Here is a 56,773-nt window from a genome sequence, read left to right as displayed (position 1 = left end):
ACCGATGCCGGGACGCCAGCGGCGACGGGCGCGCCCGTCCTCCGGTGTCGTCCCGTCCCCGCCGCTGTGCTGCTCGTTCTCCTGGCCGTCCATGCTGAGATTCTGACCTGCCCGTCGAAGGATCTTGGCAAACCCGGGGAAGCGGGATCAGCTGCGCCCGGCGCCGCCGTCGGCGAAGACCAGCCGCAGGATCCGGTCGTCGTCGCCGCCCGGCTTGCCCCGCCCGTCCCGGTTGGAGGTGCTCACCCAGACCGAGCCGTCCGGCGCCACGGCGGCGGCGCGCAGCCGGCCGTACCGGCCGGTGAGCAGCTCGCGCGGCTGGCCGAGGACCGTGCCGGTGCCGGCCAGCTCGACCAGCCAGAGGCGCTGCCCGCGCAGGCAGGCGGTGATCAGCAGCCGTTGCACGGCCGCCAGGCCGGAGCAGGAGGCTTCGCCGGTGCGCCACTGCACGATCGGGTTGACGTAGCGCCGGTCGTCGCCGCGCCCCTCGACCTGCGGCCAGCCGTAGTTGCCGCCCTTGTTGATCTGGTTGATCTCGTCCCAGGTGTTCTGGCCGAACTCCACGGCGTACATCCGCTTGTCCGGCGTCCAGGCGAACCCCTGCACGTTGCGGTGCCCGGTCGACCAGACCGGGGAGCCTGCGGTGGGGTTGCCGGGGGCGGGCTTGCCGTCCCGGGTGAGCCGCAGGATCTTGCCGCCGAGGTTCTTGGGGTCCTGCGCGTGCGCGGTCTGCCCGGCGTCGCCGGTACTGGCGTAGAGGAAGCCGTCGGGGCCGAAGCCCAGCCCACCGCCGTTGTGGTTGCCGGCCTTCGGGATGCCGGTGACGATCGGGGTCGGCGGCCGGCCCAGCTCCAGCTTCGCGATCCGGTTGTCCTCGGCGCTGGTGTAGTAGACGAAGACCGTGCGGTCCCGGGCGTACGCGGGGGAGACCGCGATGCCGAGCAGCCCGCCCTCGCCGGCGGCCGCCACGTCCGGCACGGTCTGCACCACCCGGACGGTCATCCCCTCCGGCCCCGAATCCGGGCCGACCTGCAGGATCCGCCCGCTGTCCCGTTCGGTGACCAGCGCGGCGCCGTCGGGCAGGAAGGCGATGCCCCAGGGCACCGCCAGACCCTTCGCCAGCACCGTGGCCACCACCTGCTGGCCGGCGCCGCCCGGGCTGGCCGAGGTGGACGGCGACGGGAGGTTGGGCGGCTCACCGGCCGGGTCGGGATCGGGGTCGCCGAAGGCACAACCGGCGGTGCCCAGCAGCAGAGCCGCGCAGGACGCCGCCAGCGCCGCCCGGAGGCGGCCGGCGCGGGGGAACGGGGGACGCGGCCTCACCTGGCCCAGCCTAGCCGGGCCGGGTGGCGAACCGGGCCCGACGAACCGAGCCGCGGCTCAACGGGCGCGCAGGGCGAGCAGGGCGACGTCGTCCTCCCGGCGTTGGGCGGCGGCGAGCAGCTGGTCGCAGAGAGCCACGAGGGGCAGCCCGGCGGCGCCGGCGAGCTGCGTGATCAGCTCCGCCTGCCCCTCGTCGATCGGCCGGTCCCGGCGCTCGATCAGCCCGTCGGTGTGCAGCAGCAGGGTGTCACCGGGAGCGAGGGTCAGCTCGCGGCGCGCACGCCGGGGCGGGTGGGCCAGGCCGAGCAGCGGTCCCCGTATCCCGTCCAGCACCTGCACCGGGCCGTCGGCGGGGACCAGCAGCGGCGGCGGGTGGCCCGCGTTGCACCAGGAGATCCGGAGCCCGGGCGCGGCCGGGCGGATCCGGGCCAGCACGGCGGAGGCCACGGTCGGTACGGGCAGCCCCTGGATCGCCCGGTCGAGGTGGGTCATCAGCTCGTCGACCGGGTCGTCCCGCCCGTACGCGTCGCCGCGCACCAGGTTGCGCAGCTGCCCCATGGTCGCCGCGGCCTCGATGTCGTGCCCGGCGACGTCGCCGATCCCGGCGATCAGGTCGCCGTCGGGCTGCACGAAGGCGTCGTACCAGTCACCGCCCACCTCCACCCGGTCCGCCGCCGGCTGGTAGCGGGCGGCCAGCTCCACGGCGGGCACCGCGGGCAGGGTGGGCAGCATGCTGTGCTGCAGCACCTCGGCGACATGCCGCTGCTCGCCGTAGAGCCGGCTGTTGCCCACGGCCTGGCTGGCCCGGCGGCCGATGTCCAGCGCGGTCCGCAGGTCGCCCCCGTCGAACCCGCGCCGGGACGACCCGTTGACCAGCGTGACGGCCCCGATGACCCGGTCACCGGCGGCGGTGATCGGCACGGTGAGGTGGGAGCCGAAGCCCATCCGCCCGGCGAGCGGCGCCAGGTCCGGGTGGGTGGTGCCCCGCTCGACCTCGGCCAGGCTCGCCGAACCGCGGATGACCGGCCGCCCGGTCCGCAGCACCGACCGGATGACCGACTCGGGGCCGAGGCCGGTGGCCAGCAACTCGGCGAACCGGGCCAGGTCGGCGGCCCGGGCCGGGTCGCGGTGTGCGCCGGTGACGCTGCGCGGCCGGCCCGCCGGGTCACTGAGGGTGATCAGGCACCAGTCGGCGAACAGCGGGACCATGGCGTGCCCGAGCCGGTCGACAGCTGTGGCCACGTCGAGCGTGCCGCCCAGCGTCTCGCTCATCCCGGCCAGCATGGCGAGCCGGTCGTGCGCCTCCTCGGCGCGGCGGCGGGCCTGCTCGGCGCTCCGTAGGGCGATCCTCAGGCGCAGCTCGGAGGAGCAGGCGGCGGCCAGGTCGGCGAGGGTCCGCAGCTGCTCGGCGGTCCAGGCCCGGGGCTTGCTGTCGATGGCGCAGAGGGAGCCGAGCACCCGGCCGTCGAGGTCGGTCAGCGGCATCCCGGCGTACGCGACGACGCCGAGGTCCTCGATGGCCAGGTTCCCGCGCACCTGCGGGTGGAGCCGGGCGTCGGGCAGCACCATCGGCACCTCGACGTCGACCACGTGCTGGCAGAACGAGTGGCTCAGCGGCGTCTCCCGCCGGCGGGCCCACGGCTCGGGCAGCCCGGCCGCGCCGGGGAAGAACTGGCGGTCGGCGGTGACCAGGGAGACCAGCGCGACCGGCACGTCGAGCAGGTCGCTGACCAGCCGGGCGAACCGGTCGAACGTCCCGTCGGGCGCCGCGTCGAGCCGGGTCTCCGCGAGGGACCGGAGCCGCTCCGGGTCGGTCAGCACCGGGAGCGGCACGGCCGGGCGTCCGAGAGTGTCCTCGCTCATCGCCACCTGTCTCCGGAGTCGGGAACGCCGGCCGACGCTCCGCCTCGGTTATACCTCGCGGCGTCGGCCGTCAATCGTCCCAGCGGTGGTCGTCACGACCCCACCCACCTGCGCCGTCCGGGACGGCTATCGTCGGCGGTCGTGAAGGTATGGATTCCGCACCCGGCCGGCCGGCGTCTCCTCGGCGACCTGCCCGCGGGCATCACGGTGGAGCTGATGGAGGACCCGGCCCGGCAGCCGTCGTCCCCGACCGGTGTGCGGTTCTGGGTGCCGCCCTTCCTCGCCGGCCCGGACGCCGGGGCGCTCCTGGCCGAGCTGCCCGACCTGGAGGTGGTGCAGCTCCTGTCCGCCGGGGCGGACGCCTGGGTGAATCGGATTCCCGAGGGCGTGACGCTCTGCGACGCCCGCGGCGTGCACGACTCGGCCACCGCCGAGTGGGTGGTCGCCGCGATCCTGTCCGCGCTGCGCGGCTTCGGCCCGCTGGCCCGCGCCCAGGCCCGCCGCGAGTGGGCGTACGACGAGGTGGCCCCGACCGACGAGCTGGCCGGCAAGCGGGTGCTGATCGTCGGCGCGGGCTCGATCGGCTCGGCGGTGCGCGCCCGGCTGGACCCGTTCGAGGTGAGCTTCATCCTGGTCGCCCGGACGCCCCGCCCGGCCGAGGGGGTGCACGGCGTCGACGAGCTGCCGGCCCTGCTGCCCGAGGCGGACGTGGTGGTGCTGCTGGTGCCGTTGACCGAGCAGACCCGGGGGCTGGTCGACGAGAAGTTCCTGGCCGCGATGCCGGACGGGGCGCTGCTGGTCAACGCCGCCCGCGGCCCGGTGGCCCGCACCTCCGCGCTGGTCGCCGAGCTGGCGTCGGGGCGGCTGCGGGCCGCGCTGGACGTGACCGACCCGGAGCCGCTGCCGGCCGAGCATCCCCTGTGGGAGCTGCCGAACGTGCTGCTCACGCCGCACGTCGCCGGCTCGGTCCGCGGCCTGCTGCCGCGGGCGTACCGGCTGGTGGGGGAGCAGGTGCGCCGGTTCGCCGCCGGGGAGCCCCTGACCAACCGTGTGGTCGACGGCTACTGACGGGTCAGGCGGCGGACTCGGGCAGTTCCTGCCCGGTGGCGGAGATGAGCCGGGGCAGGTCGGCGGCGCGGACCGCGGGTAGCACCAGCGTCTCGCCGTCGTCGAGCCGGGCGACCGCGCGGCCGCGCGGGTCGGTGGCCAGCTCGGCGACACGCGTCCAGGGCACCCGCCGCTGGCCGACGAGGGCTCGCAGCCGCAGTTCCCGGGCGTCCGCGTCGGTGCCGGCCCGCCACGCCCAGACGCCGACGGCGAGCGGGATCAGCAGCACCCAGAGCAGCCACCAGCGCGCGGTGGCCAGCGGCAGCGCGCCGATGAACGCGACGAGCGCGGCGACCAGGATCGCCTGGTTGTAGCGGAAACGGACGATGTCGGCGCGGCTCACCTCCCGATGATCCCACCTCGGGCCGGCGGCCATCCCGGCGGGCGGCGGCAGTGGCCGGGGTCCCGGTGTGACCGGCGTCACGTGTTGTGTCGCGTAACCGTGGACGTCCGGGATCGTTTATGGGCGTGGCCGCACCGGTCCCCGTCCGGCGCCGGTCACACCCGCAGCCGACCCGTTGACCCCGCACGTCGTACCGCAACCGCACCGCCCCGTGCCCCCTCACGAAGGCGACCGCCGTGCCCGTCACCCGCCCCGCCGCCGGTCCCCGCCGGCGGCCACCGCTGTCCGATCTCGTCGTGTCGCTCGCCGGCGCGCTGTTCGTCCTCGCCGGCGCGGCCGGCCTGATCCCCGGCCCCGCCGCCGTGGCGCTGGCCGTGGCCGGTGGCTCCGCCCTGGCCTGCGTCCGGCTCGCCTGGCTGGCCGGCGCCCCGTCCGGGCCGCCGGCCGCCGCGCCGCCCACGGAACGGTTCGGCGCGACCGTGCCGCCGGACCCGCCCGAGCCGGCCGTCGCCCGGCCGACCGGGCGGCGGGCCCGCCGGGTGGCGCTGTCCCGCCGGGTCGCGGGGATCCTCGACGTGGCCGTGCTGGCCGCCGGGCTCACCGTGGCGGTGCTGCCGCTGAGCGACCCCGCGCACCGGCTGCCGGTCGCCGTGACCGGTCTGGCGTTCACCACCCCGCTGTACGCCGTCGCCCTGCTCCGGCTGCCCGGCCGCTCCCGGCTCTCCGGCGCGGAACGGCTGAGCCGTGCCGTGGACGTGATGGGCCTCGGCGTCAGCCTGGTCTTCGCCGGCTGGGTGCTGCTGCCGGCCGGCCCGGTGCCGCCGGCCGCGCGGGCGGCCAGCGTCGGTGGCGGCCTGGCGCTGGCCGTGCTGCTGGTGGCCGCGGTCGCCGAGCGGCGCCGCCGACCGGGCGCGGCCCTCTGCCACGCCGGGGCGGCCGCCACGCTGGGCGGGCTGGCCCTGCTCGTGGTCCTGCTCGCCTGCACCGCCCCGGACGGGGGCCTGCTGGCCGTCGCGCCGCCGCTGCTGGCCGGCGCGCTGCTGACCGCGGCCGGCGCCCGGCGTACCGCGGCCGGGGAGCGGCCCCGCACCGGCGCCGCGCCGGCCGCCTGGCCCGGCCTGACCGCGCCGGCCGGCATCGCGGCGCTGGCCGCCGGCCACCACCTGTGGACGGTGGGGCAGTTCACCGCCCCGGAGATCGCCCTGGGCCTGTCCGTCATCCCGCCGATGGTGGTGCGGGAGGTGCTCGCCGCCGCCGACCACCGGCGCCGGGCCGAGCGGCTGGCCGCGAGCGAGGCGCGGCTGCGGCTCCTGGCGGGCGACGGGGAGTGGCCCGCCGACGCCCCACCGGCCGACCGGGGCGAGCTGGTCCGCGTCCTCGCCCGGCGCACCGGCGGCGCGCTGCTCGTGGTCGACCTGCACGGCGACGGGACGGCCGTGCTCGACGGACCGGTGCTGACCGAGGTCGTCCACCGGCTCCGCTCCGGCTCGGGCCGCGACGACCTGGTGGCCCGGCTCACCGACACCGAGTTCGCCGTGCTCACCGACCTCGGGCCGGTGCCCGCGTACGCGCTGGGCATCCGCCTGCTGGCCGCGCTCGCCGAGCCGTGCCCGCGGCCCGGCGGGGCGAGCCGGATCCGGGCCAGCATCGGGCTGGCCGAGACCACCGGCGGCGACCCGGGTGACGTGCTGCGCCAGGCCGACCTGGCCCGGCGGCGCGCCGTGCAGCTCGGCCGTGACCGGGTCGAGTGGTACGACGCCTACCTGGAGGAGCAGCTGGTCCGCCGGCTGGACCTGGAACGGGAGCTGCCGGGCGCGGTCGCCCGGGGCGAGCTGGACCTGGTCTACCAGCCGGTGCTGGCGCTGGCCGACCGGCGACCGGTGGGCACCGAGGCGCTGCTGCGGTGGCGCAGCCCCGCGCTGGGCACGGTGCTGCCGGCGGAGCTGCTGCCCGTCGCGGCCGACCTCGACCTGCTCGGTGAGGTCGGGCGGTGGGTGCTGGACCGGGCCTGCCGGCAGCTCGCCGACTGGTCGGAGGGGGGCCGGGAGCTGTGGATGGCGGTCAACGTCACGCCCCGCGAGCTGGCCGCCCCCGACTTCGTGGCCCGCACGGCGACGGCCCTGGCCGCGTACGACGTGCCGCCGGAGCGCCTGGTGGTGGAGGTGGCCGAGCCGGCCGTGGCCCGCGAGCTGTCCACCGTGGTGGCCCGGCTCGCCGGCCTGCGCTCGCTCGGCGTCCGCACCGCGCTGGACGACTTCCGCGCCGAGCACGCCTCGCTCGCCCAGCTCCGCCGGCTGCCGATCGACCTGCTGAAGGTGGGCCCGCACCTGGTCGGGCCGGGCGCCGACGGGCAGCGCCCGCTCATCGACGTGGTGGCCAACCTGGGCGACCGGCTCGGTCTGGAGGTGGTGGTGGAGGGCCTGGAGTCCGACGCGCAGGTGGCCGGGGCGCGCCGGGCCGGCTGCCGCTACGGGCAGGGCTTCGCGCTGGCCCGTCCGGCCCCCGCCGAGCGGGTGGAGGCGTGGTTCGAGGAGTTCCCTTCGACGTCCCGCTGACCTGGAGGTCCAGCCGAATTGCTGAACCGGTTCACCGGGGGTGCGGGGGTGCGGTGCTGCCGCGCGGGGTGAGGTGGGCGGTCTCGTCCTGGAGCCCGCTCACCGGCTCGCCGGCGATCACGGCCAGGAGCTGCCGCGCGGCGTGCGCCCCGTACGCGGGGATGTCCCGGCCCAGCGCGGTCAGCGGTGGGTGCACGAGCTGGCAGAGCGGCGAGTCGTCCCAGGCCACGATGGACAGGTCGCCGGGGACGGCCAGCCCCATCTCCTGCGCCACGGAGAGCCCGGCGATCGCCATCACGTCGTTGTCGTAGATCACCGCGGTGGGCCGGGCGGCGGAGCTGAGCAGGCGCCGGGTGGCCCGCGCGCCCTCCTCGCCGGTGTAGTCGGACCAGACCGTGGTGGCCTCGTCCAGCCCGAGCCGCCGGCACACCTCGGTGAACGCGTCGGTGCGGATCTCGGTGTGCAGCAGTGAGGGGAGCCCGCCCACCCGGGCGATCCGCCGGTGCCCGAGCGCGACGAGGTACTCCACCGTCTCGACCAGGGCCGCCGCGTCGTCGGACCAGACGCTGGCCAGGCTGCCCGTGTGGCCGGGACCGCCGATCACGACGGCCGGCAGTTGCAGCTCCTCCAGCGCCGGCACCCGCCGGTCGTCGGTGCGCAGGTCGCACAGGAACACGCCGTCCACCCGGCGCTCGGCCCACCAGCGGCGGTAGACGGCGATCTCGGCGTCCTGGTCGGCGACCACCTGGAGGGTCAGCGCGTAGGAGCGGGCCGACAGTTCGGCCTCCACGCCGCTGATCAGCTCCATGAAGAAGGGCTCGATGCCCAGTATCCGGGCGGGTCGGCACAGGGCCAGGCCGACCGCCTTCGCGGTGGCGCCGGAGAGCGCCCGGGCCGCGCTGCTCGGACTGAACCCGATCTCGGCGGCGATCGCCAGGATCCGCTGCCGGGTCGCCTCGGACACGCCGGGCTGGCCGTTCAGCGCGTACGACACCGCGCCCTTGGAGACCCCGGCCCGCCGGGCGACATCGGCGATGGTCGGCCGCTTCACCGGCGCGCTCCTCCACTGGTCCGGCCCTCGCGGGCCCGTTTCCGCCGCCGGGGGTGACCGGCGGCTTGTCACGCTACTGCACCGGGTCGCGGCGGAGTCGGCGCGGCACGCCGCCAACCGCTTGCTCGGTTAAGCACCCGGCCCGATCCGCCTCTCCCGGCCCCGTTTCGGGTGCCGGAGAGCGCGAAACCGCCGCCGACGGCGTCGATCAGATTACCGGGTGATCCCGCTCGGAACCGGCCGTTGACAGCCCAGGGGGTGCCCCGTACGGTGTCCTCACTTATCCGGTTCAGTCAACGTCTCTCGATATCGGGAGCGTTCCCATATTCGGCGCGGAGGATGACATGAAACGGTCCTGGACGCACTGGGCCCGGGCGGCCACCGTGGGTGCCGTCAGCCTGGTCATGGTCGCGGCCTGCAGCGGCAAGAGCACCACCGGTGGCTCCGACGCCGCCGACGGTCAGGTCACGTTGAAGATCAACTTCTGGGGCGACTTCGGCCTCCAGGACCTCAAGGCGAAGTACGAGGCCGACCACCCGAACGTCAAGATCCAGCTGAACTCCGGCGAGTACAACGCGCAGCACGAGGACCTGCAGAAGAAGCTCGTCGCGGGCAACGGCGCGCCGGACATCGCGGCGATCGACGAGGGCTTCATGGTCCAGTTCCGCAGCCAGTCCGACAAGTTCGTCAACCTGCTGGACAAGGGCGCCGGCTCGTACGAGAGCAAGTACCTGCCCTGGAAGTGGAAGCAGTCGCTCTCCGCCGACGGCAAGACCCAGATCGGCCTCGGCACCGACGTCGGCGGCCTGGCCATGTGCTACCGCACCGACCTGTTCAAGGCCGCCGGCCTGCCCACCGAGCGGGACCAGGTCTCCGCGCTCTGGCCCGACTGGGACAAGTTCCTCGAGGTCGGCCAGCAGTACACCGCCAAGACCCACAAGAAGTTCATCGACGCCGGCACCAACCTGTTCAACCCGATCCTCGGCCAGCAGCAGGTCGGCTTCTACACCGACCAGGAGCAGCTCCAGATGGACGGCGGCCCGAAGGTCGCCTTCGACTACACCGTCAAGGCCGTCCAGGCCGGGCTGTCGGCCAACCTGGTCAGCTTCCAGGCCGACTGGGACAAGGGCTTCACGAGCGGCGCCTTCGCCGTGCTCGCCTGCCCGGCGTGGATGCTCGGCCACATCAAGGACACCGCCCCCGGCACCCAGGGCAAGTGGGACATCGCCGCGGTGCCCGGTGGCGGCGGCAACTGGGGCGGCTCGTTCCTGACCATCCCCAAGCAGGGCAAGCACGTCGACGAGGCGTACAAGCTCCTGGAGTGGCTGGTCGCGCCCGAGCAGCAGATCGAGATCTTCAAGAAGGTCGGCAACCTGCCCTCGCAGCCGGCGCTCTACGCCGACCCGGCCATCGCCGACTTCAAGAACCCGTTCTTCAACAACGCCCCGGTCGGGCAGATCTTCCCCAGGATGGCGCAGGGCCTCACCCCGCAGTACCTGGGCAAGAAGAACGGCCCCACCCGGGTCGCCGTGGAGAACGTGATCCGGCGGGTCGAGAACAAGAGCCTCAAGCCGGACGCCGCCTGGGCCGAGGCGGTCAAGGAGGCCGACAAGGCCGCCAAGTCCTGACGGACACCCGGTGACGGGGCGGGCCACGGCCGGCCCCGTCACCGCCGCACCGCCTCACCCACCTCGGCCCTGGAGTGATCCGATGTCCACCACCCGTGCCGCGCCCGCGCCATCGAGCCGCCGAGCCGCGCCGGAGCGCGGCCGCTCCGGGGGCGACGACCGGCGGCTGACCTGGCGTAACCGGCTGTACCGCTTCGACATGCGCTACATGCCGTACCTGCTGATCGCGCCCTTCTTCCTGCTGTTCATCGTGTTCGGGCTCTTCCCGCTGCTGTTCAACGCGGTGGTCTCGCTGCGCAACTACCGGCTCGACGACCCGACCCTGCCCTACTGGGCGGGCGTCGAGAACTTCAGCCGGCTCCTCGGCGACGAGGACTTCTGGAACGCCCTCTACAACACCTTCGGCATCTTCCTGCTCTCCTCGGTGCCCCAGCTGCTGCTCGCGCTCGTGGTCGCCTCGCTGCTCAACCGCAAGCTGCGGGCGCAGACCTGGTGGCGGGTGGGGGTGCTGCTGCCGTACGTGACTCCGATCGTCGCCTCGACCATGGTGTTCAGCGTCTTCTTCTCCCGCGACTTCGGCATGGCCAACTGGGTGCTCGGCCTGTTCGGCCTCGGCGGCCCGGACGACCCGATCGACTGGCGGGCCGACAAGCTGCACGCCTGGATCGCCATCGCCACGATGGTCAACTGGAAGTGGATCGGCTACAACGCCCTGCTCTACCTGGCCGCCATGCAGTCCATCCCGCTTGACGTCTACGAGGCGGCGGCGATCGACGGCGCCGGGCCGTGGAAGCAGCTCTGGCGGATCACCGTGCCGATGATCCAGCCCGTGGTGCTCTTCACCGTCATCCTCTCCACCATCGGTGGCCTCCAGCTCTTCACCGAGCCCATGCTCTTCGACCCGAACGCCCAGGCCGCCACCGGCGGGCCGAACGGCGAGTGGCAGACCATCGCCCAGCTCATCTACAAGGTCGGCTGGAAGGACCTCAACCTCGGTTACGCCGCGGCCATGTCGTGGGCCCTCTTCCTGATCATCCTGATCGTCGCCGGCGTCAACTACGTGGTGACGAACCGACTGTCCGGAGGGCGTAAATGACGACCGTCGCACCCCCGCGCCGGAAGCCGCGGCTGATGGGCCGGGCCCCGCAGGAGACCCAGGCGGGCCTCTGGACCTACCTGTTCCTCGCGCTGACCATGCTCTTCGCCGCGTTCCCGCTCTACTGGATGTTCGTCATCGCGACAAGCGACGACGAGGCGCTCGCGAAGCTGCCGCCGGCGATCATCCCCGGCGACCGGTTCCTGACCAACGTCGACGAGGTCTTCTCCCTGCAAGACGTCTACTTCGCCGCCTCGCTGGTCAACAGCGTCATCGTCGCCGCCGTGGTGACCGCCTCGGTGCTGTTCTTCTGCTCGCTCGCCGGGTTCGCCTTCGCCAAGCTGCGCTTCAAGGGCAGCAACGCCCTGATGCTCTTCGTGGTGCTCACCCTGACCGTGCCCAACCAGCTCGGCATCGTGGCGCTCTACATCGTGATGGGAAAGCTGGGCTGGAACGGCACCCTGCTCGCGGTCATCGCCCCCGGGCTGGTCACCGCGTTCGGCGTGTTCTACATGCGGCAGTTCATCGTCAACACGGTCCCCGACGAGCTGGTCGAGTCGGCCCGGATGGACGGCGCCACGACCATGCGGGTGTACGCCAGCATCGTGCTGCCGGCGATCCGCCCGGCCCTGGCCGTGCTCGGGCTGCTCACCTTCGTGGCCACCTGGAACGACTTCCAGTGGCCGCTCATCACGCTGAGCGGCACCGACTTCCCGACCTCGATGGTCGCGGTCTCCGACCTGGCCAGCGGCAACTACGTGATCTACCGGCGGGTGCTGGCCGGGGCGTTCATCGCCACCGTGCCCCTGCTGGTCATGCTGTTCATCGGTGGACGCCAGATCGTCCGCGGAATCATGGAAGGCGCGGTGAAGTCGTGAGCCGTCAGACGCTGCACGAGGGTTGGGTGCTGCGGGCCGTGCCCGGTCCGCAGCTGCCGCCGGAGATCGCCGGGCGGGCGGTGCCGGCGACCGTCCCCGGGTGCGTGCACACCGACCTGCTGGCGGCCGGCCTCATCCCCGACCCGTACCTCGACGACAACGAGAACCGCCTCGGCTGGATCGGCCGCACCGACTGGGTCTACGAGACCACCGTCGACTGGCGGCCCGGCGGCGACGAGCGGGTCGACCTGGTCTGCGCGGGCCTGGACACGGTCGCCACGATCACCGTCAACGGCACCGAGGTCGGCCGCACCGAGAACCAGCACCGCGGCCACCGGTTCCCGGTCGGCCCACTGCTCCGGCCGGGTGCCAACACCCTCACCGTGCGCTTCGACTCGCCGTACCGCTATGCCGAGGCGCACCGGGCCCGGCTCGGCGACCGGCCCAACGCGTACCCGGAGCCGTTCCACTTCATCCGCAAGACCGCCTGCAACTTCGGCTGGGACTGGGGACCGACACTGGTCACCGCCGGCATCTGGCAGGAGATCGGCCTGCACAGTTGGTCGGTCGCCCGGCTGGCGACCGTCCGGCCGCTGGTCACGATCGACGGGAACACCGGCCGGGTGGAGCTGCACGTCGAGGTCGAGCGGACGCGGGACGAGCCGCTCACCGTCCACGCCACCGCGGCGGGCGCCGCCGTCGAGGTTACCGTCCCGCCGGGGGAACACCGCGCCGTCGCGACCCTCACCGTCCGCGACCCGGCGCTCTGGTGGCCCGTCGGGCACGGCGACCAGCCCCTCCACGACCTCGACGTGACCCTCCGCACCGCCGACGGCCGGCCGCTGGACGCCTGGTCCCGCCGGATCGGCTTCCGCTCGGTACGCCTGGACACCGCCCCCGACGCGCACGGCTCCGCGTTCACCCTGCACGTCAACGGGGTGCCGGCCTTCGTGAAGGGGGTCAACTGGATCCCCGACGACGCCTTCCCCAACCGGGTCACCCGGGCCCGCCTCGCCGAGCGCTTCGGGCAGGCCGTCGGCGCGAACGTCAACCTGCTGCGGGTATGGGGCGGCGGCCGCTACGAGTCGGAGGACTTCTACGAGCTGGCCGACGAACTGGGGCTGCTGGTGCAGCAGGACTTCCTCTTCGCGTGCGCCGCCTACCCCGAGGAGGAGCCGTTCCGCACCGAGGTCGAGGCGGAGGCGCGGGAGCAGGTCACCCGGCTGGCGAGCCACCCGTCGCTGGTGCTCTGGACCGGCAACAACGAGAACATCTGGGGCTGGCACGACTGGGACTGGCAGGAGCCCCTGGCCGGCCGCACCTGGGGGCGCGGCTACTACCTGGACCTGCTGCCCGCCGTCGTCGCCGAGCTGGACCCGACCCGGCCGTACTGGCCGGGCAGCCCCTGGTCGGGCAGCGAGGACGTGCACCCCAACGACCCGGCGCACGGCACCACGCACATCTGGGACGTGTGGAACACCGACGACTACACGAAGTACCGGGAGTACGTGCCCCGCTTCGTCGCCGAGTTCGGCTACCAGGCGCCCCCCGCGTACGCGACGCTGCGCCGGGCCCTCTCCGACGAGCCGCTCGCCCCCGACTCGCCCGGTATGGCGCACCACCAGAAGGCGGCCGACGGGGACCGGAAGCTCCGGCGCGGCCTCGACGCCCACCTGCCGGCGCCCGCCGACTTCGACGACTGGCACTACCTCACCCAGCTCAACCAGGCACGGGCCATCCAGCTCGGCGTCGAGCACTTCCGCTCGCACCGGCCCGTCTGCATGGGCACGATCGTGTGGCAGCTCAACGACTGCTGGCCGGTCACCTCCTGGTCGGCCGTCGACGGCGACGGCCGCCGCAAACCCCTCTGGTACGCGCTCCGCCGCGCCTACGCGGACCGGCTGCTCACCGTGCAGCCACGGGACGGCGGGCTCGCGCTGGTGGCGGTGAACGAGACCGGCGAGGCGTGGCACGCGCCGGCCACGGTCACCCGGCTCACCCTCACCGGGGAGCCGAGGGCGAAGACCTCGGTGGACCTCGACGTCCCCGCGTACTCCTCGGTGGTGCTGGCGCTGCCCGCGGAGCTGGCACGGCCGGACGAGGCCCGGCGGGAACTGCTGGTCGCGGAGGCGGGGGAGACCGCCGAGCGGGCGCTGTGGTTCTTCGCCACCGACCGGGAGGTCGAGTGGCCGGCGGCGGAGCTGGACGCGACGGTCGAGCCGGCGGACGACGCCCAGCGGGTCCGGGTGACCGCCCGGACGGTGCTGCGTGACCTGACGCTCCATCCGGACCGGCTGCACCCGTCGGGGCAGGTCGACCAGGCTCTGGTCACCCTGTTGCCGGGCGAGTCGACCACCTTCACGGTCACCGCGGCGGAGCCGCTCGACCCGACGGCGCTCACCGCCCGCCCGGTCCTCCGCTGCGTGAACGACCTGATCCGGTAGCGATCCGGCCCCGACTTGAAAACTTTTGCAAGTGCTAAAGTCTTCAGGGTCACCGGGGAGGGGTCGTCGTGTCCGTGCCGCTGTACCAGGCCAAGGCCGAGTTGTTCCGCACCCTCGGGCATCCGGTCCGCATCCGGGTGCTCGAACTGCTCCAGGACGGGTCGAAGCCGGTCCGCGACCTGCTCGCCGCCATCGACGTCGAGCCGTCCAACCTCTCCCAGCAGCTCGCCGTGCTCCGGCGGGCCGGCATGGTCACCTCGCACCGGGACGGCCCGCTGGTCGTGTACTCGCTCAGCACCCCCGACGTGGCCGACCTGCTCGCCGCCGGTCGGCGGATCCTCGGCGCGGTCCTCATCGACCGGGACGGCCTCCTCGACGAGCTGCGAGCCGGGGAAGGGGAGCGGTGAACGCGGCGGCCCCGGCCTCCACCACCGCCGGCGGCCCGCCCCGGCCGACCGCCCCCGGCGGCGGGCCGCGGCGGGTCGGTCGACTGCTCCGGACGCGGCTGTCCGGGCTGCTGCCGGGCCGGTCCGACCTGGCAGCCGTACGCCGATCGCCCCGCCGCGACCTGCTCGCGGGGCTCACCGTGGCCGTGGTGGCGCTGCCCCTGGCGCTCGCCTTCGGCGTCACGTCCGGGCTCGGCGCGCAGGCCGGGCTGGTCACCGCCGTGGTCGCCGGTGCCGTCGCCGCGATCTTCGGCGGCTCCAACCTGCAGGTCTCCGGCCCCACCGGCGCGATGACCGTGGTGCTCGTGCCGGTGGTGCAGCGCTTCGGCGCCCGGGGCGTGCTGATGGTCGGCGCGCTGGCCGGCCTCATCCTGCTCGCCCTCGCCCTGGCCCGCCTCGGCCGCTACGCCCGCTACCTGCCCACCCCGGTGATCGAGGGCTTCACCGCCGGCATCGCCGTGGTCATCGCCCTGCAACAGGTCCCGGCGGCGCTCGGCGTCACCGACGCCCACGGCGAGAAGGTCTGGGCGGTGGCCGCCGACGCGGTCGCCCGATTCGTCGCCCACCCGCGCCCGGCGGCCGTCGCCGTGGCGCTCGGGGTCGCCGCGCTGATGCTGCTCGGCGCCCGATGGCGACCCGGCGTCCCGTTCTCGCTGCTCGGGGTGGCCGCCGCCACGCTCCTCGCCGATCTGGCCCCGGTCAACCTGGTCCGCATCGGGGCCCTGCCGCAGGGGCTGCCCGCCCCCTCGCTGGACTTCCTCGACCCCGGCGCACTCGGCGTGCTGCTACCCAGCGCGCTCGCGGTGGCCGCGCTCGCCGCCCTGGAGAGCCTGCTCTCGGCGACCGTGGCGGACGGGATGACCGTCGGTGAACGGCACGACCCGGACCGGGAACTGTTCGGGCAGGGCCTGGCCAACCTGGCCGCCCCCCTCTTCGGCGGCATCCCGGCGACCGCCGCCATCGCCCGTACCGCCGTGAACGTGCGGGCCGGCGCCTCCTCGAAGCTCGCCGCGCTCACCCACGCCGTCGCCCTCGCCGCCATCGTGCTGGCCGCCGCGCCGCTCGTCGGCCGTATCCCGCTCGCCGCGCTGGCCGGGGTGCTGCTCGCCACCACCGTACGGATGGTGGAGGCCGGGTCGCTGCGGGCGCTGCTCCGGGCCACCCGGGCCGACGCCGTGGTGCTCGTGCTCACCTTCGCCGTCACCGTGATGTGGGACCTGGTCACCGCGGTGGCGGTCGGGCTGGGCGTGGCCGTCGTGCTCGCGCTCCGCGCGGTGGCCCGCAGCGCCCGGCTGGAACAGGTGCCCCTCGACCCCGGCGAGCACAGCGCCGAGGAGCACGCGCTGCTGGCCGAGCACATCGTCGCGTACCGGCTGGACGGGCCGCTCTTCTTCGCGGCCGCGCACACCTTCCTGCTGGAACTGGCCCAGGTGGCTGACGTACGGGTGGTCATCCTCCGGATGTCCCGGGTGTCCACCGTCGACGCCACCGGCGCGCAGGTGCTCGGCGACGCCGTCGACCGGCTGCGGGGACGGGGGATCGCCGTGCTGCTCTCCGGCATCACGCCGGGTCACGACCAGGTGCTCAGCACGCTGGGCGTGGCGGAGGAGCTGCGCCGGGAGGGGTTGATCTTCCCGGACACCCCGGCCGCCATCCGCCACGCCCGCACCATCGCCTTCGCCGGCGCTTAGGCGAAGCTGGTGCTCCCTCTCTGTTCAGCCCGGCAGGGCGGCCAGGCCGGCCAGCAGCTCCCAGCGCTCGGCGTCGCTGAGCACCCCGTACGCGGGTTCGTCGCGGCGGTCGGTCTCCGCCTCGATGGCGGCGCGCTCCGGCCCCTCGGGGAGCGCCCGGATTTCCGCGGCGGTCAGCCCGGCGGCCCGCCACGCCGCCCGGTGCGCGTCGGCGCGGTGGTGGCGCAGCGACCCGAGCCGGGTGACCAGCAGCAGTGCCGGCGAGGCGTCGTCCGGCTCGTACGGCGGCGACATGGCCCGGAAGGCCGGACCGCCGGTGGCCTGCCCGTGTGCGAGCACCCGGCCGACGAGGTCGGCCAGCCGGGGCACGATGCGCAGGCCGGGCAGCATGTCCGGCAGGTCCGACCACAGCTTCTCGGCGGCCTCGGCGGTGGCCTGCTGCGCGAACAGCGCCAGCTCCCGGCCCAGGTCGGTGAGGTGCCAGGTGCCCTCGGCGTCCACGGTGGTCACACCCTGGGCCAGCTCCCGGCTCATGTCGCCGTCGGTGTAGGCCAGCCCGTCGGCGAGTGCCTCGGCGGGCATCGGGCGGGCCAGCACCCCGGAGAAGAACGAGTTCTCATAGCCGAGGTCGACGCCGCGCTCGGCGTAGAACGTCTCCATCCGGGGCCGGGCCGCCCAGCGGGCGGCCACGTAAACCCGGTCGATGGCCGGTCGGATCAGTCGCGCGTAGCTCACGGTCGTCTCCACGCCGCCGGACCCTACCGGCGGCGCGGAGACCGGTGGGGGCGGTTACTCCGGGACCCGGCGGTACGCGCCGTCGCTGGCGGAGGTGGCCATCGACGCATACGCGCGCAGGGCCGCGGACACCGGCCGGACCCGGTCGGCGGGCGTGTACGGGCGGTCCCGCTTCTCCTCCGCCACCCGGCGGGCCTGAAGCACGTCGTCGGGCACGTCGAGCCGGATCGACCGGGCCGGGATGTCGATGACGATCTCGTCGCCCTCCCGGACCAGCGCGATGAGCCCGCCCGAGGCCGCCTCCGGGGAGACGTGCCCGATGGACAGGCCGGAGGTGCCGCCGGAGAACCGGCCGTCGGTGAGCAGTGCGCAGGAGCGACCCAGGCCGCGGCCCTTGAGGAACGAGGTGGGGTAGAGCATCTCCTGCATGCCGGGGCCGCCCTTCGGGCCCTCGTAGCGGATCACCACCACGTCCCCGGCCACGACCTCCTTGGCCAGGATCGCCGTGACCGCGTCGTCCTGCGACTCGTAGACCTTGGCCGGCCCGCGGAAGGTCAGGCACTCCTCGGGCACGCCGGCGGTCTTCACGACGCAGCCGTCCGGCGCCAGGTTGCCGTGCAGGATGGCCAGCCCGCCGTCGGCGCTGTACGCGTGCTCCCGGTCCCGGATGCAGCCGCCGGCCGCGTCGGTGTCCAGGGAAGACCAGCGGTTGGTGGTGGAGAACGGCTCGGTGGTGCGCACCCCGCCCGGTGCGGCGTGGAACAGCTCCACCGCCTCCGGGGTGGCCGAGCCGCCCCGGACGTCCCACTCGGCGAGCCACTTCTCCAGCGAGGGGGAGTGCACGGCGTGCACGTCGCGGTGGAGCAGGCCGGCGCGGTCCAGCTCGCCGAGGATGGCCGGGATGCCGCCGGCCCGGTGCACGTCCTCCATGTGGTACTGCGGCGAGTTCGGCGCGACCTTGGCCAGGCAGGGCACCCGCCGGGAGATGGCGTCGATGTCGGCCACCCCGAAGTCCAGCTCCGCCTCGCGGGCGGCGGCCAGCAGGTGCAGCACGGTGTTGGTCGAGCCGCCCATGGCCACGTCGAGCGCGACCGCGTTCTCGAAGGCGGCCCGGTTGGCGATCGCCCGGGGCAGCACGGAAGCGTCGTCCGCGTCGTACCAGCGCTTGGCGATCTCCACGGCGGTGCGGCCGGCCTCGACGAAGAGCGACCGGCGGGCCGCGTGGGTGGCCAGCGTCGAGCCGTTGCCGGGCAGCGCCAGGCCGATGGCCTCGGTGAGGCAGTTCATCGAGTTGGCGGTGAACATGCCGGAGCAGGAGCCGCAGGTCGGGCAGGCGGAGCGCTCGATCTCGCCGAGCTGGTCGTCGGTGACCGCCTCGTTCGAGGAGGCGATCATGGCGTCGATCAGGTCGATCTTGGAATGGACGACGCCCTCGATGGCCACCGTCTTGCCGGCCTCCATCGGGCCGCCGGACACGAAGACGGTCGGGATGTTGAGCCGCAGCGCGGCCAGCAGCATGCCCGGGGTGATCTTGTCGCAGTTGGAGATGCAGACCAGGGCGTCCGCGCAGTGCGCGTTGACCATGTATTCCACTGCGTCGGCGATCAGCTCCCGGCTGGGCAGCGAGTAGAGCATGCCGCCGTGGCCCATGGCGATGCCGTCGTCCACCGCGATGGTGTTGAACTCCCGGCCCACGCCGCCGGCCTCGGCCACCGCGTCGGCGACCAGGCCGCCGAGGTCCTTGAGGTGTACGTGGCCGGGGACGAACTGGGTGAAACTGTTGGCGATGGCGACGATCGGCTTGCCGAAGTCGTCGTCGGTCATCCCGGTGGCCCGCCAGAGGGCCCGGGCGCCGGCCATCGTCCGACCGTGGGTGGAGGTCCTCGACCGCAGCTCAGGCATGCCTACCAGTCTGACACCGCCGCCGCGGCGGCCCCCGGGCACACGCGCCGTGTCCCAACAGATGCACACCCGGCTCCCCACGGGGGGCGCGGATCCGGCACAGTTGAGGTCGTGCAGTCGTCCCCGGGCATGGTCATCGTCGCGGTGCTGAGCGGCCTCGCCGCGGCCGGCGCCGCCGCCCTGCTCGCCGTGTCGGCGCGCCGCCGGGGCGGCCCGCACCGGGGGGCCCACGTGCTGCTCGCGGCCGCCGCCGGGGTCGCCCTGCTCAGCCTGCTCCTCGGGCTGGCCGGCACGCTGGCCGCCGGCGACCACTGGGCGCACCGGCAGGGGCAGCGCACCGGCTGGGCCACGATCGTCTCGCTCGGCACCACACTCGCCGGGCTCGGCCTCGGTGTCGCCCTGCTCCGGCTGCCCGGCACGGCCGCGGCCCGGGCGGCCACCGCCCGGCTGCTGCTCGACGGCGTGATCATGGCGGGCGCGCTCTGGTTCGTCGGCTGGGCGCTGTTCAGCCCGCCGACCCGGCTGCTCGGTGACGCGACCCCCGTCGCCTGCCTGCCCATCCTGCTGGCCACGGTCAGCGCGGCGTTCACCGCCGGGCTGACCCTCATCATGGTCCTGCGGGCCGCCCCGCCGCGCGGCCGGTTGGTCCTGCTCGGCGCCGGCGCGACCGGGGTGACCTGCGGCGGCCTGGGCCTGTCGGCCGGGCTCTGCCAGGCCGGTCCCGCCCTGGCGTTCGCCGGCGCCGCGGTGATCGCCGCCGGCCTGCTGGCCACCGCCCTGGCCGCGCACCGGGTCGACCTGCCGCGGGTCGACGTCGACCTGATCCGCCGCGACGGCGAGTACGCCTTCGTGCCGATGTTCGCGATGGCCGCCTCCGCCATGTACCACCTGGTGCAGGGCGGCCGGTTCGACGTGTTCGGCATCGCGGCGGGCAGCGTCGAGGGCTTTGCCCTGGTGGCCCGCCAGTACCTGGCCCTCAACGACGTCCGCAACTACGCCGACCGGCTGGCCGAGCGGGAGGCGCACTTCCGCGAGCTGGCGCACACCGACCCGCTCACCGGCCTGGCCAACCGGCGCGGCCTGCTGCGCGCGCTGCACCGCTGCGCCGAGGCCGGCGTCCCCTGCGTGCTGCTCGGGCTCGACCTGGACGGCTTCAAGAACGTCAACGACATGCGCGGGCACGACGTCGGCGACGCGGTGCTGGCCGAGGTGGGCCGGCGGCTGCGCGGCAACCTGCGCCCGGGCGACCTGGCGGCCCGCCTCGGCGGCGACGAGTTCGCGGTGCTCATGCACGGCACCACCGAGCCCGGGCCGGTCGCCGAGCGGCTGCTCGGTGTGCTCGGCCGCCCCTACGAGGAGGCGGACGGGCCGGTCTTCCTCTCGGTCAGCATCGGGGTGGCCGGCGGCTGCGGGGAGACCGACGTCGAGCTGCTGCTGCGCAACGCTGACCTGGCGCTGCGCTACGCCAAGCAGCGCGGCAAGAACCGGATCGAGCGCTACGACGCCACCTACGACCAGCTGCTGCGCCGGCGCACCATGCTGGAGCACGAGCTGCGCGGCGCCATCGAGCGCGACGAGCTGCGGTTGGCCTTCCAGCCGGTGGCCTCGCTGCCCTCGGTCCGCCCGGTCGGCGCCGAGGCGCTGCTCCGCTGGCACCACCCGGAGCTGGGCAACGTGCGGCCCGACGAGTTCATCCCGCTCGCCGAGGAGTGCGGGATGATCTCCAAGCTCGGCGCGTGGGTGCTGCACCAGGCCTGCTACCAGCTCTCCCGCTGGCTGGCCGACGGGCACGACGTCTGGGTGTCGGTCAACGTCTCGCCCCGGGAGCTGCACGCACCGGAATACGTCGTCCAGGTCGCCGACGCGCTGCGCGCCCACCACGTGCCGCCGCAGCGGCTGGTGCTGGAGGTCACCGAGCACGCCGTCGCCACCGACCTCGACGAGCTGATCCGGCGGCTCACCGCGTTGCGCCTGACCGGGGTGCGGATCGCGCTGGACGACTTCGGCGCCGGCTACTCCTCGCTGGGGCAGCTGCGCCGGCTCCCGATCGACATCCTCAAGATCGATCACAGCCTGGTCGCCGAGCACGAGCCGGTCCGGCCGGTGGGCCGGGACGGCCCGGCGTTCGCCCCGATGGTCGACATCGTCATGCGCCTCGGCCACCAGCTCGGCCTGGAGGTGATCGCCGAGGGCGTCACCACCCCGGCCGAGCTGGCCGCCGTGGTCGCCGCCGGCTGCCGCTTCGGGCAGGGCGCGGCCTTCGGCTGGGGCGTGCCCGCCGAGCACCTGGAGGCGATGCTGGAGGCGGCCACCTCGCCCGGCAGCCGCCCCGCCTCGGCACCGCCCGTCGCGCCGGCCCCGCCGCCCCGGATCGGGCCGTCCCCGCTGCTGCCCCGGCTCCGGTCGAACCCGCCCGCCCAGGTGCCCGCGCCGCGTACCTCGAATGAGGGATCTTCGCAGGTCGTGCCGGCCGCCGAGGGCGCTCCGGGAGCCGACACGCCCACGTCCGTGAACCAAAATGTGGGATCAGTTGACTCATCGCGTGAGATGCGTCAGGCTTGACCGCATGTCGTCGAACCGGTCGCTGCGAGTACTTACCTGAGCGCACTCTCCCGTTGAGAGTGCGCTGGCCCCGTGCATCTGCACGTGGGCCGTTTTTGTTGCCGTCGGAGCATCGCCGGGACGCCCGCGTCCCACCCTGAGAAGCGCATCACCCACTCCAGCCGAAGGCCTGAACCGCCATGACGAGACCCACGCCAGAGACCCTCGCCCACTCCGCCCGGCGCGCCCGTCCGGCCACCGAGCCGGCCGCCGACGCCGACCACGCCCCCGCCCCCCGCCCCGGTGCCACCCCGGCCACCCCGGCCGTAGCGGGACGGGGCGCCACGGCCGGCGCGGACGGACGCACCGCGGCCGAACGGCAGCCCGCGCAGCTCTCCGGCGCCGGCTCGCTGGTGCGGTCGCTCGAGGCGCTCGGCGTCGACGTCGTCTTCGGCATCCCGGGCGGCGCGATCCTGCCCGCGTACGACCCGCTCTACGACTCGACCGTCCGGCACATCCTGGTCCGGCACGAGCAGGGCGCCGGGCACGCCGCCACCGGCTACGCCCAGGCCACCGGCAAGGTCGGCGTCTGCATCGCCACCTCCGGCCCGGGCGCGACCAACCTGGTCACGCCGATCGCCGACGCGTACATGGACTCGGTGGCGATGGTGGCGATCACCGGCCAGGTCGCCCGCCCGTCGATCGGCACGGACGCCTTCCAGGAGGCGGACATCCAGGGCATCACCCTGCCGATCACCAAGCACAACTTCCTGGTCCAGACGGCCGACGAGATCCCGCAGGTGCTCGCCGAGGCGTTCCACCTGGCCTCGACCGGCCGGCCCGGCCCGGTGCTGGTCGACATCCCCAAGGACGTCCTCCAGGCGCCGACCACCTTCGCCTGGCCGCCCACCCTGGACCTGCCCGGCTACCGGCCCACGCTGCACCCGCACGGCAAGCAGATCCGGGAGGCGGCCCGGCTGATGACCAGCGCCCGCCGCCCGGTGCTCTACGTCGGCGGCGGCGTGCTCAAGGCCGGCGCCACCGAGGGGCTGCGCCGGCTGGCCGAGCTGACCGGCATCCCGGTGGTCACCACCCTCATGGCGCTCGGCGCGTTCCCCGACTCGCACCGGCAGCACCTGGGCATGCCCGGCATGCACGGCACCGTCGCCGCGGTCTACGGCCTGCAGAAGTCCGACCTGATCGTGGCGCTGGGCGCCCGCTTTGACGACCGGGTCACCGGCAGGCTCGACTCGTTCGCGCCGGACGCCACCGTGGTGCACGCCGACATCGACCCGGCGGAGATCGGCAAGAACCGGCACGCCGACGTCCCGATCGTGGGCGACGCCCGGCACGTCATCGACGAGCTGGTCGCGGCCGTCACCGCCGAGCAGGCGGCCCGGCCGGCCGCCGACCTCGCCGACTGGTGGAACCAGCTGGACGACCTGCGCGGGCGCTACCCGCTGGGCTACGAGGAGCCGGCCGACGGCATGCTCTCCCCGCAGTACGTGATCAAGCGGCTGGGCGAGATCGCCGGCCCGGACGCCGTCTACGTGGCGGGCGTCGGCCAGCACCAGATGTGGGCCAGCCAGTTCATCTCGTACGAGAAGCCGTACACCTGGCTCAACTCCGGCGGCCTCGGCACCATGGGCTACGCCGTCCCGGCGGCGATGGGTGCCAAGGTCGGCAAGCCGGACACCACGGTGTGGGCGGTCGACGGCGACGGCTGCTTCCAGATGACCAACCAGGAGCTGGCCACCTGCGCCCTGGAGGGCATCCCGATCAAGGTCGCCGTCATCAACAACGGCAACCTGGGCATGGTCCGGCAGTGGCAGACCCTGTTCTACGGGGAGCGCTACTCCAACACCGAGCTGGGCACCCACAAGCACCGCATCCCGGACTTCGTGAAGCTCGCCGAGGCGCTCGGCTGCGTCGGCCTGCGCTGCGAGAACGCCGCCGACGTGGACAAGACCATCGAGGCGGCCATGGCGATCACCGACGCACCGGTGGTCATCGACTTCGTGGTCGGCAAGGACGCCATGGTGTGGCCGATGGTCGCCGCCGGCACCAGCAACGACGAGATCATGTTCGCCCGGGGCGTCCGCCCCGCCTTCGACGAGGACGAGCTCTGATGACGATGCACACGCTGTCCGTGCTGGTGGAGAACAAGCCCGGTGTCCTGGCGCGGGTCTCCGGGCTGTTCTCCCGGCGCGGGTTCAACATCGACAGCCTCGCGGTGGGTGAGACCGAGAACCCGGACGTCTCCCGCATCACCATCGTGGTCAACGCCGAGTCCTCGCCGCTGGAGCAGGTCACCAAGCAGCTCAACAAGCTGGTCAACGTCCTCAAGATCGTCGAGCTGGACCCGCAGGTGTCGGTGGCCCGGGAGCTGCTGCTGGTCAAGGTCCGGGCGGACCGCAACGCCCGCGGCCAGGTGCTGGAGACGGTCGCCCTGTTCCGCGCCCGGGTGGTCGACGTCGCGCCGGACACGCTGACCATCGAGGCCACCGGCACCCCGGACAAGCTCGACGCGCTCCTGCGGGACCTGGAGCCGTTCGGCATCAAGGAGATGGTCCAGTCCGGCACGGTGGCCATCGGTCGGGGCTCCCGCTCGATCACCGCCGGCCCGGCGCTGCGCGCCGCCTGATTCGCACCCACCAGATTTTCGACGGGCCGACGGGCACCGCCGTAGGAAAGGGAAGTCAATGAGCGTTGAGGTGTACTACGACGACGACGCCGACCTGGGCCTGATCCAGGGCCGCACGGTCGCCGTGATCGGCTACGGCAGCCAGGGCCACGCCCACGCGCTGTCGCTGCGCGACTCCGGCGTCGACGTGGTGATCGGCCTGCCCGCCGGGTCGAAGAGCCGGCCGAAGGCCGAGGAGCAGGGCCTGCGGGTGCTCACGCCCGCCGAGGCGGCCGCCGAGGCCGACGTGATCATGATCCTGGCGCCGGACACCGCCCAGCGCGGCCTGTACGCCGACTCGATCGCCCCCAACCTCGCCCCCGGCAAGGCGATCTTCTTCGGCCACGGCTTCAACATCCGGTACGGCCTCATCAAGCCCCCGGCCGACGTGGACGTGGCGATGGTCGCCCCGAAGGGCCCCGGCCACCTGGTCCGCCGCCAGTACGTCGACGGCAAGGGCGTGCCCTGCCTGGTCGCCGTCGAGCAGGACGCCAGCGGCAACGCCTTCGGCCTGGCCCTGGCCTACGCCAAGGCCATCGGCGGCACCCGGGCCGGCGCGATCCGGACCACCTTCACCGAGGAGACCGAGACCGACCTCTTCGGCGAGCAGGCGGTGCTCTGCGGCGGCGCGGCGGCGCTCGTGCAGACCGGCTTCGAGGTGCTCACCGAGGCCGGCTACGCCCCGGAGGTGGCCTACTTCGAGTGCCTGCACGAGCTGAAGCTCATCGTCGACCTCATGTACGAGGGCGGCATCGCCCGGATGCGCTACAGCATCTCGGACACCGCCGAGTACGGCGACCTCTCCCGGGGCCCGCGGGTCATCGACTCCCGGGTCAAGGAGGAGATGCGCAAGATCCTCGGCGAGATCCAGTCCGGCGAGTTCGCCCGCGAGTGGGTGGCCGAGGACGAGGCCGGCCGGCCGAACTTCGCCAAGTGGCGGGCCGAGGGCGCGGCGCACCCGATCGAGGAGACCGGGCAGAAGCTGCGCGCCATGATGAGCTGGGTCGACCGGCCCATCACCGAGACCGCCTGACCCGCCTCAGGCAGCTCCGACGCGGCCCGCGGCCCGACGCTCTCCCCGGCGTCGGGCGGCGGGCCGCCGTCATTCCGGCGCCGACGACAGGTTCTCCGCCTCGGCGGTGGCACGCTCTGCCTCGTCGGTGCGGCCCTGTGCCGCGAGGACGCGGGCCTGGCGACGCAGTGACCGCTCCAGCAGGGCACGGTGCCGGGGGTCGGCCGTGGCGAGCGTTCGGGCCAGCTCCACCGCCTCGCGCCCGACGGTCACGCCGTCCAGCCCGGCGATCCGCTCACGCGGCGGGGCGTCCGGGTGCGCCTCCCCGGCGGGCGCGTCGAACACGGCCATGAGCTGGAGGTTCAGCGCCTCGACGAGCAGCGGGCGGAACACCTCCGGCAGGTCGTCGGCGTGCCGACGGCAGACGTCGAGCAACTCGTCCAGCAGCGGCTCGACCGCGTCCCACCGCCGGTCCCCGATCCGCGCGGCGGCGAGCTGGGTCAGGGCACGGGCCAGCTCGACGTCGTCGGCGCCCCGGGCCGCCTCGACCGCCTCGGTGAGCCGGTCGAGGCCGTCCGGGCGCGACGCGAACCGCAGCAGCAGCGCCCCGTGGGCGCGCAGTGCCGCGGCCAGCTCGCCACGCCGGAGCGGGGCCGGCTCCCGCAACCGGCTGACCGCCTCCTCGGCGGCTCGCAACGCCGCGTCCGGCTCGCCCAGTTCTGCCCGGCACTCCGCCTCGACCAGCAGTGCCCCGCCCGTGAGCGACCATCCGCGCGCCGACTGGACGATCCGCACCATCTCCCGTTCCGGGCGGGACGCGTCGATCAGATCGAGCGCCTCCCGGAGGCGGCCGGCCGCGGCCAGGCTCCGCGCGAGGTCGGTCGCCGCGATCGCGCCCAGGTAGGCCCGGCGCAGCTGCTGGTACCAGGACAGCGCGCGGAAGGCGTCCCACGCCTCCTGCCGTGCGGCGAGCGCCTGCTCGGGCCGGCCCAGCGCCGCCTGGCAGTCGCCGAGCACCAGCAGCGTGCTGGCCCGCCGCATCCGCTCCCTCCCGTTGAGCGGGGCGGCGGCGTTCCAGGTGGCGCGGGCGCGCAGCGCCGTCGTGAGCGCCTCGCGGGTCTCACCGAGGACGGACAGGTTGCTGGCCAACAGCCCCCGGCCGGCGGCGAGCACCAGCAGCCCGGCGCGGTCGGGCGGGTCCTCGACGTACCCGATCGCCTCCCGGAGCTGGCCGACCGCCTCCGTCGCGAGCTGGAGGTCGGGCATGCCGACCCGGGCCACGAGCGCGCGGGCCAGGTCCGCGCGGTGCCGGTCCGGCCGGTCCGCGGCAAGCCGGCGGCACAGCGCCACCGCCTCCTCGGCGGCGGCCAGGCGCCGGGCCGCCCCGCCGGGCAGCCCGCTCACTACCTGGGACCGGGTGACCAACGCCTCGGCCAGCCGGGGACCCCAGCGGAGCGGGCGGCGGCGGGCCAGCGGGCGGAGCAGCGCGATCCGGATCACCTGCGACATCGACGGCCCCCTTCCGTGCGGCTGCTGGCTCCCGTTGTAGCGGGGCCGCGCCAGCAGGTCGTCGGGTGAACAGGGGGTGACCGGCGTGCGACGAACCTGTGTGAGGGCGCTCACCCCGCGGTCCGGGACCCGGAGGGCGGGCCGCGCCCTACCATCCTTGGTGAGGTGCTCCAGCCGGCACCCGACGGCCATGGCACGGATCGGCGCAGGGCGCAGCGAGGCGTCCCGACGCCCCAGGCCGACCACAAAACCGAGCGTCTACGAGGACCGATGAATCCTGTCGTACTGATCGCCGAAGAACTCGCTCCCGCCGCCATCGAGGTGCTCGCGCACGACTTCGACGTGCGTCACGTGGACGGCACCGACCGCCCGGCCCTGCTCTCCGCGCTTTCCGAGGCCGACGCGGTGATCGTACGCAGCGCCACCCAGATCGACGCCGAGGCGATCACGGCGGCCCCGCGGCTCAAGGTGGTCGCCCGGGCCGGCGTCGGGCTGGACAACGTCGAGGTCCCGGCCGCCACCGCGCGGGGCGTCATGGTCGTCAACGCGCCCACCTCCAACATCGTCTCCGCCGCCGAGCAGGCGGTGGCGCTGCTGCTCGCCGTGGCCCGCAACACCGCGAGCGCCAGCGCCGCGCTGAAGGCCGGGGAGTGGAAGCGGTCCAAGTACACGGGCGTGGAGCTGCAGGGCAAGACGATCGGCGTGGTGGGCCTCGGTCGCATCGGCGTGCTGTTCGCGCAGCGCATCGCCGCCTTCGGCACCCGCCTGATCGCGTACGACCCGTACATCCAGCCGGCCCGTGCCGCGCAGCTCGGCGTCCGGCTGGTCGGCCTGGAGGAGCTGCTCCGGGAGAGCGACTTCATCTCGATCCACCTGCCCAAGACGCCGGAGACGGTGGGCCTCATCGGCGAGAAGGAACTGGCGATCGTCAAGCCGGGCGTCCGGATCGTCAACGCCGCCCGCGGAGGCCTGGTCGACGAGCAGGCGCTCGCGAACGCGATCGCCGAGGGCCGGGTCGCCGGCGCCGGCGTCGACGTCTACGCCAAGGAGCCGTGCACCTCCTCGCCGCTGTTCGCCTTCGACAACGTGGTGGCCACCCCGCACCTGGGCGCCTCCACCCACGAAGCGCAGGACAAGGCCGGCCTGGCCGTGGCGAAGAGCGTCAAGCTGGCCCTGCAGGGCGAGTTCGTGCCGGACGCCGTGAACGTGCAGGCCGGCGGCGTGGTCGCCGAGGACGTCCGGCCGCTGCTGCCGCTGGCCGAGAAGCTGGGCCGGGCGTTCACCGCGCTGGCCGGCGGGGTGGCCGCCAGCGTCACCGTCGACGTGCGCGGCGAGGTCGTCGCCAACGACGTGTCGGTGCTCAAGCTCGCCGCCACCAAGGGGCTGTTCAGCTCGGTGGTGGAGGAGCAGGTCACCTACGTCAACGCGCCGCACCTGGCCGCCGAGCGGGGCGTCGAGGTCACCCTCGCCACGCAGGCCGAGACCGTCGACCACCCCAACCTGGTCACCGTTCGCGGCGCGCTGCCGGACGGCCGGACGGTCAGCGTCTCCGGCACGGTCACCCACACCGGCGCGCGGGACGTCCTCAAACTGACCGAGGTGGACGGTTTCGACGTGGAGATCGGCGCGGAGGGCATCCTGGTCTTCCTGCGCTACGCCGACCGGCCCGGCGTGGTCGGCACCGTCGGCACGCTGCTCGGCGAGGCCGGCGTGAACATCGCCGCCATGCAGGTGGCCCGCCGGGAGGCCGGCGGCGAGACGCTCATGACGCTCACCGTCGACCAGGCCCTCGGCGCCGACCTGCTCACCTCGGCGGCCGACTCGATCGGCGCGGTCGCGGCCAGCGCGGCCGACCTGCGCGACGAGTAGTCCGGCCACGACGGATCGGGGGCCCGGCCGGACGGCCGGGCCCCTCGTCGTTGCCGGCGGTCAGGTCTTGACGCGGGCCGGCGGCGGGTAGACCGAGCCGTCCTGGGCGTCGAAGAGCATGAGGTCGTGCTCACCGGCCAGCCGCTCGATGTCCAGCAGCACCTCGTCCGCGCAGGTGGGGAAGAGGTTCATCTCCACGTGGTCCCCGGCCGCGTGCAGCGGGGCGACCTCCCACGGCGTGCCCGGGCCGGCCGGACGGTCGGGGTAGCTGGCCGTGATGGCCCGGTAGAAGGCGACCACCCGCGGATCGGGGTACTGCTCGCCGTGCCGTCCCTCGCGGCACCGCTGCACCGCCGCCCGCACCTCGTCGGGCGTGGCCCCGGCCGGCAGGGCCCACACGCTCAAGTCGAAACTCACGGCGGACAGCGTGCCATCCCGGGTGCGCGCCGTCACCCCTGCCCCGCCGCAGGTTGGCTCGCTGATTGCCGACAGGACACCCGACGGTCCGCTGTGGAGACTCTTGCGTCGAGTTGCGTCGATTCGCTAGCGTACCCGTGCGGTCACTGGCTGAGTCGATTCTCCGGCCCGTCTTCGGGTGGCGCGGTCGGCCGTCCGACCCACCGGCCCGCACCCCTCGATTGCGCGAGCCACGCGCACTCGTCGCTGACCGGCCCCCACAGTCGTTGCCGAGACCGTGGGGGCCGATCGCGGTCCGCGCCCCGGATGCGAAGGCGGGGCGGCGCGCCGCGGTCAGCGCCGGCGGTGGGCGAAGAGCGCCCGGTAGTCCGAGCCGTTGCGGAACCAGGCCAGCCCGGCCGGGCCGGCGGCGTACAGGGCGGTGGCGTAGGCGTCGGCCACCGCGAGATCCGGACCCACCACTGTGGCGGCGACCAGGTGGTCGGCCGGCTCGCCGGTGTGCGGGTCCACCACGTGCCCCCGCCGCCCGGTCACGCCCGAGGTGCCCACCGCGCCGGCGGTCATCTCCAGCACCAGCGGCGCCCGGTGCCCGTCGGTCGGGTGGTGCACGGCGACCCGCCACGGACCGCCGTGCGCGGCGTGGCCCCGGACGGTCAGGTCGGCACCGGCGAGCACGGCGTAGTCGTGGATGCCCGCGGCGCGCAGCCGGGCCGCGGCGCGCTCCACCGCCCAGCCGCCGAGCAGGCCGCCCGGGTCGAAGCCGCCCGGCACCGCCCAGGCGTCGAACCACCCGTCGGTCGCCGCCCGCATCGCGGCGCAGCGGTCCACCAGGTCGGCCAGCGGCGGGTACGACTCGGGGCCGATCTCGCCCCGGCGCAGCTTCGACACCAGGCTGTCCGGCTGGTTCGGCCCGTAGGTGAGGTCGATGGCGCGCAGTTCGGCGACGGCGTCCCGGAGCGCCTCGCCGGTGCCCCGGCGGCCCAGCCACTCGGGCGCGTTGAGCAGCAGCGAGTATTCGGCGGTGGAGGTGCGGACGGTGTGCCGGACGCTGATGCGGTCGTCGGCCGTGCCGCCGGCCCGCTCCAGGCGGTGGCTGCGGCTGCCGAGGCGCAGGTCGGGGCGGCGGTGGCGGAAGGCCGACTGGTCGATCCACCGGGTGCGGGGCTGCTCGTCCGTCCAGCGGCCCCGCCGCTGCTCCTCGATCCGCATGACACTGCTCCCTCGCTGACCACGCCGCAGCGCCGCGGCGCAAGCCGGTCCCGGGCCCCCGTCGACCCTGTCCCACCGACCATAGGCAGTGGAGATGACCGGTCCATGAATGCCACCTGGGAGACTCCTGTGCATCCGGATATCCCGCATATTGGAAGGCTCGTACCGGGAGCCGGGACGGCGACGTACGGTTGCGCCAGAGCGACGAGGGTGAGGAGCGCCAGGTGGCACGCATCGCGGTGGTGGCCGGGGACGGCATCGGACCCGAGGTGGTCGAGCAGGCCCGCAAGGTCATCGACGCGGTGCTCCCCGGGGTCGAGGCGACGGAGTACGACCTCGGCGCGGCACGCTACCACCGCACCGGCGAGGTGCTGCCCGACTCGGTCCTCGACGAGCTGGCCGGGCACGACGCCATCCTGCTCGGCGCGGTCGGCGACCCGACCGTGCCGCCGGGCGTGCTGGAGCGGGGGCTGCTGCTCAAGCTTCGCTTCGCCTTCGACCAGTACGTCAACCTCCGCCCCTCGCGGCTCTGGCCCGGCGTCGCCGGCCCGCTGGCCGCCGTCAAGCCCGGCGAGGTCGACCTGGTGGTGGTCCGCGAGGGCACCGAGGGCCTCTACGCGGGGGCCGGCGGCTCGCTGCACCGGGACACCCCGGCCGAGGTGGCCACCGAGGAGAGCTTGAACACCCGGCACGGCGTCGAGCGGGTGATCCGCGACGCGTTCGCCCGGGCCGGCCGCCGGGAGCGGCGCAAGGTCACCCTCGTGCACAAGACCAACGTGCTCGCCCACGCCGGCTCGCTCTGGGCGCGCGCCTTCGCGGCCGTCGCCGCCGAGCACCCCGACGTGACCACCGAGTACCAGCACGTCGACGCCGCCGCGATGTTCCTGGTGACCAACCCGTCCCGCTACGACGTGGTGGTCACCGACAACCTCTTCGGCGACATCCTCACCGACATCGCCGCCGCGGTGACCGGCGGCATCGGGCTGGCGGCCAGCGGCTGCATCAACCCCGAGGGGCGGTACCCGTCGATGTTCGAGCCGGTGCACGGCTCCGCGCCGGACATCGCCGGCCGGGGGATCGCCGACCCGGTGGCCGCGGTGCTCTCCGCCGCGCTCCTGCTCGACCAGCTCGGCCACGCCGACGCCGCCGCGCGGGTCACCGCCGCGGTCGCCACCGAGCTGGCCGGCCGTACGCCGGGTGCGCCGCTGCGCACCGAGGAGGTCGGCGACCGCCTCGCCGGCTACGCCGTAGCCTGACCGGGCCGTCACCTCGGCCCGGATCCGGGCCGCCAGACCCGTACCCGGGCCCGCTCCCGTCCCGGCCCGGTGGGCCGCCCGTCCGGCGGTGCCGGATGTGCCGGGGCGGAGCTATCCGCTGAACGACCGTTCGGGGTAAGTTTCTGGCACCAGTGACGTCGGCGTGCGATCCCGCATGCCGTGGACCCGCAGGGAGGTCAGCGCGATGAGCGGTGGTGACAAGCTCGATTTCGAGATCCGTCCGAATCCCGCGCCGGTATCCGCCGCCGACCGGGCCGCCCTGCTGGCGAACCCGGGCTTCGGTCGGGTGTTCACCGACCACATGGTGACCATCCGGTACGCCGAGGGCAAGGGCTGGTACGACGCCCGGGTGGAGGCGCGGGCGCCGATCCCCATGGACCCCGCCGCGGCGGTCCTGCACTACGCGCAGGAGATCTTCGAGGGGCTGAAGGCGTACCGGACCGGGGACGGGTCGGTCACCATGTTCCGCCCGGAGGCCAACGCGGCCCGCTTCATCGACTCGGCGCACCGGCTGGCCATGCCCGAGCTGCCGGCGGAGACGTTCGTCGAGTCGCTGCGGCGGCTGGTCGAGATCGACCAGGACTGGATCCCGGAGCACGAGGACGCCAGCCTCTACCTGCGGCCGTTCATGTTCGCCAGCGAGGTCTTCCTCGGCGTCCGCCCGGCCAACGAATACCTCTACTGCGTGATCGCATCGCCCGCCGGGGCGTACTTCGCCGGCGGGGTCAAGCCGGTCACGGTCTGGGTCTCGCCGGACTACACCCGGGCGGCGCCCGGCGGCACCGGCGCGGCCAAGTGCGGCGGCAACTACGCCGCATCGCTCGCCGCGCAGGCCGAGGCCATCGAGGCCGGCTGCGACCAGGTGGTCTTCCTGGACGCGGTGGAGCGGCGCTTCGTCGACGAGCTGGGCGGCATGAACGTCTTCTTCGTCTACGACGACGACACCCTGGTCACCCCGCCGCTGACCGGCACCATCCTGCCCGGCATCACCCGCGACGCGATCCTCACCCTGGCCGCCGAGTCGGGGCACCGGGTGCAGGAGCGGCCGGTCAGCTTCGCCGACTGGCAGGCCGACGCGGCCAGCGGGCGGCTGCGCGAGGTGTTCGCCTGCGGCACCGCCGCCGTGATCACCCCGATCGGCGGGGTGCGCTTCCCGGACGGGGAGTTCCTGATCGGTGGCGGCGAGCCGGGCCGCTCCACCATGGCGCTGCGCCAGAAGCTGGTGGACATCCAGCGCGGCCGCGCCGAGGACCGGCACGGCTGGGTCTCCCGCGTCCTCTGACCCTCCATCAGCGCGTCCCGCACGGCCGGCCCGTCCTCGACGGCGCCGGCCGTGCGTGCTTCCCGCCCCCGGGTCAGTCCACGAGGTGGGCGCGGAGGGCCTTGACCTGCTCGTCGGTCACGCCGGCGTGGCGGAGGTAGCCCTCGACGGAGCCGTAGCCCTCGCGCAGCTCGGTGAGGAAGAGCATCATCGCCTCGGCGGGGGAGGCCAGGAACGGCGGCGGGGGCTCCACGGCGCCCGGCAGGGTGGCCCGCACCCAGGCGCTGAACCGCTCGGACGCGGCGGTGCTGAGCGCGTAGTCGGCGGCGACGTCGTCGTCGGGGACGCCGAGCACGGCCAGGGTGAGCCCGCAGACGATGCCGGTGCGGTCCTTGCCGGCGACGCAGTGCACCACCACCGGCGCGTTGGCGCTGTCGGCGATCAGGCCGACCGCCTCGGCCAGCCCGGCGGTGCCCGTGCGGGCCAGGTCGGCGTACCGGTCGGCGAGGTAGCGGGCCAGGTCGCTGCCGGGCTCGTACACCCGCTCGGCCCAGTCCTGGTGCTCGGGGTGGATGTGCCGGTAGGCCAGCCCGTCGTAGGCGGGCACCCGGCCGTCGCGGGCCACCTCGGTGGGACGGCGCAGGTCGATGACGGTGCGGATGCCGAGCGCGGTGAACGCCGCCCGGTCGGTCTCGTCGATGCGGTGCAGGGAATCGGAGCGGTAGAGCCGGCGGTGCCGGACGGTGCGCCCGTCGCTGGTGCGGTAGCCGCCGACGTCGCGGAAGTTGAAGAGCGCGGGGAAGGGGGTCTCCGGAGCGTCCACCCCTGACACGGTAACGGCCGGCGGGGCCACGATGTGCCCCGCCGGCCGCTGGTTGCAGGTGTCTCCGTTACCGGGCGGTGCCCGGCGGGATCGACGAGTAGGTGTCGTCGTAGTAACCGCCGAGCTTGTCCCGGTAGGCCGGGTCCGTGTCGGTGGCCTCGTCGTACTCGGGCGCGGCCTTGATCTGGTCCTTGCCCCGGTCGACGTAGACCTTCCGCTCGTCGTGGTCGACGTGGTTGACGGTGCCGGCCGGCAGCATGACCTTCTTGCCGAAGATCCAGGGCCCGGTGTCCACCACGAGGAAACTGCTGTTCACCTCGTGGCTGGCCCGGTCCACCTTGCCGATGCCGCCGTCAGTCGCCTCCACCTTGTAGCCGACCAGGTCGACTCCGGTCACCCCGGCGTCGTCCCGGTAGCTCCACGGATCGAAACGCCCGGCGGGCGCGCCGCCCGCGAAGGCGCCCTGACCACCCTGGGTCAGCGGATCCGGCGTCCCGTGGGTCGTTCGAGGGTCGAGCCGCTCCATGGCGTCAACACTCCCTTTCTCGACTTTCTCGGGGGATTTGCCTGTCGGATCCCTACCTACCCGGTTGTGGAGATCGATACACCGATCGGCTTCAGGCCAGCGCGGCCTCCGCGTCCAAGGCCACCGCGGCGGCGTGCACGACGGACGCGATGCGCAGCCCCTCGTGCACCTGGTCGCGGCTGAACCCGGCGGCCCGCAGGGTCTTCTCGTGCGACTCCAGGCAGACGCCGCAGCCGGTGATCGCCGAGACGGCGAGGCACCAGAGCTCGAAGTCGGTCTTCTCCACCCCGGGCCGGGCGATGATCTGCATCCGCAGTCGGGCCGGCAGCGAGGCGTACTGCTCGTCGCCGATGAGGTGCTTGGCCCGGTAGTAGACGTTGTTCATCGCCATGATGGTGGCCGCGCCCTTGGCCGCCTCGACCGCCTCGGGCGTGAGGTGCCCGGCCGCCTCGGCGGCGATCTCCCGCAGCACCACCGGGTTACGGGCCGCCACCGCGCAGGCCAGGGCGGTGCCCCAGGCCTGCTCCGGCTTCAGCGTCGAGGTGGCGATGGTGGAGCCGAGGTTGAGCTTGATGTCCTTGGCGTACTCGGGCAGGGCCGCCTTGACCGCGTCCAGACCCATGCTCAGGCCCCGGCCCCGGCGAGCAGCGCGTTGGCGTCCAGGGTGGCGCCGCCCTTGTTCCAGTTGCACGGGCAGAGCTCGTCGGTCTGCAGGGCGTCGAGCACCCGCAGCACCTCGGCGACGTTCCGGCCGACCGAGCCGGCGGTCACCATGGCGAACTGGATCTCGTTGTCCGGGTCGACGATGAAGGTGGCCCGCTGGGCGACACCGTCGTCGCCGAGCACGCCGCAGTCGGCGGTCAGCTCACGCTTGATGTCGCTGAGCATCGGGAAGGGCAGCTCGCGCAGGTCCGGGTGGTCCTTGCGCCAGGCGTAGTGCACGAACTCGTTGTCCACGGAGACGCCGAGAACCTGGGCGTCCCGGTCGGCGAACTCGCCGTTGAGACGGCCGAACTCGGCGATCTCCGTCGGGCAGATGAAGGTGAAGTCCTTCGGCCAGAAGAAGACGACGCGCCACTTGCCCTCGTAGGTCTTGTGGTTGATCGTCTCGAACGCCTTGTCGGCGTCGAGCGAGACGCACGCGGTGAGTTCGTACTCGGGGAAGTGGTCACCGACAGTGAGCACGGGTCCTCCTTGACGGCGGCCCGGCGACGACGCCGGGCCGGTAACTGGATCTGTTCCAGATACTTCCGCAGCCCGGTCGCCGCCCGACCCTGGGCAGGGCGCCTTGTTAAGTCGATCACGGGCCCGTCCCGCGATGTGGGTTTCTCCTCCCACAAGCCGGATCGGAGTGGCAGAGTACGGACCGTGACCAGCTCCGTCCTGATTATTGGCAGCTAGCGCGTCCGGCCTTCCCCCTCGCCGAGCGCGCAGACCTCCCGCATCCGCGGGGGGTCTTTTTGTTGCCCCCGCAGGTTCGAGAAGAGGACTCCCATGACCTTCCAGGTGTACGACACGACGCTGCGCGACGGCGCCCAGCGCGAGGGGCTCACCTACTCGGTGGTCGACAAGCTGGCGGTGGCCCGCCTGCTCGACGACCTCGGGGTCGGCTTCATCGAGGGCGGCTGGCCGGGCGCCGTGCCGAAGGACACCGAGTTCTTCCGCCGGGCCCGCACCGAGCTGGAGCTGCGGCACGCCATCCTGGTCGCGTTCGGGGCCACCCGGAAGGCGGGCGTCGCGGTCGAGGACGACCCGCAGGTGCGCGGGCTGCTCGACGCGGCGACCCCGGCCGTGGCGCTGGTGGCCAAGGCGGACCTGCGGCACGTCGAGCGGGCCCTGCGCACCACCGCCGAGGAGAACCTCGCGATGATCCGTGACACGGTCGGGTACCTGGTGGCGCAGGGCCGGCGGGTCTTCGTCGACGGGGAGCACTTCTACGACGGCTACCGGCAGGACCCGGCGTACACGGCCGCGGTGGCGGAGACCGCGCTCGCCGCCGGTGCCGAGCGGTTCGTCCTCTGCGACACCAACGGGGGGATGCTGCCCTCCCAGGTCACCGCCGCGATCACCGACCTGACCGCGCGGACCGGGATCGCCCCGGACCTGCTCGGCATGCACGCCCAGAACGACACCGCCTGCGCCGTGGCCAACACGATCGCGGCGGTCGAGGCCGGCGTCCGGCACGTCCAGGGCACGGCGAACGGGTACGGCGAGCGCCCCGGCAACGCCGACCTCTTCGCGATCGTGGCCAACCTCCAACTCAAGCTCGGCATGCCCGTCCTACCGGAGGGCTGCCTGGAACAGATGGTGCGGGTCTCGCACGCCATCGCCGAGATCGCCAACATCGCCCCCGACACCCACCAGGCCTACGTCGGGGCCGCCGCCTTCGCCCACAAGGCGGGGCTGCACGCGAGCGCGATCAAGGTCGACCCGTTGCTCTACAACCACGTGGATCCCTCGGTGGTGGGCAACGACATGCGGATCCTGGTGACCGAGATGGCCGGCCGGGCCAGCGTCGAGCTCAAGAGCCGTGAGCTGGGCCTGGACCTGGCCGGCCATCCGCAGGCCCTGTCCCGGGTCACCAACCGGGTGAAGGAGCTGGAGGCCGGCGGGTGGTCGTTCGAGGCCGCCGACGCCTCGTTCGAGCTGCTCGTCCGCTCCGAGCTGCCGGACGCCGCGCCGGCCCGGCCCTTCGCCCTGGAGTCCTACCGGGTGCTGGTCGAGCACCGCGAGGACGGCGCGGTGGTCTCCGAGGCCACCGTCAAGATCCGGGTACGCGGCGAGCGCGTCATCGCCACCGCCGAAGGGAACGGCCCGGTCAACGCCCTGGACGAGGCGCTGCGGGTGGCGCTCGCCCGGCACTACCCGGAGCTGCGCGAGTTCGAGCTGGCCGACTACAAGGTCCGCATCCTGGAGGGCAGCCACGGCACCGGCGCGGTGACCCGGGTGCTCGTGGAGACCGCCGGGGCCGGCCGCGACTGGACCACGGTCGGCGTCCACCCCAACGTGGTCGAGGCGAGCTGGCACGCCCTGGTCGACGCCCTCACCTACGGCCTGGACCGGGCCCGGGTCTGACGCTCACCCGGCGGGGAGCCGCAGCTCGGCCAGCACGGCCCGGTGGTCGCTGCCCGGCACGCCGTGCACGCTGACCGCGCGGACCTCGATGCGCCGGTCGACAAGCACGTGGTCGATGGTGACCGGCGGGATCGGATCACCGTCGTAGGGGCCCCAGGTGCCGGAGAGCCCGGCGCCGGCCGCGTCGGCGGCGTCCACGTACCCCGTGTCGATCAGGTCGCGCAGCGGCGCGTGGTCGAGGGTCGCGTTGAAGTCGCCGGCCAGGATGCTCAACCCGCCGCGCGGGGTGGCCGGCGGTTGGGTCCGCAGGTCGGTCCACCAGTCCGGCACCACGTCGACGGCGTACGGGGCGGCCGGGTGCGCCGACTCCACCCGCAGCGGTGGCGCGCCCGGCACGGCCACCGTCCCGTACGCCTGGGTGAACTGGAAGCCCTCGTTGCGCCGCCAGCCCGTCCCGGTCAGCGGGTGGCGCGCGTACAGCCCGGATCCGGTGGTGCCGACCTCCGGGTTCAGCACCCGGTAGGGCAGCAGCGTGGCCAGCCCGAGCCGGTCCAGCTCGGCGGCGATCTCCGGGGTGAACTCCTGCACGGTCAGCACGTCCACCCGGTGCGCCCGGACCAGCTCGACCAGCCGCGCCGGGTCGGCGCCGCCCTTGAGCAGGTTGGCGGTGAGCAGCCGGAGCGCCGGACCGTCCGCCGTGGGCCGGTCGTCGCGGACGACCCGCGGCGCCACGGCGGCGACCAGCGCCAGCGCGGCGAGGGCCGCCACCACCGCGGGCGCGCGGCGCCGCAGGGCGAGCGCCAGCACCACCGGGGCGAGCGCGGCGGCGGCGACGTACGGCGTGAAGGCGACGGCCTGCACCAGCGGCCCCCGTTCCAGCCCGGCAAGCCGGAGCGCCGCCCAGGCAACCACGGGCGCGACCGCCAGCCAGCAGGCGATCGTGGCGGACCGTGCCGCCCGGCCGCCAGCCCGTCCGGGCCCCCTCGTCGTGATCATGGCCGTCACGCTACCCGCCGCCGCGGCCGGGCATTTTCATGAATGGTCCGGCACTCACCTCTCACAATTATCGGAAGCATTTTTCAATTGCCGTGCGGTAAATGCGAGCTATTGACCGTCTGCATTTTCCGGTGCTAGGTTCCACCTGGTCGAGACGTCGCGACTCTCCGTAGTAAACCCAGCTCAACGCCAGGTGTAGCTCTACATTGACGGTGCGATCCGACGTGGACCCCCGATGGTCCGCAATTATTCTGCGCCTGGCTCCCGTGCCGCATTCATCCGTCCCGCACCACGCGGGCCGGCCGTGTCACCACGGTCACAAAAGGGAGATCTGTCATGGCCACATTCCTCAAGCGCAAGGCGTCGGTGGTGGCCCTCGCCGCGCTGTCCCTCACCCTGGCCGGCGGCGGTATCGCGGCCGCCGCCCACCCGGCGGCGAAGGCCCCGGCCGAGGTCGGGCAGCCCGGCGCGCGCCAGACCGGCCAGCAGCCGCCGGTGACCGCTGCCGAGACCCGGTCCGCGAAGGCCGCGATGCGGGCCACCCTCGCCGCGCCCACACCCGGCCTGGTCGCCTGGGCGGTCGTCAGCAGCAACGGAACCCTGCTCCAGCACTCGCCCAACGTCGTGAGCGCCAGCAGGTTCTCCCCGTCGCTGCCCGGACAGTTCGCCGGCCAGTACCAGGTGACGCTCGACTACGCCGTCAACCTCAAGGGGCTGCACGCCACGATCGGCAGCAACGACGCGGCGAACGTCCCGCCCGCGGGCGAGGTCTCGGTGGCGCCGCGCTACCTGATCCCGAACGCGGTCTTCGTCCAGACCCGCAGCTCCAGCGGCGGGTACGCGGATCGGCCGTTCCACCTGCTCATCGCCAACTGACCCCCGCCGGCAGCCGGCCCCCGTCCCCGGGCGGGGGCCGGCTGCCGTGGCCGCCCGACCCTGTCTGCCCCTTCCCATCCCGCTCGCACCGTTGCCGACCGCCCGGGGGAGTCGTCCCGGTCCGGCCCCGGAAGGGCCGGCCAGGGGCCGATAATCCGACGTTTGTCCGCACGCCGGCACGGGAAGCAAGCACCGTGACGGACATCTCGGACACCCTGGCCAGCGTGCCCAGCCCGGTCGATGCCGACGCGAGCGGCGTCGAGCTGGAACAGACCCTCTTCGAGGTCAAACGCGTGATCGTCGGGCAGGATCGGCTCGTCGATCGCCTGCTCACCGCCCTGATCGCCGACGGCCACTGCCTGCTGGAGGGCGTGCCGGGGGTGGCCAAGACCCTCGCGGCGCAGACCCTCGCCACCGTGGTCGGCGGCACCTTCTCCCGGATCCAGTTCACCCCCGACCTGGTCCCCTCCGACATCGTCGGCACCCGCATCTACCGCGCCTCCACCGAGTCGTTCGACGTGGAGCTGGGCCCGATCATGGCGAACCTCGTGCTCGCCGACGAGATCAACCGCGCCCCGGCCAAGGTGCAGTCGGCGCTGCTCGAGGCCATGGCCGAGCGGCAGGTCTCCATCGGCGGCCGCAGCTGGCCGGTCCCCGACCCGTTCCTGGTGCTGGCCACCCAGAACCCGATCGAGTCGGAGGGGGTCTACCAGCTCCCCGAGGCGCAGCGCGACCGCTTCCTCATGAAGGTCGTCGTCGACTACCCGAGCGACGCCGACGAGCTGGCCATCCTCTACCGGATGAGCACCGAGCGGCCGACCGCCCGCCCGGTCCTCGACCCCGTCCGGCTGCGCGCACTCCAGCGCCGGGCCGCCGACATCTTCGTCCACCACGCCCTCGCCGAGTACGTGGTCAGGCTCATCCTCGCCACCCGCGACCCGGGGCGGTTCGGGCTGCCCGAGATCGCCCCGCTGCTGGCGTACGGCGCGAGCCCGCGGGCCACCCTCGGCCTGGTGGCCGCGGCGCGGGCACAGGCGCTGATCCACGGTCGCGACCACGTGCTCCCGGAGGACGTCCGGGACCTCGCGGTGGACGTGCTTTCCCACCGGCTGGTGCTCTCCTTCGACGCGGTGGCCGACGGGGTCTCCGCCGAGTCGCTGGTCCGCCGGCTGGTCGAGGCGGTGCCCCCACCCCGGGTGGTCACCGGGCACCCGGAGGCGGCGGCCGACCTGGCGGCGGCATGAGACGCCGGGACGCACCCACCATGCCCGACCCCGGACTGGCCGACCTGGCTCCCGACCAGCGGCTGCGCCGGCTGGAACTGACCGTCACCCGGCGGCTCGACGGGCTGTTGCACGGCCAGTACCGCGGCCTGCTGCCCGGGCCCGGCAGCGAGGCGGCCGGCAGCCGGGAGTACCGGCCCGGCGAGGACGAGGTCCGCCGGATGGACTGGGCGGTGACCGCGCGGACCACCATCCCGCACGTACGCGTGGTCGACGCCGACCGCGAGCTGACCACCTGGCTGCTGGTCGACGCCAGCCCCAGCATGGAGTACGGCACGGCCACACTGGACAAGCGGGAGCTCGCGGTGGCCGCCGTGGCGGCGGTCGGCTTCCTCACCGCCGGCGTCGGCAACCGCCTCGGCGGGCAGGTGCTCACCCCGGACGGCATTCGACGGTTCCCGGCCCGCGGCGGGCGTACCCATCTGCTCGGGCTGCTCCGCGCCCTGCTGGGCGCGCCACGCACCGACGGGCACCCGGAGACGCCGGGCCTGCACGACGGGCTGGACGGGCTCCAGCGGATGGCCACCCGGCGCGGCCTCGTGGTGGTCGTCTCCGACTTCCTCGACGGGCTGCCCGACGACCCGGACGCCGCCCCGGCCTGGGAGGCCGTGCTGCGCCGGCTGGCCGTCCGGCACCAGGTGCTGGCCGTCGAGGTGACCGACCCGCGCGAGCTGGAGCTGCCGGACGTCGGGCTGGTCACCCTGGTCGACCCGGAGACCGGCCGCCGCCGCGAGGTGTGGACCGGTGACCCGGGCCTGCGCGAGCGGTACGCCGCGGCCGCGGCCGCCCAGCGCGACCAGGTGCGGGACGCGTTGCGCCGGTCCGGCGCGACGCACCTGGCGCTGCGCACCGACCGGGACTGGAGCGCGGACATCGTCCGGCACGTGCACGCCCAGCGCCGGCTCGCCGCCGCGCCCGCCGCGCCTCGGGGAGGTGTGGCGTGACCTGGCAGTCGCCCGCCCGTCTCTGGCTGCTGCTGGGCGTCGCCGCGCTGGTCGTCGGCTACCTGGCCATGCAGCGCCGGCAGAGCCGGTACGCGGTGCGGTTCACCAACCTGCGGCTGCTGGACCGGGTCGCGCCGCAGCGGCCGGCCTGGCGCCGGCACGTCCCGGCGGGGCTCTTCCTGGCCATGCTCGCGCTGCTGGTGGTCGGCTTCGCCCGGCCCAACGCCGAGGTGCGGGTGCCCCGGGAACGGGCCACCGTGATGGTGGCGGTGGACGTCTCCACCTCGATGCTGGCCGGCGATGTCGATCCGGACCGGCTGACCGCCGCCAAGGAGGCCGCCCGCCGGTTCGTCGACGGGCTGCCGGACGAGTTCAACGTGGGACTCGTCGCGTTCGCCGGCAGCGCGGCGGTGGTGGTGCCGCCGAGCACCGACCGGGACGCCCTGGACGAGGGGGTCGAGCGGCTCGCCGAGGGGATCACCGGGGTGCAGGGAACCGCGATCGGGGAGGCCATCAGCACCTCGCTGGGCGCGGTCAAGAGCCTGGACGCCAAGGCCGCCAAGGACCCGCCGCCGGCGCGGATCATCATCCTCTCCGACGGGGCGAACACGTCCGGCATGGATCCGCTGGAGGCGGCCGGCCAGGCCGTGGCGGCCAAGGTGCCGGTGCACACCATCTCGTTCGGCACGCCGACCGGCTCGGTCGACCGGGGTGGGCGGGCGATCCAGGTGCCGGTCGACGGGCAGACCCTCAAGGCGGTCGCCGAGGAGACCGGGGGCGGCTTCCACGAGGCGTCCACCAGCGCCGAGCTGCGCGCCGTCTACGAGGACATCGGCACGTCCGTGGGTTACCGCAACGAACGGCAGGACATCTCGGCCCGTTTCATCGGCCTCGGGCTGGTCTTCGCCATGGGGGCCGCCGCCGGATCGCTGCGGTGGTTCTCCCGGCTGCCCTGACCGCGCAAGGACCGGACGACGCACGACACGTGAGGAGCCCAGGTATGGCAGTGCAGACCGGACTCGGCGAACCGCGGGGCCCGTGGTTCGTCTCGCCGGAGCTGGACCCGGACGGCCGCGGGCGCTGGGACGTGGCCGGTTCCGAGCGGGAGGCCGCGCGGCAGGGGTGGCGTCGGCGGTTGCTGAGCGCGGCGGCGGTGGTGGCCCTCTCCACCGTCTCCGGGGCGGCGGCCGGCACCTGGGCCGCCGACCGGGACGCACCCGGCCCGTCGGCGGCCTCGGCCGCGCCGGTGCCGGCGGAGCTGGTCACCGCCGCCGAGAAGACGGTCCCCGGGGTGGTCTCGGTGATGGTCGGCGGGTCGTCCGGCGCGTCGGCCAGCGGTTCCGGCTTCGCCATCGACAACGAGCAGCACATCGTGACCAACGACCACATCCTGTCCCGGGGCGGGTCCGGGCCGGTGACGGTGGAGACCTCCGACGGACGCCGGTTCACCGCGGAGGTGGTGGGACGGGAGCCGGGCAGCGACCTGGCGGTGCTGAAGGTACCGGCGTCGGCCCGGCTGGCAGCGCTGCCGCTGGCCAAGCCGAACTCGACGCGGGTGGGGGAGCCGGTGCTCGCCGTGGGCTCCCCGCTGGGCCTGGCCGGCACCGTCACCGCCGGTATCGTCAGCGCGCTCAACCGGCAGGTCCGCATCGGCAACGGCCGGCACACCGCCGTGCAGACCGACGCCTCCATCAACCCGGGCAACTCCGGTGGGCCGCTGGTCAACGCGCGCGGCGAGGTGGTCGGGGTGAACACGGCGATCGCCACCATCGACGGCAACGGCTCGATCGGCATCGGGTTCGCCATCCCGATCGACCAGGTCCAGCAGACCGCCGACACCATCATCGGCCGCGGCGGCTGACCGGCCCGGCGGCCCGTGACCTGCGCCGTCGTGCCGGACCGGGAACTGTCGGATATCCGGCGTGGGACCATCGGGCCATGGAAATATTACGCTGAGTATGGATACTGGCGTGGGTGGAGCAAGCTGTCATCGCGGCCCTCCTCCTGGTGGGTCTGGTCATCGGCGCCGGTGTCGGCGCGTCGTACGCCCGCGCGCAGCGGGGTTGGAAGGACTATCAGACGATCCGGACCAGCGTCCCGGGCGCCCGGCGCACCGCCTGGACGGCGATCCGGGGGGTGGTCACCAAGGTCGGGGTGATCGCTCTGCTGCTGGTCGGGGCGGCGGCGTACGCGGCGGCCGGTTCGGACGACGAACGGGCCGGCCCGGCGCCCACCCCGACCCCGACCGTGACCGCCACCCCGGGCCACCGCGCCGGGCGCTAGCCTCGGGGCGTGGACGACGGACTGCGGGTGACCGACCGGCTCGTGGTGCCCGACGCCGAGCTGCGGGAACGCTTCTCCCGCTCGTCCGGCCCGGGTGGTCAGGGCGTCAACACGACCGACTCGCGGGTCGAGCTGAGCTTCGACCTGGCCGGCTCGCCGAGCGTGCCCGAGTCGCTGCGTGCCCGCGCCCTCGACCGGCTCGCCGGTCGGCTGGTCGACGGGGTGCTCACCGTGGCGGCCAGCGAGCATCGGGCGCAGCTGGCCAACCGGGAGGCGGCCCGGGAACGGATGGCCGCCCTGCTGCGCGAGGCGGTGGCGCCGCCGCCGAAACCGCGCCGCCCCACCCGCCCCTCCCGGGGGGCCAAGGAGCGCCGGCTCGCCGACAAGAAGCGGCAGTCCCAGCGCAAGCGCGACCGCCGGGTGGACGGCGACTGACGGACCGGCGGGTCAGCGCGACCCTACCGGGGCGGTGGCGGCCCGCTCGTGGTCGCGGAGCACCTCGAACGCGGTGAGGGCCAGGCAGACCGCGGCCAGCAGGCCCAGCGCGAGCAGCGCCGACAACCCGGCCGTCAGCGGCAGCAGCGCGGCCACCACGACGGCCTGCGCCACCCGGGCCGGACGCCAGCGCCCGGTCGTCCGCCACCGGAACGCCTGGACGCCCGACAGGTAGAGCAGCACCCCGCCGAAGAGCGCGGCGTGCGCCAGTGGGTACGGCGGCGGCCCGAGCTCGAAGAAGCCCTCGCTGCCCAGCACCGACATGGTCTTGCGCAGGCCCAGCGAGACCAGCACGATCCCCGCCACCATCGGCAGGTGCAGCCACGTGTACGCGTCGCGGGCCAGCCGGGTCCGGGTGGGCAGGTCGGCGACGGCGAGCGCGTGTTCGCCCTCGGTGCTGTCCCAGCCGAAGTAGGTCCACCACAGGGCGGCCAGCAGGGCGGTGCCGAGGAACGCCGCCACCACGATCCGGGCCGAGACCGGCGTGTACACCACGGCGCTGCCCATCGAGATCACCGCCTCCCCGAGCCCGATGATGATGATCAGGCCGTGCCGGTCGGCCCAGTGCTCCGCCGAGCGCACGGTGAGGTGGCGCAGGCCCACCCGGGCGTTCCCGGCCAGGTCGACCGCGATGGCGAGCAGCCACAGCCCGACCCGCGGCGGGGAGAACTGGCGGACGTCGCCGACCGGCAGCGGCAGCAGCGCGGCGACCAGCATGAGGCCGAGCGAGACCAGGGTCGGCGCGGCGGCCCGCAGCGGCGGCGTCCGCCAGGCCGGGTCCTGCCGCGCCACCAGCCCGAACGAGGCCAGGTGCAGCAGCCGGATGGCCCCATAGCAGGCGACGAAGACCAGCGGCCCGGGCAGGCCACCGCGGGAGTCGTCGATCGCCTGGGGGCTGGCCAGCGTGATCAGCGCGGTGAGCGCGACCACGAGCACCATGACGAGGCGGACCACCGGGCTCTCCGCGCGGACCTCGGCCGACAGCCAGGCGTACGCGCACCAGGCCTGCCAGAGCACGGCGAGCACCAGCAGCCCGCGCGCCAGGCCGGACCAGGTCGGGTCGTCGGCCATCAGCGCGGCCAGCTGGAGGAAGGCGTAGACGAAGACCAGGTCGAAGAAGAGTTCCTTCGGGGTGACGCCGGCGTGCTCCTGGATCGGGCCGATCATCGCGTGCAGCCGGCGGTGCCGGCGCCGGAACACGGTCACGTCGGCCAGCGCGGTCGCGCCCACCGCCGCGGCCAGCAGGGCCAGCTCGGCCAGCGCCGGCAGGTGCGGCGCGACCGGCGCCAGCCCGGCCACCAGCAGGATGCCGAGCACCGGGGACCGGCCCAGGATGCGCAGCGTCCGTACCTCGAACAGCACCAGCCCCAGCAGGTAGAGCACCACCCCGCCGTGGAGCACCAGCAGCGTGATCAGCGGGGTCGCCTCGTGGCTGTCCACCTGGAGCTCACCGAGCACCTTCTTCAGGCCGAGCGCCACCAGGATCAGCCCGGTCATCATCGGCAGGTGCAGGAAGCTGTACGCGTCCCGGCCGAGCAGCGCGCGCCGCGCGCCGGTGGCCCGCTCCAGCGCCTGCTCGGCCGCGAACCGGGCCACGTCGAAGTACGTCCACCACAGCGCGCCGGCCAGCGCCACCCCGAGCAGCGTCCCGACCAGCACCTCCAGGGTCAGCGGTTGGGTCGCCGCCACCCCCTGGCTCAGCCCCACCGAGATGATCGTCTCCCCGAACCCGATCAGGATGATCAGCGCGTGCCGCTCCGCCCAGTACGGAATCGAGCCGATCCGCCACCGGTCCGCCCCGAGCAGCATCGCCCCGCCGTACTCCGCGGCGATCGCGCAGCCCACCAGCCCGAAGCGGACCCACTCCCGGCCCACCTCGCCCGGCACGTGTCCCGGGACCAGCGCGGCGGCGAGCAGGAACAGCCCGCCGGCCAGCGGCGGCGGCCACGCCCGCAGCGCGAGCCGGCGGGGTGCCGCCTCCCCGGCGGCGGCCACTGCGGCGGCGGCCAGCGTGGTGCCGCGCACGACCAGGTAGCCGACGGCGAAGACCACCGGACCGGAGAGCCCGCCGGGCCGGTCGTGGAACGCCTCCCGCACCGTCAGGCCCATCACGAACAAGGTGGCGCTGAGCCCGAACACCAGCACCGGCATGACCCCGCGGTCCAGCCGGACGGTGCTGCCCAGCCAGGCGAACGGCGCCCAGCACCACCACAGCAGCACGAGCAGCAGCAGGCCGCGCGGCAGCCCGGCCGGGTTGAGCTGCTCGGCGGTCACCCCGGTGACGTTGAGGAACGCGAAGACGAAGATCAGGTCGAGGAAGAGCTCCAGCCGGCTGACGCCGCCCGCGTCGCCGGCCAGCTGCATCCGACCGACGCCGCCCACCACCTCACTGTGCCAACCGGGCCAGGGCCGGACGGGGGATCCGTCCAATCACCCACCGCCTGGCCGCGACCCGAAAACGGTTTGAGGATCCGCCGCGCCGTCACCCAGAATCCGCCGGGTGTCGAGCGATTTCTCCGTCAAGCCCACCCTCACCGGCGAACGCGCCCTGCTGCGCCCGTTCGTCGACGACGACCTCGCGGCCTTCGAGGCGATCCTGGCCGACCCCGAGGTGGCCCGGCTCACCGGCAGTCCGCCCGCCGACGGGTTGGAACCGGCCCGGCTGCGGGCCTGGTACGGCACCCGCAACAGCCAGCCGGACCGGCTGGACCTGGCCGTGGTGGACCGGGCGAGCGGGGCCTGCGTGGGCGAGGTCGTCCTGAACGAGTGGGACCGGGACAACCGCAGCTGCAACTTCCGCACCCTGATCGGCCCCGCCGGGCGGGACCGGGGGTTGGGCACCGAGGCGGTCCGGCTCATCGTCGGCTACGGCTTCGAGCAGCTCGGCCTGCACCGGATCGGGCTGGAGGTGTTCGCCTTCAATCCCCGCGCGCGCCGGGTCTACGAGAAGGTCGGGTTCGTGGCCGAGGGCACGCTGCGGCAGGTCCTCCGCGACGGCGACGGCTGGGTGGACGCCACCGTGATGTCGATCCTCGCCCCGGAGTGGGCCGCGCACCGGGGCCACCCGGCGGGCTGAGTCCGCCACGCGGGACCGGTTGCGGCGCCCGTCGGCGGGTGCCGGCGGGCCCCGCCCGGCCCGGCCGTCCGTGCCGGGCCGGGGCGGGCTCAGCGCCGGACCAGCGCCAGCACGCTCAGACCGAACATCAGGACACCCAGGGGGAGGTGGACGGACGGTACGTGGGCGATGCCGAGCACGACCTGCACCGAGGCGAGGACGAGGAACCCCGATGCGTGCCAGATCGGCCGGGGGGAGCCGCCGCCCGGCTTCCACGCCAGCACCGCCGCGAGCACGTACAGCATGGACGCCCCGTACATCACCCGGGCTCCGACACTGTGCAGGGTCTCGCCGTAGGACGAGGTGAGCAGCAGCCCGGCGGAGACGGCCTGGAGGAAGATGGTCAGGGTCTGCAGGGCGATCGCGGTCTGCAGGAACGAGGAGCTGCGCCGTGCGTTCGCCGTCGCCGTCACCTGGGTGGCCATGTCTCGGTCCCCTTTTCCGCCCTCGGGCAGTAGATCGTCAAGGTCTCACCAGCCCGACGACGGGGGCCGGCGAAAGGTAAGGCGAGGGCGGCCGGAAGCATGGGAAGTGTGGGGACCCGCAGGGATGAGATAGCCGGCGAGCGACGGCAACTGATCAACGTCGCCTACCGGTTGCTCGGTTCGGTGACCGAGGCCGAGGACGCCGTACAGGACGCCTACGCGCGCTGGTACGGGCTGCCAGCGAGCCGGCAGGAGGAGATCCGGTCTCCCGGCGCCTGGCTGATGACGGTGACCAGCCGCATCTGCCTGGACGTGCTCGGCTCGGCGCGGGCCCGCCGTGAACGCTATGTCGGCGCGTGGCTGCCCGAGCCGCTGCCCGACCGCGCCGAGTGGAACCACCCGGGCGGCGCCGACCCCGACGCCCCTGCCGACCCCGCCGACCAGATCGTCCAGGACGAGTCGGTGGCCATGGCGTTCCTCGTCGTCCTGGAGTCGACGACGCCCGCCGAGCGGGTGGCGTTCGTCCTGCACGACGTCTTCCGGTATCCGTTCGCCGAGATCGCCGACGTGCTGGGCCGGACCCCCGCGGCCTGCAAGCAGCTGGCGGCGTCCGCCCGGAAGCGGGTGAGCGTGGCGGGCGCTCCGGTGCCGGCGAGTGGCCAGGCCGACGTGGTGCGGCACGTCCGGAAGGCCTGGGAGGCCAAGGACATCGCGGCCCTCGTCGGTCTGCTCAACCCGGCGGCCGTGATGACCGCCGACGGTGGCGGCATGGCCGGCACCGTCCCGCACCCGGTCGAGGGCGGCGCGCACATCGCCCGGTACATGGTCGCCATCGCCGACCTGGCGCCGGGACTCGAACTCCTGGAGCGGTCGGTCAACGGTGTCCCGGGCCTGGTGGCCCGGCGTGCCGGCGTCGTCGTGACCGTGGCCTCGTTCGACGTCTCCGAGGACGGGCGCGTCACCCGGATCTGGGTGGTCCGCAACCCGGAGAAGCTGCGGCCGTGGGCGCGGGAGGGCTAGGCTCCCGCCCCGACCCGTGCCGGTGGCTCCGCCCGGTCCAGCAGGGTCGCGCAGACACCGATCAGGCGGGCCCGCAGGTGGCCGGCACGCTGGGCGAACTCGCGTTGACGGGCGACGTACTCCGCCTTGCCCTCCGGCGTCTCGATGGCCACGGCCGGCTCCCCGTACGAGGAGAAGTCGTACGGGGACGCCTGCATGTCGAGCAGCCGGATGTCCCGCGCCAGCTCGAAGCAGTCGAGCGCCAGATCGCCCGGGACCGTGGGGCCCAGCTTGGTGGCCCACTTGTGGCAGTCCATCGAGGCGTGCAGGCAGCCCGGCTGGTCCAGCTCCACCTGGCTCTCCCTCGTGGGTTGGAGCCGGTTGAGGCTGACCGCCTCGGGGGTGAAGAACCGGAACGCGTCGAAGTGGGTGCAGCGGATCTGGTGCGACTCCACCACCGCGTCGGTGCCGGCCTGGCCGAGTCGCAGGGGCAGCGGGTGCCGATGCTCACGTTGGCGGTACACCATCGCCCACTCGTGCAGGCCGAAGCAGCCGGTGAAGGCCGGCCGCGACGCGACCGAGGACAACAGCCGGTGGATGAAGCGCACCGACTCCGCCCGGTCAGCCAGGAACGCCGCGACGTCGACGCTCACGCCCCCGTCCGCGTCCGTGGCGTACCAACGCCACGTCCGGTGGGGGGCGGGCCCGTCCGGACCGGGTTCCAGGGTGGTCCCGACGCCCGGGTGCCACCGCCGCAGCACGGACGGCCTGGTGCCGTAGTAGTCGTAGAGGAAGTCGTCGATCGCGTGACGTTCCCTCGTTGCCCTGCGGGCACGGTGGCCCGCGGTGAGGGAGTCGGCGCGTTCCTCGTGAGCCTGCGCGAGGGCGCGCCAGGCCGGTCCAGCCAGGCGGGTCACCGGTTCCGGCCCCTGGTGTCCGCACCGTGCCGCCCGCGTATCCCCTGCGTGCCGGGGCGCCGGCGGCGCGGCGGCGCCGGGATCGCGGTGGCGGGGGCGAGGGCGGCGGTCACGGACCCCAGGGTACGACCGCCGCCCGCCCCCGGTCACCGCACGTCGACCCGCACCCCGGCGGAGAACACCCCGCTGCGCAACTCCAACTGCTTCGGCGGGTCGTCGCCGTGCACCGTGAACACCAGCGGCAGCAGCACCCGGGAGCCCGCCGCGACCGGCTGGGCGAAGACGTCCCGACCGAGGTTCGCCACCCGGGTGGCGCTCTCGTCCGTGGCCACCCAGTTGCCCCCGGGCAGGTACGCCCGCTGCAACTGCCCGTGCCAGGTCTGCTCGCCGGGCGTGAGATTGCGCACCCCGACCGTGGCCAGGCACTGCCGGCCGCCCACCGACGCCGCCGGCAGTGTCCCGGCGCCGCAGGTCATCCGGTAGACGGTGAACTCGAACGCGGTCTCCCGCAGCGGGACGCCGAGCACCCCCGTGGCGCTGGTGCCCACCCACGCGCCGCTGGTCGGCTGCTTGGTGGTGTCCATGGCGGCGACCCGCTGGGTGGCCGTCCACGCCGCCGCGCCGACCACACCGGCCAGCACCGCGGCCGCGACCCCGACCACCATCCAGATCGGCGGCCGGCGGCGCCGCCCCGCGGGGGCGGGCATGGCCGGGCGCGGGTAGACCGTGCCCCGGTCCGCCGGGCCGCCCACGCCACCGGCGACCGGCGGGGCGCCGGTGGCCGCCGAGGCCGGGCCGGGCCGCCCGCGCCGCCGCAACGCCCACCACAGCACACCCCCGGTCAGGACCAGGAGGGCAGCCAGCGCGGCCAGCAGCACCGGCGGGCGGCGCCAGGCCGGCGCCGCGGTCACCTGCGCCGCCGGAACCGCGGCGGTGCCCGTCCAGGTCGCCGTGGCGCAGTCGTACGGCCGGGTGCCGTCGGTGCCGTAGGCGCAGGTCGGCGCGGTGACCGACCGGCCCGGACCGGCCATGCTCAGCGCGGTGTTCAGCGTGGTGGTGCTCCGCGCCGGCAGCCGCAGCCGCCAGGTCACCTCGTTGGCGGCGGCCGACCCGACGGGGCGGTTGGCCCGGCCCCCGCCGGTGACCGCGGTCGCCCGGGACCCGGTCGGCAGCTCCTGCCGGACGGTCGTCTCGACCGGTGTGGGGCCGCCGTTGCGGACCTGGATCCGGTAGCCCGGCGCCGGGGTGCCGGCCGCCGCCACCGCCACGGTGACCGGTGGCGTGCTCAGCTGGATTGGCGCCGGCTTGGTGGTCGGCATCGCCGGTGGCGCCGCCGGCATCCCGGTCGGGATGGGCGTGGCCCGGGCCGCCGCGGCGGGCGGGGCCGCCGGTTGCGGCGGCGCGGCCTCCGCCCGGGGCGCCGCCCCGGGCAGCGCCGGCACGGCGGCGATGACGCCGAGGCAGTTCACGAGCACAGCCAGGGTCCTGTGGTGTCGTCTCGATGCAGGCATACGAACGCACCTCCGGCCCCGAAGCTATGGGCCCGGGCCCGCCGGGCGGGTACGAAGTGCGCAATCCCGCCCCGGCCGGCGCGGGCGGGCGTACCCTGGCGCGCCCCCGCGACGGAGCCCGTGGCCGCGTCCGGCGTGGCCGGGCCGGTCGCCGGGATAGATTGGCCGGGTGCGTATCGCTCGTTTCGCTCATGCCAAGGGAATGTCGTTCGGGGTCGTCGAGGGCGAGTCGGAGGCCGGGCCGCAGGGCCTGACCATCGCCGAGATCGAGGGCCACCCGTTCGGGCAGATCCAGTTCTCCGGCGCCCGCTGGGCGCTCTCCGACGTCCGGCTGCTCTCACCGATCCTGCCCAGCAAGGTGGTCTGCGTCGGCCGCAACTACGCCGAACACGCCGCCGAGCACGGCAGCGAGGTGCCCAAGGAGCCGCTGCTGTTCCTCAAGCCGTCCACCTCGGTGATCGGCCCCCGGGACGCCATCCGGCTGCCGATCTTCTCGAAGCAGGTCGAGCACGAGGCCGAACTGGCCGTCGTGATCGGCGCCCCGGGCGCGCGCCGGGCCGACCGGGCCGCCGCCGAGCGGGCCATCTTCGGCTACACCTGCGCCAACGACGTCACGGCGCGGGACCTCCAGCGCTCCGACGGGCAGTGGACCCGGGCCAAGGGCTTCGACTCGTTCTGCCCCATCGGGCCGTGGATCACCACCGGGCTGGACGTGACCGACCTGGAGGTCCGCTGCGAGGTGGGCCGCAACCCGGAGGAGATGGAGGTACGCCAGCTCGGCCGCACGAAGGACATGGTCTTCGACGTGCCGGCTCTCGTGTCGTACATCTCCCACGTCATGACGTTGCTCCCCGGTGACGTGGTGCTGACCGGCACGCCGGCCGGGGTTAGCCCGCTCACCGACGGGGATACGGTCACCGTGCGGATCGAGGGGATCGGCGAACTCACCAACCCGGTGGTACCGGTCGCCTGATGCGTCCGACGCCTCGTTTCCGCTGCTCAGTGGCGGTTCGGGGGGTTGGATTTGGCCTGCCGGCACCGGGAGGGTAAAGTTCATTCCCGGCGCCGCAAGGGGCCAATGGGGTATGGGGTAATTGGCAGCCCGACTGATTCTGGTTCAGTTAGTCTAGGTTCGAGTCCTGGTACCCCAGCGCAGCCGCGGATTCGCGAGAATCCCGGACGCTGGATTCTGGCGGAGCTCCGCTCCGCTCCTCGCGAGAGGGGCGGCAGATGATCTCTGATAGAGTCAGCTTCCCCGCCCGTGAGGGCGCGGAAGCATGAAGTTCTGGCCCCGTCGTCTAGCGGCCCAGGACGCCGCCCTCTCAAGGCGGTAGCGCCGGTTCGAATCCGGTCGGGGCTACAAGCATCGACAGCCCGTCCCACCTCGTGGGGCGGGCTGTTTCGTGTCTCCTGATCACCGGCCGGCCCCAGACCCCCTCGACGGGGGTGGACGTGGTGCCGCTAGACTACTGCCGCACCGCTCGCCAGGGCGGTGAAGCAGGAAAAGTGCCTGGCCCCGTCGTCTAGCGGCCCAGGACGCCGCCCTCTCAAGGCGGTAGCGCCGGTTCGAATCCGGTCGGGGCTACCACAGGAACGGCCCGTCTCGCTGCGCGAGACGGGCCGTTCCCCGTCCCGCCCCCGGCCGCCCACCCCGACCCCGTTGATCATGAGGTTGGCGGCGTTCTCGATCTCCGTAACTGCCGCCAACCTCATGATCAACGAGGCTCGGGGGCCCGGGGGTCAGAGGCCGGAGAGGCGTTGGCCGGCGCGGACCACGGCCATGGCGTGGCGTTCGCCCGGGCGGCGGCCCAGGCGCTCGATGGGCCCGGAGATGCTGATCGCGGCGATGACCCGGCCGGTGCGGTCGCGGATCGGGGCCGAGACGCTCGCCACACCGGCCTCCCGTTCGGCGACGCTCTGCGCCCAGCCGCGGCGGCGCACCTCGGCGAGGGTGCGGCCGGTGAACTTCGACCGGGGCAGCAGCGGCATGACCGCCTCGGGCGGCTCCCAGGCGAGCAGGATCTGCGCCGCCGAGCCGGCCGTCATGGGCAGCACCGAGCCGACCGGCACGGTGTCCCGGAGGCCGCTGGCCCGTTCGGCCGCGGCCACGCAGATCCGCTCGTCGGCGCGGCGCAGGTAGAGCTGGGCGCTCTCCCCGGTGGCGTCGCGCAGCGCGGCGAGCAGCGGCTCGGCCGCGGTCAGCAGCACGTCCGGCGCGGCGTTGGCCAGCTCGCCGAGCCGGGGCCCGGGGCGCCAGCGGCCCTGGGTGTCCCGGACCAGCATCCGGTGGATCTCCAGCGCCTGTGCCAGCCGGTGCGCGGTGGCCCGGGGCAGCTTGGTGCGTTCAACGAGTTCGGCCAGGCTGGCGCCGTCGACGCAGGCGGCCAGGATGACCACCGCCTTGTCGAGAACGCCGACACCGCTCATACTGTGTCCCACAAGCCGAAATTTACCTCCCAGAATTTAGGATGTCCAGATGGTGGGAGTCACTCAACCGAGGACCCTGGCCGAGAAGGTCTGGGACGCGCACGTGGTCCGCTCCGCCGCCGGCGAGCCGGACCTGCTCTTCATCGACCTGCACCTGCTCCACGAGGTCACCAGCCCGCAGGCGTTCGACGGGCTGCGGCTGGCCGGCCGCCCGGTCCGCCGCACGGACCTGACGATCGCGACCGAGGACCACAACACCCCGACCGGGTACGACGACCCGGCGTTCCGCTCCCGGCGCGGCGACCTGCTCACGATCGCGGACCCCACCTCCCGCACCCAGATCGAGACGCTGCGCCGCAACTGCGCCGAGTTCGGCGTGCGGCTGCACCCGCTGGGCGACGAGAACCAGGGCATCGTGCACGTCATCGGCCCCCAGCTCGGCCTCACGCAGCCGGGCATGACGATCGTCTGCGGCGACTCGCACACCGCCACCCACGGCGCGTTCGGCGCGCTCGCCTTCGGCATCGGCACCAGTGAGGTCGAGCACGTGCTGGCCACCCAGACGCTGCCCCAGGCCCGCCCGAAGACCATGGCCGTGAACGTCACCGGCCAGCTCGCCCCCGGGGTCACCGCCAAGGACCTGGTGCTCGCCCTGATCGCGCAGGTGGGCACCGGCGGCGGGCGCGGGCACATCGTGGAGTACCGGGGCGAGGCCATCCGGAACCTCTCGATGGAGGGCCGGATGACCATCGCCAACATGTCCATCGAGTGGGGCGCCAAGGCCGGCATGATCGCGCCGGACGAGACGACGTTCGCGTACCTCAAGGGGCGGCCCCACGCGCCGCAGGGGGCCGACTGGGACGCGGCGGTGGCCCACTGGCGGACGCTGCCCACCGACGAGGGCGCGACCTTCGACACCGAGGTCACCCTGGACGCCGGCCGGATCACGCCGTTCGTCACCTGGGGTACGAACCCCGGCCAGGGCCTGCCGCTCGGCGCGGCCGTGCCGGACCCGGAGGACTTCGTCACCGAGGCCGAGCGGGTCGCGGCCCGCCGGGCCCTGGAGTACATGGACCTCACGCCCGGCACCGCGCTGCGTGACCTGGCCGTGGACGTGGTCTTCGTCGGCTCCTGCACCAACGGCCGGCTGGAGGACCTGCGCGCCGCCGCCGACGTGTTGCGCGGGCACAAGGTCGCCGACGGCGTACGCATGCTGGTGGTGCCCGGTTCGGCCGCGGTACGCGAGGCGGCCGAGGCGGAGGGCCTGGACAAGGTCTTCGCCGACGCCGGCGCCGAGTGGCGCTTCGCCGGCTGCTCCATGTGTCTGGGCATGAACCCCGACACGCTCAAGCCGGGCGAGCGCTCCGCCTCGACCTCCAACCGCAACTTCGAGGGCCGCCAGGGCCGGGGCGGGCGTACGCACCTGGTGTCCCCGCCGGTCGCCGCCGCCACCGCCGTGGTCGGCCGGCTCGCCGCCCCCGCCGACCTGTAGAAGGGCAGCCGAGAGATGGACAAGTTCACCACCCACACCGGCACCGCCGTGCCGCTGCGGCGGTCCAACGTGGACACCGATCAGATCATCCCCGCCGTGTACCTCAAGCGGGTGACCCGGACCGGATTCGCGGACGGTCTGTTCAACGCGTGGCGGGAGGACCCGTCATTCGTCCTCAACGATCCCGCCCATTCGGGCGCGTCGATTCTGATCGCCGGCCCTGAGTTCGGCACCGGATCTTCCCGGGAGCACGCCGTCTGGGCGCTGCGGGACTGGGGCTTCCGGGCCGTGATCGCGCCTCGCTTCGGCGACATCTTCCGCGGCAACGCGCTCAAGGAAGGGCTCCTTCCGGTCGAGTTGGAATTGAAAGCCGTGGAAGAACTGTGGGATCTCGTGGAATCCGAGCCGACCACCCCGATCACGGTCGACCTCGCCGCCCGCCAGGTCCACGCCGGCGACGCCACCTGGGCGTTCCCGCTGGACGACCACAGCCGTTGGCGGCTCATGGAGGGCTTGGACGACATTGGACTCACCCTCCGGCACGAGGCCGAGATCAGCGCCTACGAGGCCTCCCGGCCGGCGTTCCTGCCCTCGGTCGCCTGACCACAGATAGCTTTTCGCCCCCACCGGCGCGGCCGGTGGGGGCGAATCCGTTACGACACAAGGGCTTTTTTCCACCGAATGTTTGTGTCCAGGCAGCACAGGGCATACCGTGCGCGCAGAATGGCTCGCGACGAGTCAGTTGCACAATCGGGAGGAAGCTGTGAACAAGGCCGAGCTCATCGAGGCGCTCGCCGTTCGCCTGGGGGACCGGAAGACGGCGACGGCCGCGCTCGAGGCGGTCCTCACTGAGGTTCAGGCGGCGGTCACCAAGGGCGAGAAAGTGGCGATCACCGGTTTCGGAGCGTTCGAAAAGCGTGTCCGGGGAGCCCGAACAGCGCGCAACCCGCGGACCGGCGAGGCGGTGAAGGTCAAGAAGACCTCCGTCCCGACCTTCCGGGCGGGCGCGGGCTTCAAGGAGATGGTGGCCAGCGGCAAGGTGCCGAAGACCGCCGCCGCCGCCAAGAAGACCACCTCGGCCGCCGCCGCGAAGACCACCGGCGCGAAGGCGACCGGGGCCAAGGCGACCGCCGCGAAGAAGACCACGGCGGCCGGTGCCGCCAAGAAGACCACGGCGGCGAAGGCGACCAAGACGACCGCCGCGACCAAGAAGACCGCGCCCGCGAAGAAGGCCGCGACCAAGACGACCACGGCGAAGAAGACCACCGCGGCGAAGTCGACCGCGGCCAAGAAGACCACCGCCGCCAAGAAGACGACGGCTGCCAAGAGCACCGCTGCCAAGAAGGCTCCGGCGAAGAAGGCGCCGGCCAAGAAGGCCGCCAGCCGGCGCTGACCGCACGACCCGAAAGGGCGCCCGCCATTCGTGGTGGGCGCCCTTTCTCGTGGGTACGCGTTGACCCGCCGTCGCGCCAGCCCGGAGAATCCTCGTGCCGAAAACCCCCGTCGGTCACGAGAAGAGGGGCGCCCGTGCGCCACCGTCACCTTCCCACCGCCGCGCTCGCCCTGGGCGTCGTCGTCCTGCTCGACGTGCTGCGGGTCTGGCTGCCGTCGATCATCACCATCTTCGGCCGGGCGGCCGAGACGCCGGCCGAACTCCTCGGCGCCTTCGCCCTCGGCTGGTTCGTGCTCGCCCTCGCCGCACCAGTCCTGCTCCGCCGGACCGGTCCGCGCCCGGTGGGCCTGGTC

General features: G+C 73.9%; 50 protein-coding genes and 3 tRNA genes (2 of these 53 only partly in view). 33 read left to right on the top strand and 20 right to left on the bottom strand.

All coding sequences use genetic code 11. The features are described 5' to 3' along the window. The 3 genes in view from NFX44_RS00805 to NFX44_RS00795 are tightly spaced (at most 57 nt apart) and all read right to left on the bottom strand, a layout consistent with a single transcriptional unit that may run on beyond the window. Positions 1–93 carry the 5' end (the start) of a metallophosphoesterase gene (locus tag NFX44_RS00805; protein WP_262281510.1) on the bottom strand. 1,518 nt of this gene lie to the left of the window's left edge, so only the first 93 of its 1,611 coding nucleotides appear in the window; the start codon lies at positions 91–93; the stop codon falls past the left edge of the window. 54 nt (positions 94–147) lie between these two features. Beyond that, complete coding sequence (locus NFX44_RS00800) at positions 148–1,323, bottom strand: sorbosone dehydrogenase family protein (protein ID WP_262281509.1); 1,176 nt, start codon at positions 1,321–1,323, stop codon at positions 148–150. A gap of 57 nt (positions 1,324–1,380) precedes the next feature. Next, positions 1,381–3,186, bottom strand: a complete 1,806-nt coding sequence (locus NFX44_RS00795) for a SpoIIE family protein phosphatase (protein WP_262281508.1) — start codon at positions 3,184–3,186, stop codon at positions 1,381–1,383. 141 nt (positions 3,187–3,327) lie between these two features. Between NFX44_RS00795 and NFX44_RS00790 the strand changes: the two genes are divergently transcribed. Then, positions 3,328–4,254, top strand: a complete 927-nt coding sequence (locus tag NFX44_RS00790; RefSeq protein WP_262281507.1) for a 2-hydroxyacid dehydrogenase — start codon at positions 3,328–3,330, stop codon at positions 4,252–4,254. Positions 4,255–4,258: 4 nt separating this feature from the next. On the opposite strand, the gene NFX44_RS00785 is transcribed toward NFX44_RS00790, so the two are convergent. Then, a complete protein-coding gene (locus NFX44_RS00785; protein WP_262281506.1) occupies positions 4,259–4,636 on the bottom strand; it encodes a PH domain-containing protein in 378 nt (125 codons plus the stop codon). A 236-nt stretch (positions 4,637–4,872) separates the two neighbouring features. Between NFX44_RS00785 and NFX44_RS00780 the strand changes: the two genes are divergently transcribed. Then, positions 4,873–7,191, top strand: a complete 2,319-nt coding sequence (locus NFX44_RS00780; RefSeq protein ID WP_262281505.1) for a bifunctional diguanylate cyclase/phosphodiesterase — start codon at positions 4,873–4,875, stop codon at positions 7,189–7,191. A 31-nt stretch (positions 7,192–7,222) separates the two neighbouring features. Here the strand turns inward: NFX44_RS00780 and NFX44_RS00775 are convergent, their stop codons facing one another. Then, positions 7,223–8,242, bottom strand: a complete 1,020-nt coding sequence (locus NFX44_RS00775; protein ID WP_262281504.1) for a LacI family DNA-binding transcriptional regulator — start codon at positions 8,240–8,242, stop codon at positions 7,223–7,225. Positions 8,243–8,586: 344 nt separating this feature from the next. On the opposite strand from NFX44_RS00775, the gene NFX44_RS00770 reads away from it, so the two are divergent. The 6 genes from NFX44_RS00770 (at position 8,587) to NFX44_RS00745 (ending at position 16,425) form a co-directional block, all read left to right on the top strand. Beyond that, a complete protein-coding gene (locus NFX44_RS00770) occupies positions 8,587–9,870 on the top strand; it encodes an ABC transporter substrate-binding protein (protein WP_262281503.1) in 1,284 nt (427 codons plus the stop codon). An 82-nt stretch (positions 9,871–9,952) separates the two neighbouring features. Beyond that, on the top strand, positions 9,953–10,966 hold the full coding sequence (locus tag NFX44_RS00765) for a carbohydrate ABC transporter permease (RefSeq protein WP_262281502.1): 1,014 nt from the start codon (positions 9,953–9,955) through the stop codon (positions 10,964–10,966). Then, the gene (locus NFX44_RS00760) at positions 10,963–11,844 is read left to right on the top strand and encodes a carbohydrate ABC transporter permease (RefSeq protein WP_262281501.1); all 882 of its coding nucleotides are present in this window, start codon (positions 10,963–10,965) and stop codon (positions 11,842–11,844) included. The genes NFX44_RS00765 and NFX44_RS00760 overlap by 4 nt, the downstream gene beginning before the upstream one ends. Then, positions 11,841–14,288 carry a glycoside hydrolase family 2 protein gene (locus tag NFX44_RS00755; RefSeq protein WP_262281500.1) on the top strand — a complete coding sequence of 816 codons (2,448 nt, stop codon included), beginning with the start codon at positions 11,841–11,843 and terminating at the stop codon, positions 14,286–14,288. Before NFX44_RS00760 ends, NFX44_RS00755 begins: the two co-directional genes overlap by 4 nt. Positions 14,289–14,356: 68 nt before the next feature. After that, on the top strand, positions 14,357–14,695 hold the full coding sequence (locus NFX44_RS00750) for a helix-turn-helix transcriptional regulator (RefSeq protein ID WP_262281499.1): 339 nt from the start codon (positions 14,357–14,359) through the stop codon (positions 14,693–14,695). Positions 14,696–14,778: 83 nt separating this feature from the next. Further along, positions 14,779–16,425 (top strand): SulP family inorganic anion transporter, encoded by a 1,647-nt coding sequence (locus NFX44_RS00745; RefSeq protein WP_262281983.1) that lies wholly within the window; start codon positions 14,779–14,781, stop codon positions 16,423–16,425. A gap of 24 nt (positions 16,426–16,449) precedes the next feature. Here the strand turns inward: NFX44_RS00745 and NFX44_RS00740 are convergent, their stop codons facing one another. Together NFX44_RS00740 and ilvD are read right to left on the bottom strand one after the other, a co-directional pair. Beyond that, positions 16,450–17,172 (bottom strand): hypothetical protein, encoded by a 723-nt coding sequence (locus tag NFX44_RS00740; RefSeq protein ID WP_262281498.1) that lies wholly within the window; start codon positions 17,170–17,172, stop codon positions 16,450–16,452. A 42-nt stretch (positions 17,173–17,214) separates the two neighbouring features. Next, a complete protein-coding gene (gene ilvD, locus NFX44_RS00735) occupies positions 17,215–19,062 on the bottom strand; it encodes a dihydroxy-acid dehydratase (RefSeq protein WP_262281497.1) in 1,848 nt (615 codons plus the stop codon). Positions 19,063–19,173: 111 nt separating this feature from the next. On the opposite strand from ilvD, the gene NFX44_RS00730 reads away from it, so the two are divergent. The 4 genes from NFX44_RS00730 (at position 19,174) to ilvC (ending at position 25,319) form a co-directional block, all read left to right on the top strand. After that, positions 19,174–21,624 (top strand): bifunctional diguanylate cyclase/phosphodiesterase, encoded by a 2,451-nt coding sequence (locus NFX44_RS00730; RefSeq protein WP_262281496.1) that lies wholly within the window; start codon positions 19,174–19,176, stop codon positions 21,622–21,624. Positions 21,625–21,803: 179 nt separating this feature from the next. Then, positions 21,804–23,732, top strand: coding sequence for an acetolactate synthase large subunit (locus NFX44_RS00725; RefSeq protein ID WP_262281495.1), 1,929 nt, complete (start codon positions 21,804–21,806; stop codon positions 23,730–23,732). Next, the gene (gene ilvN / locus NFX44_RS00720) at positions 23,732–24,247 is read left to right on the top strand and encodes an acetolactate synthase small subunit (protein WP_046563652.1); all 516 of its coding nucleotides are present in this window, start codon (positions 23,732–23,734) and stop codon (positions 24,245–24,247) included. The genes NFX44_RS00725 and ilvN overlap by 1 nt, the downstream gene beginning before the upstream one ends. 58 nt (positions 24,248–24,305) lie before the next feature. Then, positions 24,306–25,319 carry a ketol-acid reductoisomerase gene (gene ilvC / locus NFX44_RS00715; RefSeq protein ID WP_262281494.1) on the top strand — a complete coding sequence of 338 codons (1,014 nt, stop codon included), beginning with the start codon at positions 24,306–24,308 and terminating at the stop codon, positions 25,317–25,319. Positions 25,320–25,388: 69 nt separating this feature from the next. On the opposite strand, the gene NFX44_RS00710 is transcribed toward ilvC, so the two are convergent. Then, on the bottom strand, positions 25,389–26,807 hold the full coding sequence (locus NFX44_RS00710) for a hypothetical protein (protein ID WP_262281493.1): 1,419 nt from the start codon (positions 26,805–26,807) through the stop codon (positions 25,389–25,391). A 270-nt stretch (positions 26,808–27,077) separates the two neighbouring features. Between NFX44_RS00710 and serA the strand changes: the two genes are divergently transcribed. After that, complete coding sequence (gene serA / locus NFX44_RS00705; protein WP_262281492.1) at positions 27,078–28,676, top strand: phosphoglycerate dehydrogenase; 1,599 nt, start codon at positions 27,078–27,080, stop codon at positions 28,674–28,676. Positions 28,677–28,736: 60 nt separating this feature from the next. On the opposite strand, the gene NFX44_RS00700 is transcribed toward serA, so the two are convergent. Beyond that, positions 28,737–29,093 carry a hypothetical protein gene (locus NFX44_RS00700; protein WP_262281491.1) on the bottom strand — a complete coding sequence of 119 codons (357 nt, stop codon included), beginning with the start codon at positions 29,091–29,093 and terminating at the stop codon, positions 28,737–28,739. Between the two features lie 333 nt (positions 29,094–29,426). Then, entirely contained in the window at positions 29,427–30,302 is an 876-nt protein-coding gene (locus tag NFX44_RS00695; protein ID WP_262281490.1) for an FAD:protein FMN transferase, read from the bottom strand. 224 nt (positions 30,303–30,526) lie between these two features. Here NFX44_RS00695 and NFX44_RS00690 point away from each other — a divergent pair, with 224 nt between their 5' ends. Together NFX44_RS00690 and NFX44_RS00685 are read left to right on the top strand one after the other, a co-directional pair. After that, on the top strand, positions 30,527–31,558 hold the full coding sequence (locus NFX44_RS00690; protein WP_262281489.1) for a 3-isopropylmalate dehydrogenase: 1,032 nt from the start codon (positions 30,527–30,529) through the stop codon (positions 31,556–31,558). A 205-nt stretch (positions 31,559–31,763) separates the two neighbouring features. After that, positions 31,764–32,861, top strand: a complete 1,098-nt coding sequence (locus tag NFX44_RS00685; RefSeq protein ID WP_262281488.1) for a branched-chain amino acid aminotransferase — start codon at positions 31,764–31,766, stop codon at positions 32,859–32,861. Positions 32,862–32,934: 73 nt separating this feature from the next. On the opposite strand, the gene NFX44_RS00680 is transcribed toward NFX44_RS00685, so the two are convergent. The 4 genes from NFX44_RS00680 to NFX44_RS00665 all read right to left on the bottom strand — a co-directional run bounded on the left by NFX44_RS00680 (position 32,935) and on the right by NFX44_RS00665 (position 35,374). Beyond that, on the bottom strand, positions 32,935–33,663 hold the full coding sequence (locus NFX44_RS00680) for a tyrosine-protein phosphatase (RefSeq protein WP_262281487.1): 729 nt from the start codon (positions 33,661–33,663) through the stop codon (positions 32,935–32,937). Between the two features lie 67 nt (positions 33,664–33,730). Next, a complete protein-coding gene (locus NFX44_RS00675) occupies positions 33,731–34,189 on the bottom strand; it encodes a PRC-barrel domain-containing protein (RefSeq protein ID WP_262281486.1) in 459 nt (152 codons plus the stop codon). Positions 34,190–34,280: 91 nt separating this feature from the next. Beyond that, complete coding sequence (locus NFX44_RS00670; RefSeq protein WP_262281485.1) at positions 34,281–34,811, bottom strand: carboxymuconolactone decarboxylase family protein; 531 nt, start codon at positions 34,809–34,811, stop codon at positions 34,281–34,283. Positions 34,812–34,813: 2 nt separating this feature from the next. Next, entirely contained in the window at positions 34,814–35,374 is a 561-nt protein-coding gene (locus NFX44_RS00665; protein WP_262281484.1) for a peroxiredoxin, read from the bottom strand. Between the two features lie 309 nt (positions 35,375–35,683). Between NFX44_RS00665 and cimA the strand changes: the two genes are divergently transcribed. Further along, positions 35,684–37,264: a citramalate synthase gene (cimA, locus tag NFX44_RS00660; RefSeq protein ID WP_262281483.1), complete on the top strand. Its 1,581-nt coding sequence runs from the start codon at positions 35,684–35,686 to the stop codon at positions 37,262–37,264. Between the two features lie 3 nt (positions 37,265–37,267). On the opposite strand, the gene NFX44_RS00655 is transcribed toward cimA, so the two are convergent. Further along, complete coding sequence (locus NFX44_RS00655) at positions 37,268–38,260, bottom strand: endonuclease/exonuclease/phosphatase family protein (protein ID WP_262281482.1); 993 nt, start codon at positions 38,258–38,260, stop codon at positions 37,268–37,270. Between the two features lie 336 nt (positions 38,261–38,596). Here NFX44_RS00655 and NFX44_RS00650 point away from each other — a divergent pair, with 336 nt between their 5' ends. From NFX44_RS00650 to arfB, 7 genes are all read left to right on the top strand, one after another. Beyond that, positions 38,597–39,136, top strand: a complete 540-nt coding sequence (locus NFX44_RS00650; protein WP_262281481.1) for a hypothetical protein — start codon at positions 38,597–38,599, stop codon at positions 39,134–39,136. 194 nt (positions 39,137–39,330) lie between these two features. After that, positions 39,331–40,380 (top strand): MoxR family ATPase, encoded by a 1,050-nt coding sequence (locus NFX44_RS00645; RefSeq protein WP_262281480.1) that lies wholly within the window; start codon positions 39,331–39,333, stop codon positions 40,378–40,380. A gap of 20 nt (positions 40,381–40,400) precedes the next feature. Continuing rightward, positions 40,401–41,363 carry a DUF58 domain-containing protein gene (locus NFX44_RS00640; protein ID WP_262281479.1) on the top strand — a complete coding sequence of 321 codons (963 nt, stop codon included), beginning with the start codon at positions 40,401–40,403 and terminating at the stop codon, positions 41,361–41,363. Further along, entirely contained in the window at positions 41,360–42,319 is a 960-nt protein-coding gene (locus tag NFX44_RS00635) for a VWA domain-containing protein (RefSeq protein WP_262281478.1), read from the top strand. Before NFX44_RS00640 ends, NFX44_RS00635 begins: the two co-directional genes overlap by 4 nt. Positions 42,320–42,363: 44 nt before the next feature. Continuing rightward, the gene (locus NFX44_RS00630) at positions 42,364–43,224 is read left to right on the top strand and encodes a S1C family serine protease (RefSeq protein WP_262281477.1); all 861 of its coding nucleotides are present in this window, start codon (positions 42,364–42,366) and stop codon (positions 43,222–43,224) included. 113 nt (positions 43,225–43,337) lie between these two features. Beyond that, entirely contained in the window at positions 43,338–43,646 is a 309-nt protein-coding gene (locus NFX44_RS00625; protein WP_262281476.1) for a hypothetical protein, read from the top strand. A gap of 9 nt (positions 43,647–43,655) precedes the next feature. Continuing rightward, entirely contained in the window at positions 43,656–44,081 is a 426-nt protein-coding gene (gene arfB, locus NFX44_RS00620; RefSeq protein WP_262281475.1) for an alternative ribosome rescue aminoacyl-tRNA hydrolase ArfB, read from the top strand. A 12-nt stretch (positions 44,082–44,093) separates the two neighbouring features. Here arfB and NFX44_RS00615 read toward each other — a convergent pair whose 3' ends face one another. After that, positions 44,094–46,523: a low temperature requirement protein A gene (locus NFX44_RS00615; RefSeq protein WP_262281474.1), complete on the bottom strand. Its 2,430-nt coding sequence runs from the start codon at positions 46,521–46,523 to the stop codon at positions 44,094–44,096. A 118-nt stretch (positions 46,524–46,641) separates the two neighbouring features. Here NFX44_RS00615 and NFX44_RS00610 point away from each other — a divergent pair, with 118 nt between their 5' ends. Further along, the gene (locus tag NFX44_RS00610) at positions 46,642–47,217 is read left to right on the top strand and encodes a GNAT family N-acetyltransferase (protein ID WP_262281473.1); all 576 of its coding nucleotides are present in this window, start codon (positions 46,642–46,644) and stop codon (positions 47,215–47,217) included. Positions 47,218–47,306: 89 nt separating this feature from the next. Here the strand turns inward: NFX44_RS00610 and NFX44_RS00605 are convergent, their stop codons facing one another. Further along, positions 47,307–47,681, bottom strand: a complete 375-nt coding sequence (locus NFX44_RS00605) for a hypothetical protein (protein WP_262281472.1) — start codon at positions 47,679–47,681, stop codon at positions 47,307–47,309. 108 nt (positions 47,682–47,789) lie between these two features. Here NFX44_RS00605 and sigJ point away from each other — a divergent pair, with 108 nt between their 5' ends. Then, complete coding sequence (gene sigJ, locus NFX44_RS00600; protein ID WP_262281471.1) at positions 47,790–48,701, top strand: RNA polymerase sigma factor SigJ; 912 nt, start codon at positions 47,790–47,792, stop codon at positions 48,699–48,701. On the opposite strand, the gene NFX44_RS00595 is transcribed toward sigJ, so the two are convergent. Both NFX44_RS00595 and NFX44_RS00590 read right to left on the bottom strand, forming a co-directional pair. Next, complete coding sequence (locus NFX44_RS00595) at positions 48,698–49,597, bottom strand: 3-methyladenine DNA glycosylase (RefSeq protein ID WP_262281470.1); 900 nt, start codon at positions 49,595–49,597, stop codon at positions 48,698–48,700. The genes sigJ and NFX44_RS00595 overlap by 4 nt on opposite strands. A 146-nt stretch (positions 49,598–49,743) precedes the next feature. Beyond that, positions 49,744–51,108: a hypothetical protein gene (locus NFX44_RS00590; protein WP_262281469.1), complete on the bottom strand. Its 1,365-nt coding sequence runs from the start codon at positions 51,106–51,108 to the stop codon at positions 49,744–49,746. Positions 51,109–51,277: 169 nt separating this feature from the next. Between NFX44_RS00590 and NFX44_RS00585 the strand changes: the two genes are divergently transcribed. From NFX44_RS00585 to NFX44_RS00570, 4 genes are all read left to right on the top strand, one after another. After that, positions 51,278–52,081 (top strand): fumarylacetoacetate hydrolase family protein, encoded by an 804-nt coding sequence (locus NFX44_RS00585; protein WP_091268833.1) that lies wholly within the window; start codon positions 51,278–51,280, stop codon positions 52,079–52,081. Positions 52,082–52,187: 106 nt separating this feature from the next. Beyond that, positions 52,188–52,259 (top strand) — tRNA-Gln (locus NFX44_RS00580). Between the two features lie 136 nt (positions 52,260–52,395). After that, positions 52,396–52,468: transfer RNA gene (locus NFX44_RS00575), tRNA-Glu, on the top strand. A 152-nt stretch (positions 52,469–52,620) separates the two neighbouring features. Beyond that, positions 52,621–52,696: transfer RNA gene (locus tag NFX44_RS00570), tRNA-Glu, on the top strand. 152 nt (positions 52,697–52,848) lie between these two features. Here the strand turns inward: NFX44_RS00570 and NFX44_RS00565 are convergent. Next, positions 52,849–53,535 carry an IclR family transcriptional regulator gene (locus tag NFX44_RS00565; protein ID WP_013284529.1) on the bottom strand — a complete coding sequence of 229 codons (687 nt, stop codon included), beginning with the start codon at positions 53,533–53,535 and terminating at the stop codon, positions 52,849–52,851. Positions 53,536–53,584: 49 nt separating this feature from the next. Between NFX44_RS00565 and leuC the strand changes: the two genes are divergently transcribed. The 4 genes from leuC to NFX44_RS00545 all read left to right on the top strand — a co-directional run. Then, positions 53,585–55,027: a 3-isopropylmalate dehydratase large subunit gene (gene leuC / locus NFX44_RS00560; RefSeq protein ID WP_262281468.1), complete on the top strand. Its 1,443-nt coding sequence runs from the start codon at positions 53,585–53,587 to the stop codon at positions 55,025–55,027. 15 nt (positions 55,028–55,042) lie between these two features. After that, positions 55,043–55,630: a 3-isopropylmalate dehydratase small subunit gene (gene leuD, locus NFX44_RS00555; protein ID WP_262281467.1), complete on the top strand. Its 588-nt coding sequence runs from the start codon at positions 55,043–55,045 to the stop codon at positions 55,628–55,630. 160 nt (positions 55,631–55,790) lie between these two features. Further along, positions 55,791–56,420 carry an HU family DNA-binding protein gene (locus NFX44_RS00550; RefSeq protein WP_262281982.1) on the top strand — a complete coding sequence of 210 codons (630 nt, stop codon included), beginning with the start codon at positions 55,791–55,793 and terminating at the stop codon, positions 56,418–56,420. Positions 56,421–56,554: 134 nt separating this feature from the next. After that, positions 56,555–56,773 carry the 5' end (the start) of an endonuclease/exonuclease/phosphatase family protein gene (locus tag NFX44_RS00545; protein ID WP_262281466.1) on the top strand. 1,881 nt of this gene lie beyond the right edge of the window, so 219 of the gene's 2,100 nt are visible here — the first part of the coding sequence; it begins with the start codon at positions 56,555–56,557; its stop codon lies off the right edge, out of view.

It is taken from the genome of Micromonospora sp. MA102 (assembly GCF_025460765.1).
Taxonomy (GTDB): Bacteria; Actinomycetota; Actinomycetes; order Mycobacteriales; family Micromonosporaceae; genus Micromonospora; species Micromonospora halotolerans.
This window is presented reverse-complemented; position numbering and strand designations above follow the sequence as displayed.

Excerpts from the sequence above, each read along its gene's own strand:
- NFX44_RS00640 (WP_262281479.1), top strand. The coding sequence starts at position 40,401 with ATGCCCGACCCCGGACTGGCCGACCTGGCTCCCGACCAGCGGCTGCGC.
- NFX44_RS00655 (WP_262281482.1), bottom strand. The coding sequence starts at position 38,260 with ATGATCACGACGAGGGGGCCCGGACGGGCTGGCGGCCGGGCGGCACGG.
- NFX44_RS00670 (WP_262281485.1), bottom strand. The coding sequence starts at position 34,811 with ATGGGTCTGGACGCGGTCAAGGCGGCCCTGCCCGAGTACGCCAAGGAC.
- leuD (WP_262281467.1), top strand. The coding sequence starts at position 55,043 with ATGGACAAGTTCACCACCCACACCGGCACCGCCGTGCCGCTGCGGCGG.
- NFX44_RS00590 (WP_262281469.1), bottom strand. The coding sequence starts at position 51,108 with ATGCCTGCATCGAGACGACACCACAGGACCCTGGCTGTGCTCGTGAAC.
- ilvN (WP_046563652.1), top strand. The coding sequence starts at position 23,732 with ATGACGATGCACACGCTGTCCGTGCTGGTGGAGAACAAGCCCGGTGTC.
- NFX44_RS00565 (WP_013284529.1), bottom strand. The coding sequence starts at position 53,535 with ATGAGCGGTGTCGGCGTTCTCGACAAGGCGGTGGTCATCCTGGCCGCC.
- NFX44_RS00725 (WP_262281495.1), top strand. The coding sequence starts at position 21,804 with ATGACGAGACCCACGCCAGAGACCCTCGCCCACTCCGCCCGGCGCGCC.
- NFX44_RS00650 (WP_262281481.1), top strand. The coding sequence starts at position 38,597 with ATGGCCACATTCCTCAAGCGCAAGGCGTCGGTGGTGGCCCTCGCCGCG.
- NFX44_RS00630 (WP_262281477.1), top strand. The coding sequence starts at position 42,364 with ATGGCAGTGCAGACCGGACTCGGCGAACCGCGGGGCCCGTGGTTCGTC.
- ilvD (WP_262281497.1), bottom strand. The coding sequence starts at position 19,062 with ATGCCTGAGCTGCGGTCGAGGACCTCCACCCACGGTCGGACGATGGCC.
- NFX44_RS00695 (WP_262281490.1), bottom strand. The coding sequence starts at position 30,302 with ATGCGGATCGAGGAGCAGCGGCGGGGCCGCTGGACGGACGAGCAGCCC.
- ilvC (WP_262281494.1), top strand. The coding sequence starts at position 24,306 with ATGAGCGTTGAGGTGTACTACGACGACGACGCCGACCTGGGCCTGATC.
- NFX44_RS00760 (WP_262281501.1), top strand. The coding sequence starts at position 10,963 with ATGACGACCGTCGCACCCCCGCGCCGGAAGCCGCGGCTGATGGGCCGG.
- NFX44_RS00685 (WP_262281488.1), top strand. The coding sequence starts at position 31,764 with ATGAGCGGTGGTGACAAGCTCGATTTCGAGATCCGTCCGAATCCCGCG.
- leuC (WP_262281468.1), top strand. The coding sequence starts at position 53,585 with ATGGTGGGAGTCACTCAACCGAGGACCCTGGCCGAGAAGGTCTGGGAC.
- NFX44_RS00710 (WP_262281493.1), bottom strand. The coding sequence starts at position 26,807 with ATGTCGCAGGTGATCCGGATCGCGCTGCTCCGCCCGCTGGCCCGCCGC.
- NFX44_RS00795 (WP_262281508.1), bottom strand. The coding sequence starts at position 3,186 with ATGAGCGAGGACACTCTCGGACGCCCGGCCGTGCCGCTCCCGGTGCTG.
- NFX44_RS00770 (WP_262281503.1), top strand. The coding sequence starts at position 8,587 with ATGAAACGGTCCTGGACGCACTGGGCCCGGGCGGCCACCGTGGGTGCC.
- serA (WP_262281492.1), top strand. The coding sequence starts at position 27,078 with ATGAATCCTGTCGTACTGATCGCCGAAGAACTCGCTCCCGCCGCCATC.
- cimA (WP_262281483.1), top strand. The coding sequence starts at position 35,684 with ATGACCTTCCAGGTGTACGACACGACGCTGCGCGACGGCGCCCAGCGC.
- NFX44_RS00765 (WP_262281502.1), top strand. The coding sequence starts at position 9,953 with ATGTCCACCACCCGTGCCGCGCCCGCGCCATCGAGCCGCCGAGCCGCG.
- NFX44_RS00605 (WP_262281472.1), bottom strand. The coding sequence starts at position 47,681 with ATGGCCACCCAGGTGACGGCGACGGCGAACGCACGGCGCAGCTCCTCG.
- NFX44_RS00675 (WP_262281486.1), bottom strand. The coding sequence starts at position 34,189 with ATGGAGCGGCTCGACCCTCGAACGACCCACGGGACGCCGGATCCGCTG.